General features: G+C 64.9%; 54 protein-coding genes and 1 other RNA gene (2 of these 55 only partly in view). 32 read left to right on the top strand and 23 right to left on the bottom strand.

All coding sequences use genetic code 11. The features are described 5' to 3' along the window. Positions 1-1,391, bottom strand: partial view of an EAL domain-containing protein gene (locus ACNJX8_RS37360; RefSeq protein ID WP_164934725.1) — the 5' end (the start) only. 1,486 nt of this gene lie to the left of the window's left edge; the window shows 1,391 of its 2,877 coding nt (coding positions 1-1,391); the start codon lies at positions 1,389-1,391; its stop codon lies off the left edge, out of view. A 139-nt stretch (positions 1,392-1,530) separates the two neighbouring features. Further along, entirely contained in the window at positions 1,531-2,529 is a 999-nt protein-coding gene (locus ACNJX8_RS37355) for an NAD(P)H-quinone oxidoreductase (RefSeq protein ID WP_439358722.1), read from the bottom strand. Positions 2,530-2,639: 110 nt separating this feature from the next. Between ACNJX8_RS37355 and ACNJX8_RS37350 the strand changes: the two genes are divergently transcribed. Together ACNJX8_RS37350 and rcdA are read left to right on the top strand one after the other, a co-directional pair. After that, positions 2,640-2,831, top strand: a complete 192-nt coding sequence (locus tag ACNJX8_RS37350; protein WP_128945104.1) for a DUF1192 domain-containing protein — start codon at positions 2,640-2,642, stop codon at positions 2,829-2,831. 515 nt (positions 2,832-3,346) lie between these two features. Further along, positions 3,347-3,856, top strand: a complete 510-nt coding sequence (gene rcdA / locus ACNJX8_RS37345; RefSeq protein WP_439358721.1) for a protease adaptor protein RcdA — start codon at positions 3,347-3,349, stop codon at positions 3,854-3,856. Positions 3,857-4,104: 248 nt separating this feature from the next. On the opposite strand, the gene rpmE is transcribed toward rcdA, so the two are convergent. Next, a complete protein-coding gene (gene rpmE, locus ACNJX8_RS37340) occupies positions 4,105-4,332 on the bottom strand; it encodes a 50S ribosomal protein L31 (protein ID WP_027573780.1) in 228 nt (75 codons plus the stop codon). 196 nt (positions 4,333-4,528) lie between these two features. Between rpmE and ACNJX8_RS37335 the strand changes: the two genes are divergently transcribed. Beyond that, the gene (locus tag ACNJX8_RS37335) at positions 4,529-6,388 is read left to right on the top strand and encodes an ABC transporter ATP-binding protein/permease (RefSeq protein ID WP_439358720.1); all 1,860 of its coding nucleotides are present in this window, start codon (positions 4,529-4,531) and stop codon (positions 6,386-6,388) included. A 195-nt stretch (positions 6,389-6,583) separates the two neighbouring features. Here the strand turns inward: ACNJX8_RS37335 and ACNJX8_RS37330 are convergent, their stop codons facing one another. The 4 genes from ACNJX8_RS37330 to ACNJX8_RS37315 all read right to left on the bottom strand — a co-directional run bounded on the left by ACNJX8_RS37330 (position 6,584) and on the right by ACNJX8_RS37315 (position 9,518). After that, entirely contained in the window at positions 6,584-6,790 is a 207-nt protein-coding gene (locus ACNJX8_RS37330; RefSeq protein WP_128936586.1) for a hypothetical protein, read from the bottom strand. 79 nt (positions 6,791-6,869) lie between these two features. Continuing rightward, complete coding sequence (locus ACNJX8_RS37325; protein ID WP_439358719.1) at positions 6,870-7,316, bottom strand: GNAT family N-acetyltransferase; 447 nt, start codon at positions 7,314-7,316, stop codon at positions 6,870-6,872. Then, entirely contained in the window at positions 7,316-8,344 is a 1,029-nt protein-coding gene (locus tag ACNJX8_RS37320; protein WP_128936584.1) for a peptidoglycan -binding protein, read from the bottom strand. The genes ACNJX8_RS37325 and ACNJX8_RS37320 overlap by 1 nt, the downstream gene beginning before the upstream one ends. A 157-nt stretch (positions 8,345-8,501) precedes the next feature. Beyond that, positions 8,502-9,518, bottom strand: coding sequence for a flagellar motor protein MotA (locus ACNJX8_RS37315; RefSeq protein ID WP_249758216.1), 1,017 nt, complete (start codon positions 9,516-9,518; stop codon positions 8,502-8,504). 165 nt (positions 9,519-9,683) lie between these two features. Between ACNJX8_RS37315 and ACNJX8_RS37310 the strand changes: the two genes are divergently transcribed. Continuing rightward, positions 9,684-10,712: an SAM-dependent methyltransferase gene (locus ACNJX8_RS37310; protein WP_128936582.1), complete on the top strand. Its 1,029-nt coding sequence runs from the start codon at positions 9,684-9,686 to the stop codon at positions 10,710-10,712. A gap of 27 nt (positions 10,713-10,739) precedes the next feature. Here the strand turns inward: ACNJX8_RS37310 and ACNJX8_RS37305 are convergent, their stop codons facing one another. Then, complete coding sequence (locus tag ACNJX8_RS37305; RefSeq protein ID WP_439358718.1) at positions 10,740-11,243, bottom strand: SRPBCC family protein; 504 nt, start codon at positions 11,241-11,243, stop codon at positions 10,740-10,742. A 240-nt stretch (positions 11,244-11,483) separates the two neighbouring features. Here ACNJX8_RS37305 and ACNJX8_RS37300 point away from each other — a divergent pair, with 240 nt between their 5' ends. The 3 genes from ACNJX8_RS37300 to ACNJX8_RS37290 all read left to right on the top strand — a co-directional run bounded on the left by ACNJX8_RS37300 (position 11,484) and on the right by ACNJX8_RS37290 (position 16,990). After that, complete coding sequence (locus ACNJX8_RS37300) at positions 11,484-12,395, top strand: LysR family transcriptional regulator (protein WP_439358717.1); 912 nt, start codon at positions 11,484-11,486, stop codon at positions 12,393-12,395. A gap of 242 nt (positions 12,396-12,637) precedes the next feature. Further along, positions 12,638-13,831, top strand: coding sequence for an efflux RND transporter periplasmic adaptor subunit (locus ACNJX8_RS37295; RefSeq protein WP_439358716.1), 1,194 nt, complete (start codon positions 12,638-12,640; stop codon positions 13,829-13,831). A gap of 6 nt (positions 13,832-13,837) precedes the next feature. After that, positions 13,838-16,990, top strand: a complete 3,153-nt coding sequence (locus ACNJX8_RS37290; protein ID WP_439358715.1) for a multidrug efflux RND transporter permease subunit — start codon at positions 13,838-13,840, stop codon at positions 16,988-16,990. A 154-nt stretch (positions 16,991-17,144) separates the two neighbouring features. Here ACNJX8_RS37290 and ACNJX8_RS37285 read toward each other — a convergent pair whose 3' ends face one another. The 8 genes from ACNJX8_RS37285 to tkt form a co-directional block, all read right to left on the bottom strand. Then, complete coding sequence (locus ACNJX8_RS37285; RefSeq protein WP_128936577.1) at positions 17,145-17,936, bottom strand: inositol monophosphatase family protein; 792 nt, start codon at positions 17,934-17,936, stop codon at positions 17,145-17,147. A gap of 84 nt (positions 17,937-18,020) precedes the next feature. Beyond that, entirely contained in the window at positions 18,021-19,103 is a 1,083-nt protein-coding gene (locus tag ACNJX8_RS37280; RefSeq protein WP_439358714.1) for an HcpA family protein, read from the bottom strand. An 8-nt stretch (positions 19,104-19,111) separates the two neighbouring features. Beyond that, on the bottom strand, positions 19,112-19,786 hold the full coding sequence (locus ACNJX8_RS37275; RefSeq protein ID WP_128955506.1) for a thiamine phosphate synthase: 675 nt from the start codon (positions 19,784-19,786) through the stop codon (positions 19,112-19,114). 3 nt (positions 19,787-19,789) lie between these two features. Next, positions 19,790-20,815 carry a class I fructose-bisphosphate aldolase gene (locus tag ACNJX8_RS37270; RefSeq protein WP_439358713.1) on the bottom strand — a complete coding sequence of 342 codons (1,026 nt, stop codon included), beginning with the start codon at positions 20,813-20,815 and terminating at the stop codon, positions 19,790-19,792. 309 nt (positions 20,816-21,124) lie between these two features. Further along, positions 21,125-22,192: a class II fructose-bisphosphate aldolase gene (fba, locus tag ACNJX8_RS37265; RefSeq protein WP_128936573.1), complete on the bottom strand. Its 1,068-nt coding sequence runs from the start codon at positions 22,190-22,192 to the stop codon at positions 21,125-21,127. Between the two features lie 56 nt (positions 22,193-22,248). Further along, positions 22,249-23,442, bottom strand: a complete 1,194-nt coding sequence (locus ACNJX8_RS37260) for a phosphoglycerate kinase (RefSeq protein ID WP_439358712.1) — start codon at positions 23,440-23,442, stop codon at positions 22,249-22,251. A 167-nt stretch (positions 23,443-23,609) separates the two neighbouring features. Then, complete coding sequence (gene gap, locus ACNJX8_RS37255) at positions 23,610-24,617, bottom strand: type I glyceraldehyde-3-phosphate dehydrogenase (protein WP_128936571.1); 1,008 nt, start codon at positions 24,615-24,617, stop codon at positions 23,610-23,612. 148 nt (positions 24,618-24,765) lie between these two features. Next, positions 24,766-26,781, bottom strand: coding sequence for a transketolase (tkt, locus tag ACNJX8_RS37250; protein WP_439358711.1), 2,016 nt, complete (start codon positions 26,779-26,781; stop codon positions 24,766-24,768). A gap of 299 nt (positions 26,782-27,080) precedes the next feature. Here tkt and ACNJX8_RS37245 point away from each other — a divergent pair, with 299 nt between their 5' ends. From ACNJX8_RS37245 to ACNJX8_RS37215, 7 genes are all read left to right on the top strand, one after another. Then, positions 27,081-27,401, top strand: a complete 321-nt coding sequence (locus ACNJX8_RS37245) for a DUF4164 domain-containing protein (RefSeq protein WP_014439722.1) — start codon at positions 27,081-27,083, stop codon at positions 27,399-27,401. Next, entirely contained in the window at positions 27,398-27,781 is a 384-nt protein-coding gene (locus ACNJX8_RS37240; RefSeq protein ID WP_091881461.1) for a cell division protein ZapA, read from the top strand. Before ACNJX8_RS37245 ends, ACNJX8_RS37240 begins: the two co-directional genes overlap by 4 nt. Before the next feature lie 265 nt (positions 27,782-28,046). Continuing rightward, positions 28,047-28,207, top strand: a non-coding RNA gene (gene ssrS / locus ACNJX8_RS37235) — 6S RNA. Positions 28,208-28,378: 171 nt separating this feature from the next. Then, positions 28,379-28,975 carry a 5-formyltetrahydrofolate cyclo-ligase gene (locus tag ACNJX8_RS37230; RefSeq protein WP_439358710.1) on the top strand — a complete coding sequence of 199 codons (597 nt, stop codon included), beginning with the start codon at positions 28,379-28,381 and terminating at the stop codon, positions 28,973-28,975. Further along, on the top strand, positions 28,953-29,777 hold the full coding sequence (locus ACNJX8_RS37225; protein ID WP_164939407.1) for a TIGR00282 family metallophosphoesterase: 825 nt from the start codon (positions 28,953-28,955) through the stop codon (positions 29,775-29,777). The genes ACNJX8_RS37230 and ACNJX8_RS37225 overlap by 23 nt, the downstream gene beginning before the upstream one ends. 356 nt (positions 29,778-30,133) lie before the next feature. After that, on the top strand, positions 30,134-31,735 hold the full coding sequence (locus ACNJX8_RS37220) for a hypothetical protein (RefSeq protein WP_439358709.1): 1,602 nt from the start codon (positions 30,134-30,136) through the stop codon (positions 31,733-31,735). A gap of 41 nt (positions 31,736-31,776) precedes the next feature. Next, the gene (locus ACNJX8_RS37215; protein WP_439358708.1) at positions 31,777-32,340 is read left to right on the top strand and encodes a hypothetical protein; all 564 of its coding nucleotides are present in this window, start codon (positions 31,777-31,779) and stop codon (positions 32,338-32,340) included. A gap of 349 nt (positions 32,341-32,689) precedes the next feature. On the opposite strand, the gene ACNJX8_RS37210 is transcribed toward ACNJX8_RS37215, so the two are convergent. The 4 genes from ACNJX8_RS37210 to ACNJX8_RS37195 form a co-directional block, all read right to left on the bottom strand. Next, entirely contained in the window at positions 32,690-34,114 is a 1,425-nt protein-coding gene (locus tag ACNJX8_RS37210; RefSeq protein ID WP_439358707.1) for a methyl-accepting chemotaxis protein, read from the bottom strand. 186 nt (positions 34,115-34,300) lie between these two features. Next, complete coding sequence (locus tag ACNJX8_RS37205) at positions 34,301-34,615, bottom strand: hypothetical protein (RefSeq protein ID WP_128931407.1); 315 nt, start codon at positions 34,613-34,615, stop codon at positions 34,301-34,303. Further along, on the bottom strand, positions 34,612-35,718 hold the full coding sequence (locus ACNJX8_RS37200; protein WP_439361995.1) for an IS5 family transposase: 1,107 nt from the start codon (positions 35,716-35,718) through the stop codon (positions 34,612-34,614). The genes ACNJX8_RS37205 and ACNJX8_RS37200 overlap by 4 nt, the downstream gene beginning before the upstream one ends. A 73-nt stretch (positions 35,719-35,791) precedes the next feature. Beyond that, positions 35,792-37,531, bottom strand: a complete 1,740-nt coding sequence (locus tag ACNJX8_RS37195; RefSeq protein ID WP_439358706.1) for a methyl-accepting chemotaxis protein — start codon at positions 37,529-37,531, stop codon at positions 35,792-35,794. Positions 37,532-37,754: 223 nt separating this feature from the next. On the opposite strand from ACNJX8_RS37195, the gene ACNJX8_RS37190 reads away from it, so the two are divergent. The 8 genes from ACNJX8_RS37190 (at position 37,755) to ACNJX8_RS37155 (ending at position 43,378) form a co-directional block, all read left to right on the top strand. Beyond that, positions 37,755-38,501: a YebC/PmpR family DNA-binding transcriptional regulator gene (locus ACNJX8_RS37190; RefSeq protein ID WP_126261898.1), complete on the top strand. Its 747-nt coding sequence runs from the start codon at positions 37,755-37,757 to the stop codon at positions 38,499-38,501. A gap of 212 nt (positions 38,502-38,713) precedes the next feature. Further along, the gene (gene ruvC, locus ACNJX8_RS37185; RefSeq protein ID WP_128936564.1) at positions 38,714-39,241 is read left to right on the top strand and encodes a crossover junction endodeoxyribonuclease RuvC; all 528 of its coding nucleotides are present in this window, start codon (positions 38,714-38,716) and stop codon (positions 39,239-39,241) included. Then, on the top strand, positions 39,238-39,855 hold the full coding sequence (ruvA, locus tag ACNJX8_RS37180; protein ID WP_128940083.1) for a Holliday junction branch migration protein RuvA: 618 nt from the start codon (positions 39,238-39,240) through the stop codon (positions 39,853-39,855). The genes ruvC and ruvA overlap by 4 nt, the downstream gene beginning before the upstream one ends. Positions 39,856-39,875: 20 nt before the next feature. Then, on the top strand, positions 39,876-40,910 hold the full coding sequence (gene ruvB, locus ACNJX8_RS37175) for a Holliday junction branch migration DNA helicase RuvB (protein ID WP_206732769.1): 1,035 nt from the start codon (positions 39,876-39,878) through the stop codon (positions 40,908-40,910). Positions 40,911-41,008: 98 nt separating this feature from the next. Beyond that, entirely contained in the window at positions 41,009-41,287 is a 279-nt protein-coding gene (locus ACNJX8_RS37170; protein ID WP_439358705.1) for a DUF6869 domain-containing protein, read from the top strand. A gap of 105 nt (positions 41,288-41,392) precedes the next feature. Next, entirely contained in the window at positions 41,393-42,313 is a 921-nt protein-coding gene (locus tag ACNJX8_RS37165) for a metallophosphoesterase (RefSeq protein ID WP_439358704.1), read from the top strand. A gap of 69 nt (positions 42,314-42,382) precedes the next feature. After that, entirely contained in the window at positions 42,383-42,832 is a 450-nt protein-coding gene (ybgC, locus tag ACNJX8_RS37160) for a tol-pal system-associated acyl-CoA thioesterase (RefSeq protein WP_164934731.1), read from the top strand. A 78-nt stretch (positions 42,833-42,910) separates the two neighbouring features. Next, positions 42,911-43,378 carry a DUF1348 family protein gene (locus tag ACNJX8_RS37155; protein WP_439358703.1) on the top strand — a complete coding sequence of 156 codons (468 nt, stop codon included), beginning with the start codon at positions 42,911-42,913 and terminating at the stop codon, positions 43,376-43,378. A gap of 172 nt (positions 43,379-43,550) precedes the next feature. On the opposite strand, the gene ACNJX8_RS37150 is transcribed toward ACNJX8_RS37155, so the two are convergent. Next, entirely contained in the window at positions 43,551-44,255 is a 705-nt protein-coding gene (locus tag ACNJX8_RS37150) for a type 1 glutamine amidotransferase (RefSeq protein ID WP_439358702.1), read from the bottom strand. Positions 44,256-44,308: 53 nt separating this feature from the next. Further along, complete coding sequence (locus ACNJX8_RS37145; RefSeq protein ID WP_439358701.1) at positions 44,309-45,235, bottom strand: LysR substrate-binding domain-containing protein; 927 nt, start codon at positions 45,233-45,235, stop codon at positions 44,309-44,311. A gap of 273 nt (positions 45,236-45,508) precedes the next feature. Here ACNJX8_RS37145 and ACNJX8_RS37140 point away from each other — a divergent pair, with 273 nt between their 5' ends. From ACNJX8_RS37140 to ACNJX8_RS37095, 10 genes are all read left to right on the top strand, one after another. Then, the gene (locus ACNJX8_RS37140; protein ID WP_439358700.1) at positions 45,509-46,543 is read left to right on the top strand and encodes an ABC transporter substrate-binding protein; all 1,035 of its coding nucleotides are present in this window, start codon (positions 45,509-45,511) and stop codon (positions 46,541-46,543) included. Between the two features lie 26 nt (positions 46,544-46,569). Beyond that, on the top strand, positions 46,570-47,610 hold the full coding sequence (locus ACNJX8_RS37135) for an ABC transporter ATP-binding protein (RefSeq protein WP_439358699.1): 1,041 nt from the start codon (positions 46,570-46,572) through the stop codon (positions 47,608-47,610). After that, positions 47,607-48,482, top strand: coding sequence for an ABC transporter permease (locus ACNJX8_RS37130; RefSeq protein WP_439358698.1), 876 nt, complete (start codon positions 47,607-47,609; stop codon positions 48,480-48,482). Before ACNJX8_RS37135 ends, ACNJX8_RS37130 begins: the two co-directional genes overlap by 4 nt. After that, positions 48,479-49,285: an ABC transporter permease gene (locus tag ACNJX8_RS37125; RefSeq protein ID WP_091880538.1), complete on the top strand. Its 807-nt coding sequence runs from the start codon at positions 48,479-48,481 to the stop codon at positions 49,283-49,285. The genes ACNJX8_RS37130 and ACNJX8_RS37125 overlap by 4 nt, the downstream gene beginning before the upstream one ends. Positions 49,286-49,293: 8 nt before the next feature. After that, the gene (locus ACNJX8_RS37120; protein ID WP_439358697.1) at positions 49,294-50,490 is read left to right on the top strand and encodes an NAD(P)/FAD-dependent oxidoreductase; all 1,197 of its coding nucleotides are present in this window, start codon (positions 49,294-49,296) and stop codon (positions 50,488-50,490) included. Positions 50,491-50,521: 31 nt separating this feature from the next. Further along, positions 50,522-50,818, top strand: a complete 297-nt coding sequence (locus tag ACNJX8_RS37115; RefSeq protein ID WP_128936553.1) for a (2Fe-2S)-binding protein — start codon at positions 50,522-50,524, stop codon at positions 50,816-50,818. Continuing rightward, positions 50,815-52,233, top strand: coding sequence for an NAD(P)/FAD-dependent oxidoreductase (locus tag ACNJX8_RS37110; RefSeq protein WP_439358696.1), 1,419 nt, complete (start codon positions 50,815-50,817; stop codon positions 52,231-52,233). The genes ACNJX8_RS37115 and ACNJX8_RS37110 overlap by 4 nt, the downstream gene beginning before the upstream one ends. After that, positions 52,230-53,351 carry an NAD(P)/FAD-dependent oxidoreductase gene (locus ACNJX8_RS37105; RefSeq protein WP_439358695.1) on the top strand — a complete coding sequence of 374 codons (1,122 nt, stop codon included), beginning with the start codon at positions 52,230-52,232 and terminating at the stop codon, positions 53,349-53,351. Before ACNJX8_RS37110 ends, ACNJX8_RS37105 begins: the two co-directional genes overlap by 4 nt. A gap of 228 nt (positions 53,352-53,579) precedes the next feature. Continuing rightward, positions 53,580-53,927: a RidA family protein gene (locus tag ACNJX8_RS37100; protein ID WP_128936549.1), complete on the top strand. Its 348-nt coding sequence runs from the start codon at positions 53,580-53,582 to the stop codon at positions 53,925-53,927. Positions 53,928-54,094: 167 nt separating this feature from the next. Next, the gene (locus ACNJX8_RS37095; RefSeq protein ID WP_439358694.1) at positions 54,095-55,708 is read left to right on the top strand and encodes an ABC-F family ATP-binding cassette domain-containing protein; all 1,614 of its coding nucleotides are present in this window, start codon (positions 54,095-54,097) and stop codon (positions 55,706-55,708) included. 180 nt (positions 55,709-55,888) lie between these two features. Here ACNJX8_RS37095 and ACNJX8_RS37090 read toward each other — a convergent pair whose 3' ends face one another. Next, positions 55,889-56,212 carry the 3' portion of a dicarboxylate/amino acid:cation symporter gene (locus ACNJX8_RS37090; RefSeq protein ID WP_128940093.1) on the bottom strand. The gene runs 1,005 nt beyond the window's last position, so the window shows 324 of its 1,329 coding nt (coding positions 1,006-1,329); its start codon lies off the right edge, out of view; it ends in the stop codon at positions 55,889-55,891.

Raw genomic sequence — 56,212 nt, 5'->3', positions numbered from 1 at the left:
AGCACGCTGTCGAGCGCGGCGCGGAAACGGTCCTGGTCGAGCGGATGCAGCACCTCTAACCAGGACGCGGCCGGCCCCTCCAGCGTGCCGCGCTTGAGGCCGAGCAGGGCCTCGGTCTCAGGGCTGGTGAAGACCTTGTCGGCGGACACGTCCCAGTCCCAGATCAGATCGCCGGAGCCGGCCAGCGCCAGTGCGCGGCGCTCGATGTCGGAGACGACGCCGGTCGAGGCGCCGCCGCCGGCGAAGGCGTGCTGCATCACCGTGAAGCCGATCAGCATCACGATCAGCACGAGGCCGCCGAGCAGGGCCGGGCCGACGATGTCGTTGGTGACGGAGCCGGCGACCGTCATGCCGGCCGCCACCACCCAGACCACCAGGAGGAACCAGGTCGGGATGAGCAGCACCGCGCGGTCGAAGCCGTGGGTAGAGAGATAGACGATCAGCGCAAAGCCGGCGAAGGCGATCAGCACCAGCGAGACGCGCGCGATGCCGGAGGCCACCGCGGGATCGAACAGCGCCAGCGCGACGAGCGAGCCAAGGAAGGCCAGCCAGCCGACCGTGATGTGCGAATAGCGCACATGCCAGCGGCTCAAATTGAGATAGGCGAACAGGAACACCAATAGCGTCGCCGCCAGGATCGCTTCGCCCGCCGCACGCCAGATGCGCTCGGCGTTATTCGACATGTCGAGCACCTTGCCCCAGAAGCCGAAATCGACGCCGATATAGACCAGCACCGCCCAGGCCAGCGCCGCGGCGGCCGGGAACATGATGCTGCCCTTCACCACGAACAGGATGGTCAGCACCAGCGCAAGCAGGCCGGAGATGCCGATCACGATACCCTGATAGAGCGTGAAGGAGTTGACCTTGTCCTTGTAGGCTTCCGGCTCCCACAGATAGAGCTGCGGCAGCTTGTCGGTGCGCAGCTCGGCGACGAAGGTGACAACGGCTCCCGGATCGAGCGTGATGCGGAACACGTCCGCGGTTGCGCTTTCCTGACGTTCGGGCCGGTCGCCGATCGAAGGCGTGATGGTGGCGATACGCGACAGGCCGAGGTCGGGCCAGAGCAGCCCTGAGGAGACGATGCGGTAATGCGGGGCGACGATCAGGCGGTCGAGCTGGTCGTCGGTGTTGTTGGCGAGCGCGAACACCACCCAGTTCTGGCCACCTTCGCGGGCGCGCACCTCGATGCGGCGGACGATGCCGTCGGTGCCAGGCGCGGTCGAGACCTGGATGCGGTCGGCATCGCTGCGCTGATGCTCCAGTACACCGGTGAGGTCGATCGCGGGCGCGTCACTGCGAACGCTGACAGCATCGAGCGCGCGTGCAGGGGACGCGGCAACGAGCATCATGAGGCCCAGCGCGATGGGCGCGAGGCACCTGAGCAGACGCAAGGTCAGTTCTCCGCGTTCGACGCAAACTTCGAGTGCAAGGCGATTTCAGACCGGACAGAATTGGTTCGGTGTGTCGCGATAGATGCCACGAAAGCGAGGAAAATCAAAGGGTTTCCGCCTTGCCCTGTGGGCCGGCGGCCTACACCTCCAACACAATTTTGCCAATATGTGCGCTGGTCTCCATGCGCCGGTGCGCGTCGGCCGCCTTTTCCAGCGGGAAAGTGCTGTCCATCAGCGGCTTGATGCGGCCTTCGCGCAAAAGCGGCATCACTTTCGCCTCAATCGCGGCCACCATCGCCGCCTTGTCCGCATTACTACGGGGGCGCAGCGTCGAGCCGGTATGGGTCAGGCGCTTCACCATCACCTTGGCAATGTTGACGTTGACCTTGGGGCCGTTGAGCGTCGCGATCTGGACGATGCGGCCATCGACCGCGGCGGCATCATAGTTGCGATCGACATAGTCGCCGGCGACCATATCGAGGATCAGGTTGACGCCGACCTTGTTGGTCTCTTCCTTGACCACCGCCACGAAGTCTTCGCTCTTGTAGTTGATGGCGCGGTCTGCACCCAGCTTGAGGCAGGCATCGATCTTGTCCTGCGATCCCACCGTGACGAACACCTTCGCGCCGAACGCTTTGGCCAGTTGGATCGCCATGGTGCCGATGCCGGAGGAGCCGCCATGGATCAGCAGCGTCTCGCCGGCCTTGAGGCCGCCGCGCTCGAACACGTTGTGCCAGACCGTCATCAGCGTTTCCGGCAGCGCGCCGGCTTCCCTGATCGACAGCGCCGGCGGCACGCTCATGGCCTGGGCGTCCTGGGCGATGCAGTACTGCGCATAGCCGCCGCCGGCGACGAGCGACATCACCTTATCGCCGATCTTGTGCCGCTTGGCATTGCTGCCGACCGCCACCACTTCGCCGGCAATCTCCAGGCCCGGCAGGTCGCTGGCGCCGGGCGGCGGCGGGTAGGCGCCGGAGCGCTGTGCGACGTCGGGCCGGTTGACGCCGGCGGCCTCGACCTTGACCAGGATCTCGTCGGGCCCGGGCTGCGGCACGACCCGTTGTTCCGGCACCAGCACCTCCGGTCCGCCGTGCCGGGAGATGGCGACCACGGTCATTTGCGCGGGCAGCTTGTCCATGATGTGTCCTTGAGCAAAGGTGTGGAATGGAATGAGGCCATTGCTTAGCCAGCGCGCTCCACGCTGGCAACCTCGGCCTGGTAGATCGCGCGAACGCAGGAGGAACGACGATGCCGACGGAAGACGACGACCGCCCGCGCAAGAAGATCAGCCATGAAATCGGACAGGATCTCTCACTGTTGTCGGTGGAGGAGCTGACCGAGCGCGTGACGCTTCTGAAAACCGAGATCGCAAGACTGGAAGAAGCCGCCACCAAGAAGCGCGCCTCGCGCGATGCGGCGAATAGTTTTTTCAAGTCGTAACCGCTACAGCCGTCGTCCCGGCGAAGGCCGGGACCGATACCGCGCGATCTATCTGTAGGGATCGACCGAAGCACCGAACGACCGGTCTTCGTCAAACCACTCCCTGTGGTTATGGGTCCCGGCCTTCGCCGGGATGACGTGGAGAATTTGTTCCGTACCCCACTCGGCCACTGGCCGAGATGGCTAACGAACTCTCAAAAATTTAGCTCGTTTACGGTCGATTAAGCTTTCGGGTTTATGACTGGAACCGTCCTCGTTTGGACACCGAGTGGCTCCTGTCCACTCTGTTTGACGCCTCCCTGTTATCAACTTTCAAAGCCGCCGGTCTCCGGCGGCTCTTTTTTGCGTCCACTTCCGCTTTTTTGCGTCTCCTTCCGGTTGAATTCCTGCGAATGACCCGCGGAAACCATATCCGCGCTTGTCGCTGGACTCCGCGCTCCCAGCGCGCAATGATTTGTTCATCATAAGCCGGCGCCAAGCCGGAGAGTCAGACAGTTGCGTAAGGGGCGTTAACCATGGAACGTTTGCAGGCCGACGGCGCTCTCGTTCAACTCAGCGAGCGGTTCACCAATTCTGCGGCGTTCAGCGTCCTGTTCCGCGAGGGCATGGACCTCGTCGAAGAGACCGCCGCCTATCTCGACGGCGCCGGCCGCACGGAGGCCAAGGCGCTCGACCGTGCCGTCAGCCTGACTTATGCGACCGAGAGCATGCGTCTCACCACCCGCCTGATGCAGCTCGCCTCGTGGCTGCTGCTGCACCGCGCGGTGAAGGAAGGCGAAATGACGCTGAGCCAGGCCAACCGCGAGAAGACCAAGGTCAAGCTCACCGCCGCCGATCCCGGCCCCGCCGACACCATCGAGAAGCTGCCCTCGCAGCTCCAGGATCTGATCCACCGCTCGATGAGCCTCCAGACCCGCGTCCGCCGTCTCGACACCACCATCCACACCCCGCCGGCCGAGCACGCCCCGATCGGCAACCCGCTGGTGCCGCACCTCAACGCGCTCAAGGCCGCGTTCGAGCGGTAGGATCTAATCTAATCCGCGCACTCTATGTTGAACCGTCACCCTGAGGTGCTCGCCTCTTCGGCGAGCCTCGAAGGGCGACGGCCCGGCTGCTGCACCTCGGCCGTTCATCCTTCGAGGCTCCCGGTGTGATGCTTCGCATCGCGCCACTCGCGCCTCAGGATGACGGGTCTGGTAGCAACGTGCGGGCCCCAAAACAAAAACGCCCCTGGGCTCCCAGGGGCGTTTTTCGTCGCAGCCTTGCGGCCGGATCAATCCTTTTTGAGAAAGCCCGAAAACTTCTTCTGGAAGCGCGAAACGCGGCCGCCGCGGTCCATGATCTGGGCGCTGCCGCCGGTCCAGGCCGGGTGCGACTTCGGGTCGATGTCGAGGTTCAGCGTGTCGCCTTCCTTGCCCCAGGTCGAGCGGGTCAGGTACTCGGTTCCGTCGGTCATGACGACCTTAATCGTATGATAGTTCGGGTGAATTTCGGCTTTCATGGCAATTCCTCGGCGCCCGGGCGCCTCTTGGGTGGCTAGCGAATGACGGATTTGGCCGGCTCTATACCTCAGGCCCCCCCGCAAAACAAGCCATATGCCGGCTGGTGACCGGGCTTGCCCCTAAGGGACATCCCGGATTTGCCACTCCCCTTGCACCAGCCTATTGGGAGCAAACGAATGCAATGGGTCGGATCTCATGAGCGCAGTGGAACGGCTTGATGAACAGTATGTTCAGCCCGAAATGAATTCCCAAGTGAATTCCGCCGACACTCCGTCGATCGAGGCCGATCTGATCGAGCAGCCCGCCAGGGGCCGCGCGAAGCTCCGGCCGCTGCTCGCGCTCGCGCCTTATGTGAGCCGCTATCGCGGCCGCGCCGCACTGGCCTTCGTCGCGCTGACGGTCGCGGCACTGACCACGCTGCTGGTGCCGGTCGCGGTGCGCCGGATGATCGATTTCGGCCTGACGCCCGAGGGCATCGAGCTGATCAACAGCTATTTCTCGGTAATGCTCGCGGTTGTCGCCGTGCTCGCGCTTGCGAGCGCCGCGCGCTACTACCTCGTGATGACGATCGGCGAGCGCATCGTCGCCGACCTCAGGCGCGACGTCTTCGGCCACCTGTTGTCGCTCTCGCCGACCTTCTTCGACTCCGCGCGCAGCGGCGAGCTGATCTCGCGGCTCACCGCCGACACCACCCAGATCAAATCCGCCGTCGGCGCCTCGGTGTCGATCGCGCTGCGCAATCTCATGATGTTCCTCGGCGCCGCCGCGATGATGGTGATCACCAGCCCCAAATTGTCGGGCTTCGTGCTGCTGGCGATACCCTTGATCGTGCTGCCGCTGGTGGCGTTCGGGCGCTGGGTGCGGCGGCTGTCGCGCAATGCGCAGGACACGCTCGCCGACGCCTCCGCCTATGCGGGCGAGCTGGTCGGCGCGATCCGCACCGTGCAGGCCTATACCAGCGAGCAGTTCGCCGAAAAGCGCTTCGGCGGCAATGTCGAGCAGGCCTATGAGGCGGCGCGCACCTCGACCCAGGCCCGTGCCGTGCTCACCGCCATCATCATCTTCATCGTATTCGCAAGCGTGGTCGCGATCCTCTGGATCGGCTCGCATGACGTGCTCACCGGTGCGATCACGCCGGGCCGGCTCGGTCAGTTCGTGCTTTATGCGGTGTTCGCCGCGGCGGGCCTCGGCCAGCTCAGCGAGGTCTGGGGCGAGGTGTCGGCGGCTTCGGGCGCGGCCGAGCGCCTGTTCGAGATCTTGCATGTAAGTCCCGAGATCACCGCGCCTGCGTCGCCGCGCGCGCTGCCGGTGCCGGCACGCGGCGAGGTCGGCTTCGATCGGGTCAGCTTCGCCTATCCGGCGCGGCCCGATGTCAAGGTGCTCGACACGGTGTCGTTCACCGTGCGCCCCGGCGAGAAGGTTGCGATCGTCGGCCCCTCCGGCGCCGGCAAGAGCACCATCTTTCATCTGCTGCTGCGCTTCTACGATCCGCGCAGCGGCGCGATCGCGCTCGACGGCGTGCCGGTCAGGTCCGCCAATCCGCACGATGTCCGTGCTCGCATCGCGCTGGTGCCGCAGGAATCCGTAGTGTTCGCGGCAAGCGCCCGCGAGAACATCCGCTTCGGTCGGCCCGATGCCACCGATGCCGAGGTCGAGCGCGCCGCCGAGCTCGCGCATGCCGCCGAGTTCATCCGCCGCCTGCCCGAAGGCTTCGAGACGGCGCTCGGCGAGCGCGGCGTGACGCTCTCCGGTGGCCAGCGCCAGCGCATCGCCATCGCCCGCGCCATACTGCGCGATGCGCCGCTGCTGCTGCTCGATGAAGCCACCTCCGCGCTCGATGCCGAAAGCGAGACGTTGGTGCAGACCGCGCTGGAAGAGCTGATGCGGCATCGCACCACGCTGGTGATCGCACATCGCCTCGCCACCGTGCTCTCCTGCGACCGCATCCTGGTGATGGATCAGGGCAGGATCGTCGAGCAGGGCACGCATGCCGAGCTGGTCGCCGCGAACGGCCTCTATGCGCGGCTGGCGCGGTTGCAGTTCGAGGGGGCGTGAGGCGTTCGGAACGTTGCCAAAATCGCGACAGTGAGAGTGTTGCGATATCGTTCTACAATCTCGTCATTGCGAGCGAAGCGAAGCAATCCAGAATGTCTCCGCGGAGAGACTCTGGATTGCTTCGTCGCAAGAGCTCCTCGCAATGACGTGAGGAGGGAGCTGCGCACCACAACTGGGAGAGCGTCCCAGCGGACATTACCGGCACTTCGGCGAGAGCGTCGGCACATTCGGCCACGGCCAGTTCTTCCAGCTGCCGTCCTCGCCGACGCAGGCCGATGCTGCAGGGCCGCTCGTATCGAGTTGCATCGCAAAGCGCTGGTCGACATAGGTCGTCGACAGATATCCGGCGACGATGACGCCCAGAAAGACCGAGGAACCCTTGGCCAGGTCGCGCAGCTTCATCGATCGTCTCCATCCGCTTGTCATCGCTGCTCTGGCTACAACGACTAACAGACGTCGCAGGATCCAGGCGTGACAGGCCTCACGCCCGCCACACCATCTTCAGCACCGGCCGTCCCGAGGTCGGGTTCACGTCGTCGCCGGCATGGGCAAAGCCGTTGCGCTCATAGAAGCGGATGGCGCGCGCGTTGTCCTTGTTGACGAGCAGCGTGACGCCAGTCGGGGACAGGCGCTTGGCCTCATCCACCAGCAGCCTTGCTGCATCCGAGCCCCAATGGGCGGGATCGACCACGAGCTGGTCGAGATAGCCGTCGCCATCGATGGTAACGAAGCCGGTGAGGGCGCCATCCTGTTCGGCGACGACGATCGAGGCCTTCGGCACCAGGTCCTTGCGCCATCGCTCGCGCCACCAATCGAGGCGGGCGGCGAAGTCGATCTGCGGATAGGCCTGCTGCCAGGTGCGATGCCAGAGGTCGATCGCGGCCGCTTCGTCCTCGGGCCGGTAGGGGCGGAGATGGAGGGCGCTCACTACCGCTCCGTCAGCTTCAGCTCGATACGGCGGTTGCGCTTGTAGGCCTCTTCCGTGTTGCCGGTATCGAGCGGCTGGAATTCACCAAAGCCGGCGGCGACGAGGCGCTGGGCGGGCACGCCGAGCGAGATCAGGTATTGCACCACCGAGATGGAGCGGGCGGCGGACAGGTCCCAGTTCGACTTGAAGTTCGGGCCGTTGACCGGGCGTACGTCGGTATGTCCGTCGACGCGCAGCACCCAGGGAATCTCGCTCGGGATCTTCTTGTCGAGGTCGATCAGCGCGGTCGCCAAGGTGTCGAGCTCGGCGCGGCCCTCGGGCAGCAAGGTCGCCTGTCCGGTGTCGAAGAACACTTCGGACTGGAACACGAAACGGTCGCCGACGATGCGGATGTCGGGGCGGTTGCCGAGGATGGCGCGCAGGCGGCCGAAGAACTCCGAGCGGTAGCGCGACAATTCCTGCACGCGCTGCGCCAACGCGACGTTCAGGCGCGCGCCGAGATCGGCGATCCGGTTCTGCGATTCCTTGTCGCGCTTCTCGGAGGCATCCAGCGCCTCTTCCAGCGCCGCCAATTGCCGCCTGAGCGCGCTGATCTGCTGGTTCAGCACCTCGATCTGCGCCAGCGCCCGCGCCGAGACCGCTTTCTCGGAGTCCAGTGCCTTGCCGAGCTCGGCGGTCTTGCCTTGCGCGTCGCTGCCGGCATTGGCGAGACCTTCATAGAGGCCCTTCATGCGGTCGCGTTCGGATTCGGCCGAGGCAAGGCCGGCCCTCAGTTGCGACACCTGGTCGTCGAGCGAGAGCTTGCCGAGCTTCTCCAGCGATAAGAGCTCATTGAGCTGCGCGATCTTGGCGTTGAGCTGCTCCAGCGCCTTGTCCTTGCCGGTGACCTCCTGCGACAGGAAGAACTGCACGACCAAAAACACCGACAGCAGGAACACGATCGACAGCACCAGCGTCGACAGCGCGTCGACGAAGCCGGGCCAGTAGTTGAAGGCGCCTTCACTGCGGCGGCCGCGGGCAAGAGCCATGATCGTCTCCGTTTCATGCGTGTGCCGGACGCGCTGCAGCGTGTAACACTGCTGGGCAGAGCCGGGACCCAGAATCACTCGTCGAATGGGCGCCGGATCAGCGACGCATCACTTCGTGCTGCATCGCGTCCGGGGCACGAGATCTTTCGTCCTGTTCTCAACTCTTCTCGGGCTGGCGCGCAATGCGCTCCAACAGGCGCCGGATCTCGCGGTTCTGTTCGCCCTGGCCGTCGGCCCATTCGCGGATCATCTGCTGCTCGGTGCGCATGTGCGAGACCAGCGCCTGGATGGCTTCGGCGAGGCTCGCCATCGCCGCGGTGGTGCCGCGGTTGGCGCTGCCTTCCTCGAGCACGGAGCGCAGCCGTTCGACCGCGGCCTGGAGCTCGCCGCTGGCCACGCCACCGCCGCTGGAAGCGACCGCCACTTCGCCGCTGCCATATTCGCGCACGGTGGTGGCGAGCCAGTCTTCGAGGTCGGTGTAGAAGCGGTTCTGCGCCTGGCTCGATTGCAAATCGAGGAAGCCGAGGATCAGCGAGCCGGCGAGGCCGAACAGCGAGCTCGAGAACGAGATGCCCATGCCGCCGAGCGGGGCGGCCAGCCCCTCTTTCAGCGTGTCGAACAGGGCGCCGGAATCACTGCCGACCTTGAGCCCGTCGATCACCTTGCCGACCGAGCCGACCGTCTCGATCAGGCCCCAGAAGGTGCCGAGCAGGCCGAGGAAGACGAGCAGGCCGGTCATGTAGCGGGAGATGTCGCGGGCCTCGTCCAGGCGGGTCGCAATCGAATCGAGCAGATGCCGCATCGTGGTCTGGGTGATCGACATCCGCCCCGAGCGCTCGCCGCCGAGGATCGCCGCCATCGGCGCCAGCAGCTTCGGGTGCCGGGCCGGCGCCAGGCCGGGATCGGCGATGCGGAAATTGTTGACCCAGGACACCTCAGGGTAGAGCCGTATGACCTGGCGGAAGGCCAGCACGATGCCGATGAAAAGCACCGCTCCGATCAGGGCGTTGAGGCCGGGATTGGCGAAGAAGGCCTGGATGATCTGCTTGTAGAGCACCACGCCCACCAGCGCACACAGCACCAGGAAGACCAGCATCCGCACCAGGAAGACGCTGGGCGAGGACAGTTTGGTGTACTCAATATCCATGGTGGAGCGGGAAGTGCCAGACCGCATGCCGGTATCATCCATTACGAAGCTTGCTTGCGGGCGCACTATGGCACAGCGCCGGCCCAAAAAAAGCGCCGGATGCGCCGATTTCGGGGACAGCTTGGGGAACTCGGACCGAAAGCCGCGCTTTGATAGGCCGGTGTCTGCAAGAGCTCGCCATTCGGGGGCCGCATGAGCGTCGTTTCCGCGATCATCGGGACTGCCGAACGTGTGCCGTTGCCGGACGTGGTGATGCGTGCCGCGATCCAGCGCCTGTGCTCGCGCACGGCGACACGCCTGTCCAAGCTGGGGGCGGCCGACGATGCCGCCTTCGCCGGGCGGATGATGCTGCGGCCGATCGCCGAGGACGCGGATGCTGCCCGCGGCCGGCATGACGAGGTGCCCGCTTCCTTCTTCGCGCAGGTGCTCGGCCCCAACCGGAAATATTCGTGCTGTTTCTACAAGACCGATGCGACCTCCTTGCAGGAGGCGGAGGAGGAGGCGCTGCGCCAGACCGTCGAGCATGCCGGTCTGGCCGACGGCCAGGCCATCCTGGAGCTCGGCTGCGGCTGGGGCTCGCTGTCCCTGTGGATGGCGCGGCAGTTTCCGCACGCCCGGGTGACGGCGATCGCGACCTCGCAGGCGCAGCGCGCCTATGTCGAGGAGGAGGCGCGGCTGCGCGGATTGCTCAATCTGCGCGTGGTCACGGCCGACATGAACGTGTTCGCGCCCGAGGGCCAGTTCGACCGCATCGTCTCGGTCGAGATGTTCGAGCAGATGAGCAACTGGCGCAAGCTGATGACGCGTGCGCGGTCATGGCTCACGCCGGAGGGGCGGTTCTTCATGCACGTCGTCACCCACCGTTCCGGTTCGCATCTGCTTGACCCCGCCGATCCCGACGACTGGATCGCGCAGCACGTCTACACGAGCGGTCTGATGCCGAGCCATCACCTCGTCAGGCAATTCGACGATATCTTTGCGATCGAGAAGGAATGGTGCTGGAGCGGGACGCATTACCAGCGCACCGCCAACGACTGGCTCGCCAATTTCGATGCGCATCGCGACGCCATCGAGGCCTCCTTGCGCGGGGTCTATGGCGAGGAGGCCGCTCTCTGGATGCGTCGCTGGCGCTGGTTCCTGCTCGCGACCGCAGGCCTGTTCGGTTATGCCGACGGAACCGAATGGGGCGTCAGCCACTACCGCATGAAGGCCGCCGATTAGCGTGCATGCCGCGCCCCATTTCCCCTGTCAATTGCCCTCGGACACCCACTTCAATGTCGCCAGCCACAGATCGTGGCCCCGGTGCAGCAGGCTCTCATCGGCCTCTCGCAGGTGCGCGGCATCCTTGCCGACACCGACTTCATCGGTGACGACCAGGCAGCTCGCGCCGCGAGGGACCAAATACCAGGTATGATAGAAGCTCGGTTGCGTCCCCGGCGCGTAACCGTACCAGCCGAGGCGTGTATGCGGCACGTATTCGTGCATCTTGCTCTCGATCGACAGGCCGAACGTACTCCAGCGCCACGTCGTGTCGTTGCCCAGAACCTTGGTGCCCTCGGGAAGTTCGACGTCCCTGGCGTTCGGATACCACTGCGGCCACTTGCTGGCGTCCACGATGTGGCTCCAGACCTTCTCGCATGACGCGTTGATGAGAAGCTCGTTGTGCGCAAACAGATCCGCAGTCGCAGGATTGAAGCGCTCTGGCCAGTGAATCTCGTTCGAGCGCATCGCGAGGTCTTGCTTCATCGTCATGATCGCTTCCTTTCTGGTGCCTGGGGAAGGTGCGTTAGTTTGCGCGCCGGCAGAGGCGGCGATCGAAAGCAGCGACGCGCCTAGCAGCGTCCAGCGCGTGCAATACCTGATGCTCTGAAAATAAGACCGTTTCGTCATGTTCGCCTCCGCGTCTTCGGTGGCGACACAGATGTCAGATGGTGATTGCGGATCCAATTTCCGTTATGTCAAAATAGACATTCATATAAATCAGGAATTGCGATGCCCTTCGATGGACGGTTGCTATCGGGTGTGACTGTCCTCTCGGCCGTCATCGAGGCCGGCACCATCGCACGCGCGGCCGATGCGCTGGGCCTGACGGCCTCGGCCGTCAGCCGCGCCATATCGCGTCTGGAAGCGCGCGTCGGGGTCAGATTGCTTGAACGCACGACGCGCTCGCTCTCCTTGACCGATGAGGGGCGACGCTTCTACGAGCGCGTCGGACCGCACCTTGCCGGCATCGAAGAAGCTGCAACCGAGGCTTCGGGCTCCGCCGGCATCGTACGCGGACGGCTCAGGGTGAACGTCGATCCGTTCTTCTCGCGCATCGTCCTGTCATCTCACATCAGGACGTTCCTGGTGCAGCATCCGCAAGTCTCGCTGGAGCTTCTCATGCGTGACGCGATCGGAGATCTCGGCGCCGGCGGCTTCGATCTCGCGTTGCGGTTCGGTGAGCCGCCGCAGGGTTCGTTGGTGGGGCGCAAGCTCGTCGAGACCCGCGTTCTCACTGTTGCCTCGCCCGCCTATATCGCCGAGCACGGCCGGCCACGACATCCGTCCGAAGTCCCGGACCACGATTGCATCGGCTTCTATGACGCGGCGAACCAGCGGCCTTTCGATTGGGAGTTTCGTAAGGGAAAAGAGGTGCTCCCCGTGAAGGTGTCCGCCCGCGTTCTGGTTTCGGATGTCGGCGCCATGCTCTCGGCTTGCGTAGCCGGCGCAGGCATTGCGCAGATTCTCCAACTGGGCAGCGGTCACCTCGTGCAAAGCGGAGCATTGGTCAATCTGTTTCCGGAATGGTCAGGTGAGATGTTCCCGCTCTATGCCCTGTTTCCGTCGCGCCAGCACCAGCCCGCGAAAGTGCGAAGCTTCATCGACTTCTGCCTCGGTGTGATCGCAAGGGAGAATGCCTGAAGGTTGCCGGATTGCGATCTTCTGTCGCAGCACGCGCTGATGGAACCCGACTCACAATCCGGTGAGTCCCGAAAAGCTTCAAAAAGTCAGCACGATAGATCATGTGACATTGAGCCGCCCGCAGCATGCGTTGCATCGCAGCAGGCGCATTCTATTTTGGCGGCATCGGCCGCGTGCAAAGAGCCCAGAACGGGCCCGCGCGGAGCGTGATCAGTTTCAACGAAATCGGGGCGACTCACTTCATGTCAGGACTTCGTGCGCGATCGGCATGCGTTGCAATGATGCTCGCGGCCTTAGCGCCGCTGCTGGTGGGCTGTGACGAGTCCAGCTCGGCCGTATCCGCCGCTCCGCCGTCCGACCCTGACGTCAGCATCGTCGTCATCAAGCCGCAGCCGCGCGCCGTGGTGCGGGAGCTGCCGGGCCGCATCGCGCCGACGCGTGTCTCCGACGTGCGGCCGCGCGTCTCCGGCATCGTGGTCGAGCGCATGTTCCGCCAGGGCAGCGAGGTGAAGGCGGGCGATCCGCTCTACCGCATCGATCCACGTCCGTTCGAGGTCGAGGTGTTGGCCAACGAGGCCGCGGTCGCCAAGGCCGAAGCTGCTGCGATGCAGGCGCACCAGCAGGCACGCCGCATCGCCACGCTCACCAAGGATCGCGCCGCGCCAGAGGCCGAGAACGAAAAGGCAATCGCCGCCGAGCGGCAGGCCCAGGCCGAGGTCGAGGGACGCAAGGCGGACCTCGCGCGCGCAAAACTCAATCTCGATTACGCTACCGTGCGCGCGCCGATCGACGGTGTCGTCGGTGCGGCGCTGGTCAGCGAAGGCGCGCTCGTCGTGCAGAACGAGACCAATCTCGCCAGCATCCAGCAGCTCGATCCGATCTATGCGGACTTCACCCAATCGGTGACCGAGCTCAACCAGCTCCGCCGCGCCTTCGAAACCGGCGATCTCGAGCGCATCGCGCCCGATGCCGCCAAGGTGCGACTCGTGCTCGATGACAACACCACCTATTCGCTCGACGGCAAACTGCTGTTCTCCGACGCCAAGGTCGATGCCCACACCGGCCAGGTGACACTGCGCGGCGAATTCCGCAATCCCAAGCGCGAGCTCCTGCCGGGCATGTATGTCCGCGTCCGCATCGACCAGGGTCTGGACGCCGACGCGATCGCGGTGCCGCAGCAGGCGATTCAGCGCAATGGCGGCGGCGGCAGCGAGGTCTTCGTCGTCAAGGACGACAACCACATCGCGGTGCAGGCGGTGCGCACCGGTTCGGTGCAGGACGGATTCTGGTTTATCACCGAAGGCCTGAAGGCCGGTGACAAGGTCGTGGTCGAAGGCTTCCAGAAATTTGCGGCCGGCGACAAGGTCAAACCGCAATCATGGTCGGAGGCGGACGCGACCGCGGACAACCGGCACGCCCAGAAGCTCACGCGGTAACGCGCCATGCCGAGTTTCTTCATCGACAGGCCGATCTTCGCCTGGGTGGTCGCGCTATTCATCTGCTTGATCGGTGCGATTGCGGTTCCGCTGCTGCCGATCGCGCAATATCCGATCATCGCGCCGCCCTCGATCTCGGTCTCGACCAGCTATCCCGGCGCCTCGCCGGAGAACCTCTACAACAGTGTCACGCGGCTGATCGAGGAGGAGCTCAACGGCGCCTCCGGCATCCTCAATTTCGAATCGACCAGCGATTCGCTCGGCCAGGTCGAGATCATCGCCAACTTCCAGCCGGGCACCGATACCAGCGCCGCCTCGGTCGAGGTGCAGAACCGCATCAAGCGCGTCGAGGCGCGCCTGCCGCGCGCGGTGATGCAGCAGGGCATCCTGATCGAGGAAGCCTCCAGCGCGGTGCTTCAGATCATCACGCTGAACTCGACCGACGGCAGCCTCGATGAGGTCGGCCTCGGCGATTTCATGATCCGCAACGTGCTCGGCGAGATCCGCCGCATTCCCGGCGTCGGCCGCGCCACGCTCTACTCGACCGAGCGCAGCTTGCGCGTCTGGGTCGATCCAGCCAAACTGGTCGGCTATGGGCTGACCGCCGACGACGTCAACAAGGCCATCGCCGCGCAGAACGCGCAGGTCGCCTCGGGCAGCATCGGCGCCGAGCCGTCGACGTCGAGCCAGCGCACCTCCTCGCTGGTGCTGGTCAAGGGCCAGCTCTCGTCCCCGGACGAATTCGGCGCCATCATCTTGCGCGCCAACGCCGACGGTTCGACCGTGCGCCTGCACGACGTCGCGCGCATCGAGGTCGGCGGCCTCAGCTACCAGTTCAACACGCGCCTCGACGGCAAGCCGACCGCCGGTCTTTCCGTGCTGATGTCGCCGACCGGCAATGCGCTGGCGACCGCGAGTGCCGTCGAAGAGAAGATGAAGGAGCTGTCGCGCTTCTTCCCGGCCAACATCACTTACGAGATCCCCTACAACATCACGCCCGTGGTCGAGGCCTCGATCAAGAAGGTGCTGTCGACGTTGGTCGAGGCCGTGGTGCTGGTGTTCGTGGTGATGTTCTTGTTCCTCCAGAACATCCGCTACACCATCATTCCGACCATCGTGGTGCCGGTGGCGCTGTTAGGGGCCTGTTCCACGCTGCTGCTCGCCGGCTACTCCATCAACATGCTCTCGATGTTCGGCATGGTGCTCGCGGTCGGCATCCTCGTCGACGACGCCATCGTCGTGGTCGAGAACGTCGAGCGCATCATGGCCGAGGAAGGCCTGCCGCCGAAGGAAGCGACGCGCAAGGCGATGTCGCAGATCACCGGCGCCATCATCGGCATCACCTTGGTGCTGATGGCGGTGTTCGTGCCGATGGCGTTCTTCCCGGGTTCGGTCGGCATCATCTACCGCCAGTTCTCCGTGACCATGGTCGCAGCGATCGGCTTCTCCGCCTTCCTGGCGCTGTCGCTGACGCCGGCGCTGTGCGCGACCCTGCTCAAGCCTGTCGCCGCCGGTCACGGTCACGCCAGGAAGGGCGTGTTCGGCTGGTTCAACCGCGTGCTCGAAGGCGGCAAGGAGGGCTATTCCCGCACCGTCGGCTTCTCGCTGAAGCGCACCGGCCGCCTGATGCTGGTCTATGTCGCGCTGCTGGCCGGTCTGTCCTGGGCCTTCGTCAACCTGCCTGGCGGCTTCCTGCCCGTCGACGACCAGGGCTTCGTCACCACCGACGTGCAGACGCCGTCGGATTCGTCCTATGCCCGCACCGAGGCCGTGATCGAGAAGGTGGAAAAATATCTGGCGCAGCGGCCCGGTGTCGACAACGTCACTTTCCTCACCGGCTTCAGCTTCTCCGGCCAGGGCATGAACACCGCGCAGGCCTTCATCACCTTGAAGGACTGGTCGGAGCGTGGCCCGAAGGATTCCGCCGCGGCGATCGTCAACGACATCAACCGCGATCTGTCCTCGATCCGCGATGCCAAGATCTCAGCCCTCCAGCCGCCGCCGATCGACAATCTCGGCAATTCCTCGGGCTTCTCATTCCGACTCCAGGATCGTGGCCAGAAGGGCTATACGGCGCTCATGCGCGCCGCTGATCAGCTGATCGCGGAGGCCAATGCGAGCCCGGTGCTGCAGAAGGTCTATATCGAAGGCCTGCCCGAGGCCGGCGTGGTCAATCTCGTGATCGACCGCGAGAAGGCCGGCGCGTTCGGCGTCACCTTCGAGGACATCAACAACACGATCTCGACCAATCTCGGCTCGAACTACATCAACGACTTCCCGAACCGCGGCCGCATGCAGCGCGTCGTGGTGCAGGCAGATAGCCGCGACCGCATGCGGACCGAGGACATCCTCAACTACAACGTCAAGAACAGCCGCGGCCAGCTGGTGCCGTTCTCGTCCTTTGCAACTGTGGAATGGGCGCGCGGGCCGACCCAGATCGCCGGCTTCAACTACTATCCGGCGGTGCGCATCTCCGGCGAAGCGAAACCCGGCTTCACCTCGGGCGACGCGATCGCCGAGATGGAGCGGCTCGCCGGCAAATTGCCGCGCGGCTTCGGCTATGAATGGACGGGACAGTCGCTCCAGGAGAAGCTCTCGGGCTCGCAGGCGCCGTTCCTGCTGGCGCTGTCGGTGTTCGTGGTGTTCCTGTGCCTTGCCGCACTCTATGAAAGCTGGACCATTCCGCTCGCGGTGCTGCTGACCGTGCCGCTCGGCATCGTCGGAGCAGTGAGCGCGGCGATGCTGCGGGGCCTGCCTAACGACGTCTATTTCACCGTCGGCCTGATCACCATCATCGGCCTCGCGGCAAAGGACGCGATCCTGATCATCGAGTTCGCGAAAGATCTGCGCAAGGAGGGCAAGCCGCTGGTGGAAGCCACCATCGAGGCCTGTCGCCTGCGCTTCCGCCCGATCCTGATGACCGGCCTTGCCTTCATCTGCGGCGTGCTGCCGATGGCGATCGCCCACGGCGCCGGCGGCGCCAGCCAGCAAGCGCTCGGCAGCGTCGTGATGGGCGGCATGATCGCGGTGGTGATCCTGGCGCTCTTGATGGTGCCGGTGTTCTTCGTCTCGGTGCAGCGCGTGCTGGGCGGGGATCGGGAGCCGAAGATGGCGAAGGAAGACGAGGCCTACGGGCCACCGGCGCCGGTGAAGCCGTAGGCACACTGTCATGCCCCGCGCAGGCGGGGCATCCAGTACGCCGCGGCATCTCCGTATCCAACTGATGTCTCTGGAATACTGGATCACCCGCTCCAGTGCGCAATTGCGCACAAGGCGGGTGATGACAGCGGAATGCGGAGCGCGAGCTTCCGCCTTACGCCGCCTTCCGCAAAATCTTCACCAGCTCTCCGTGCACGAACTCGTTGCCGCACACCACGTGCCCCTTCGTCAGCGCATCGCCGGGCGTGTCGATGTCGCTCACGGTGCCGCCGGCTTCCTTCACCATGATCTGGCCGGCCGCGATGTCCCAGGGCGAGAGATTCCGTTCCCAATAGCCGTCGAGACGGCCGGCGGCGACGAAGGCGAGGTCGAGCGAGGCGGCGCCGAAGCGGCGCAGGCCCGCGACGCGGTCCTGGATCGCGGTCATCTCGCGGCGGAATTCCTCGTGGTCGCCGCGGCCGATATGGGGCAGGCCGCAGCCCACCACGCATTCGTTGAGCTGGCGACGGCCGGCCACGCGCAGCCGCTGGTCGTTGAGGAAGGCGCCCTTGCCGCGCTCGGCGATGTAGAGCTCGTCATTGGCGGGATTGTAGATCACGCCCGCGATCACGGTGCCCTCGCGTGCGAGGCCGATCGAGATCGCGAATTGTGGGATGCCGTGCAGGAAGTTGGTGGTGCCGTCCAGGGGATCGACGATCCAGGTGTGGCTCTTGTCGCTGCCTTCGCGGGTGCCGCCCTCTTCGCCGATGAAGCCGTAGCCAGGCCGGGCCTTGGCGAGGTCCTGGTAGAGGATCTCCTCGGCGCGCTTGTCGGCGAGCGAGACGAAATTCGCCGGGCCCTTCAGCGAGACCTGGAGATGCTCGATCTCGCCGAGATCGCGCTTGAGGCTGCGGCCGGCGCGGCGCGCGGCCTTGACCATGACATTGATAGTTGCGGAGTACAGCATGAGCTCTGGTCTTGATCGGGGGAAATGGCGCGAAATCGCGCCTGTTTGAGGGATGGGGTGCCCTGCGAGGGCGCCAAGGTCAAGTCATTTGGTCCCGAGCCATTTCTTTGCGGCGGCTTCCGCCTTGGCCCGGTCCTCGGCCGGCAGATCGGACAATTGCTTGTCGAGCTCCGGGTCGCCCTTGCCGGCGGTCTTGGCCACCAGGTGCCATTTGAAGCCCTCGACCTTGTCCACGGCCGTGCCCATGCCGTTGATCAGCACCCAGGCCAGCCGGTTCTGCGCGATCGCGCTGCCCTGGCGCGATGCCTTGCGGAGCAGCGCCACAGCGGCCGGCTGGTTCTTCGGCGTGCCGGTGCCGTTGAACAGCGCGATGGCGTATTCGACCTCGGCATCGACATTGTCGGCCAGCGTCGCGGCCTGGAGCAGCCGCACCGCGCGTTCCGGGTCCTTCGGCACACCGGTGCCCTCCTTGTAAAAGGTCGCGAGCGCGTATTGCGCCTCGGGCAGGCCGCCATCGGCGGCCTGGCGCAGCAGCTCGGCGGATCGCTTGACGTCCTGCGGCAGGGTCTGGCCGTCCAGGTAAAGCAGAGCGAGGTTATAGGCCGCCTTGGGCTCGCCCAGCTTGGCGGCAGAGGCCATCAGCTTCACCGCTTCGCCCTTGTCGACCGGGCCGCCGCGGCCGGACATGCGCAGCATGGCGAGCGCGAACATCGCCTCGCGGTCGCCGGCATCCGCAGCGCGCTTGTACCATTCCTGTGCCTTGGCGTAGTCGCGGCGGATGCCCATGGCGTTGGAATAGAGCTCGCCGAGCATGGTCATCGCCTTGGGATCGCCTCCTTGCGCGCGGGCGGTGGCGAGCTCGAACGCCGTCTTGTACTGGCCGCGCTGATAGGCGCCGAACACCAGATCGACGTTGGAATTGTCGGTCGGCGGCGCGGGGATCACGGTCGCGGCCGGGGCCGGCTTGGAGGAGGGGGCCGGCTTGGGCGAAGCCGAAGGCTTCGGCGCCGGTGCGGCCTCCTTCTTGTTGGTGAGCGCGTGCGGCTTGGGCTTCGGCTTCTCGGCGGGCGGGCTCGGCGTTGTGGCCGGCGGGGTGATCTGGAGCTGCGCGGCCGCGGGCACTGTGAGCAGCAGCGTGGCCAAAATGGTGATGCGCGGGAGCTTCATGTCGGGCGCTAGCCGTGCTCCTGGCCAGCCGGCGCCGTCGCATGGGCCTTCTTGATTGCAGCATCGGCCTCGACCAGCGCGGCCTTGGGCCCGCGCGGATCGGCCCAGATGAACTCGCCGGCCAGCACGAAATCGGCACCGCTGGCGGCGAAATCGTAGGCCTCCTCGAGCGAGGTGGCAAAGCCGACGCAGGGCGGCTCGAACAGCTCAGCCCACCAGTCCAGCCGCTCGGCGATCGCCTGCGACGACGGCCGCTGGCCGTTGGCGTCGGGCTCGCCGAACAGCACGTAGTCGGCGCCCATCTCGCCCGCGCTCATGGAATCGTGGCGCGTGGCGAGCCCGCCGACGCCGGCAATGCGATCCGGCTTGAGCGAGGGCGCCGCCTCTTCCAGCGCGGCAAGGCCCGTGAGGTGCGCACCATCGGCGCCGCCGCGCGCCACCAGTTCGGCATGGCCGTCGATCAGCAGCGCGGCGCCCGCCTTCTGCACCGGCGGCGCGAAGGCCTTGATGCGCGAGATCATCGTGCGCTGGTCGGTCTCCTTCAGCCGCAGCAGCACGGCCGCAACATCGGCGGAGGCGAGCAGCGCAGGCAGCTCGGCCACAAGAGAAGCGGGGTCATCGACAACAGGCGTCGCGAGATAGAGACGCGGCGCCGGGCGCGGCGGAGGCGGTTTGTTCGACAAGGTCTAGGCTGCTTTCTTTTCCAGGCTGCTCTGCCATTCGCCCCTGGACGCGAGGCCGTTCATCCGCGCGCGGTGGCTGAAGGCACGCTGTCCGGCCGCGACGTTCTCGGCCTTGCCGGACCAGGCCTTTTGCGGCGCGGCTTGCAGCGCGCGGCCATAGGAGAAGGTCAGGCCCCAGGGCAGCGGGCCGAGCTTGTGCATGGCGTTGAGATGCGCGGTCGCCTCCTCGTCGGACTGGCCGCCGGAAAGGAAGGCGATGCCCGGCACCGCCGCCGGCACGCAGGCCTTCAGCAGCCGGATTGTCTTCTCCGCGACTTCCTCGACGGAAGCCTGCTTCGCGCACTTCTTGCCTGAGATCGCCATGTTCGGCTTCAGCACCATGCCTTCGAGCGCGACGCGCTGCTCGCGCAATTCCTGGAACGTCTTGTTGAGGACGCGTTGCGTCACCTCATAGCAGCGCTCGATGTCGTGATCACCATCCATCAGCACCTCGGGCTCGACGATCGGCACGATCTGCGCGGCTTGGCACAGCGCGGCATAGCGCGCCAGCGCATGGGCGTTGACGCTGATCGCCGTCATCGAGGGAATGCCGCTGCCGATGTCGATCACCGCACGCCATTTGGCGAAGCGCGCGCCGCGCTCGTAATATTTCTTCAGCCGCTCGGCGAGCTTGTCGAGGCCGACGGTCACAAGCTCGCCCGGGCACATCGGCAGGGCTTGGGTGCCTTCGTCGACCTTGATGCCGGGGATGGCGCCGCTCTCCTCGATCAGCCTGATCAGTGGCGTGCCGTCCTTGGCATCCTGCCAGATCGTCTCGTCGTAGAGGATCACCCCGGAGATGTACTGGCTCATGGCCTCCTTGGAGCGGAACAGCATCTCGCGATAATCGCGGCGGTTCGCTTCGGTCGATTCGACACCGATCGCGTCAAAACGCTTCTTGATGGTGCCGGAGGATTCGTCGGCGGCAAGGATGCCCTTGCCGGGCGCGACCATGGCGGTCGCGATCCTGTTGAGCTCAGTCAGATTCATCGAGAGGTCCTCCCAAAACGATTCTGCCCTTGCCCGTGAAAATAGACCGTTCTCGGGCAATTGCCGAGTTAACGTTCGTCGCAGGGTAAAGGGGGGCGGGAGGTCGTCGGGTGAAATGGTGGCCGGGGTCGGGCGACCCTTAACCTCGCCCCGCTTGCGGGGAGAGGTCGGATTTTACGCTACGCGTAAAATCCGGGTGAGGGGGTACAGGTCTATCGATAGGGTACGACTCGCGGAGAGAGCCCCTCACCCCGACCCTCCCCCCGTAAGAACGGGGAGAGGGAGGGATAGATCACGCCACCGCGATCGCTATGCGACGCGGGGGTCGAGCTCGCCCTTGGCGTAGCGCTTGGCCATTTCGGCGGTGGTCAGGACCTTCTTGATCTTCGAGGCCTGGCCGGCGGTATTGAACTCCTGGAGCCGCTGCTTGCACAGCTTGGTCATCGCTTCCATTGCGGGCTTCAGGTACTTGCGCGGATCGAACTCTTCCGGATTGTCCTTGAGCACTTTCCGGATCTGGCCGGTCATCGCCATGCGGTTGTCGGTGTCGATGTTGATCTTGCGCACGCCGTTCTTGATGCCGCGCTGGATCTCGGCGACCGGGACGCCCCAGGTCGGCTTCATCTTGCCGCCATAGGCATTGATGATGTCCTGGAGGTCCTGCGGCACCGAGGACGAACCATGCATCACGAGATGCGTGTTCGGCAGCTTGCGGTGGATCTCCTCGATCACGTTCATGGCGAGGATGTCGCCGTCGGGCTTGCGGGTAAATTTGTAAGCACCGTGAGAAGTCCCCATCGCGATCGCGAGCGCGTCGACCTTGGTCTCCTGCACGAACTTCACGGCCTCGTCCGGATTGGTCAGCAGCTGGTCGTGGCTGAGCTTGCCTTCGGCACCGTGGCCGTCTTCCTTGTCGCCCATGCCGGTCTCGAGCGAGCCGAGCACGCCGAGTTCGCCTTCCACCGAGATGCCGCCGAGATGGGCCATGTCGGTCACGGTCTTGGTGACGCCGACATTGTAGCCCCAGTCGCCGGGGGTCTTGCCGTCGGCCTTGAGCGAGCCGTCCATCATCACCGAGGTGAAGCCGGACTGGATCGCGGTCATGCAGGTCGCCGGCTCGTTGCCGTGGTCGAGATGCACGCAGACCGGAATGTGCGGATAGATCTCGGTCACCGCGTCCATCATGTGCTTGAGCATGACGTCGTTGGCGTAGGAGCGCGCACCGCGCGAGGCCTGGATGATGACGGGCGCGTCGACCTGGTTGGCCGCGTCCATGATCGCCAGCGCCTGCTCCATGTTGTTGATATTGAAGGCCGGTACGCCGTAATCGTTCTCCGCCGCGTGGTCGAGCAATTGACGTAACGTGATCCGAGCCATCTGTCTTTTTCTCCCGTTTGGGCCTGCAAGGCCGCTCAATGTTTGCCGACTTAAGCTTAACTGACGCGCAGCACCTCGACGCCGGGCAAGGGCTTGCCTTCCATCCATTCAAGGAACGCGCCACCGGCGGTCGAGACATAGGTGAAACTGCCGGCGACGCCGGCCTGGTTGAGCGCGGCGACGGTGTCGCCGCCGCCGGCGATCGAGATCAGCTTCTTGTCCTTGGTGCGCTCGGCGGCGTGCCTGGCGGCCGCGACCGTGCCGCGGTCGAACGGCTGCATTTCAAAGGCGCCCAGCGGTCCGTTCCAGACCAGCGTTGCGGCATCGTCGATCGCGGCGTGGACGCGCGCCACCGATTGCGGGCCGACGTCGAGGATCATGCCGTCGGCGGGGATCGCGTCGAGCCCATAGGCGTGCGAGGGCGCGTTGGCGGCGAAATGATAGGCGACGGTGGCGTCCACGGGGAGGATGATCGCGCAGTTGGCGGCGCTTGCCTTCTCCATGATGCGCAGCGCGGTGGCGGCGAGATCCTTCTCGGCCAGCGACTTGCCGACCGCGACGCCCTGGGCGTGCAGGAAGGTGTTGGCCATGCCGCCGCCGATCACGAGCGCGTCGACCTTGTTCACGAGGTTTTCGAGCAGATCGATCTTGGTCGAGACTTTTGCGCCGCCGATGATCGCGATGACCGGTTTGGTCGGCGAGCCCAGCGCCTTCTCCAGCGCGTCGAGCTCGGCCTGCATGGTGCGGCCGGCATAGGCCGGCAGCTTGTGGCCGAGGCCCTCGGTCGAAGCGTGGGCACGATGCGCGGCCGAGAAGGCGTCATTGACCCAGATGTCGCCGAGCTTTGCCAGCTCCGCGACGAAGGCGGGATCGTTCTTTTCCTCTTCCTTGTGGAAGCGGGTGTTTTCCAGGCAGAGGATATCGCCGTCCTTCAAGCTGGCGACGGCTGTGGCCGCAGGCTCGCCGATGCAATCGTCCGCGAACGCAACGGGCTTTTTCACGACCTTGGACAGCGCTTCCGCGACGGGCTTGAGCGAGTCCTTGGCATCGCGGCCCTTCGGCCGGCCGAAATGTGCGAGCAGGATGACCTTGCCGCCCTTGTCGGAGATCTCGCTGATGGTCGGTGCGACGCGCTCGAGCCGCGTTGCGTCGCTGACGCGCCCATTCTCCATGGGTACGTTGAGGTCGACGCGCAGCAATACGCGTTTGCCCTTCACATCGACGTCGTCGAGGGTGCGGAATTTGGCCATGTCCTGAATCACTCGTTAGCTGGCGACGCTATGGCGCATCGCGCTCGGGTGGATCGCCTTCCTGCCTGGTCGTTATCTTGCTTCCCTGACGCACACCGTACGCGATCAACGTGATCAGCAATATGGCGCCAGGGATGCCAATCCAGGCAGGAAGCATTGCGCTCCCCTTAGATCACCTTCGCGATCGCGACGGCGGTGTCCGCCATGCGGTTCGAGAAGCCCCACTCGTTGTCGTACCAGGACATCACGCGCACCAGCGTGCCGTTCTGCACCTTGGTCTGGTCCTCGTGGAAGGTCGAGGAGTGCGGATCGTGGTTGAAGTCGATCGAGACGTTCGGCGCGCTGGTGTAGCCGAGGATGCCCTTGAGCTGCTGCTCGGAGGCGCGCTTCATCGCCGCGTTGACCTCCTTGGCGTCGGTGGCGCGCTTGGCGACGATCTTGAGGTCGACGACCGAGACGTTCGGCGTCGGCACGCGGATCGCGACGCCGTCGAGCTTGCCTTTCAGCTCGGGCAGCACGAGGCCGATCGCCTTGGCGGCGCCGGTCGAGGTCGGGATCATCGACATCGCAGCCGCACGGCCGCGGTAGAGATCCTTGTGCAGCGTGTCCAGCGTCGGCTGGTCGCCGGTATAGGCATGGATCGTGGTCATGAAGCCGGTCTCGATGCCGACGAGATCGTTCAGCACCTTGGCGACCGGCGCGAGGCAGTTGGTGGTGCAGGAGCCGTTGGAGACGACCAGATGATCCTTGGTCAGCGTGTCGTGGTTGACGCCGTAGACGATGGTTGCATCGGCGCCGTCGGCGGGCGCGGAGACCAGCACGCGCTTGGCGCCGGCGGTCAGATGCGCGGAGGCCTTGTCCTTCGAGGTGAAGATGCCGGTGCATTCCAGCGCGACATCGACGCCGAGATCCTTCCACGGCAGCTTCGAGGGATCGCGCTCGGCGGTCACCTTGATCTTGCCGTTGCCGAGGCTGATCGAGTCACCATCGACGGTGACGGTGCCGGGGAAACGGCCATGGACGCTATCGAAACGGAGCAGATGGGCGTTGGTCTCGACCGGGCCGAGATCGTTGATGCCGACGACCACGATGTCCTTGCGGCCTGACTCGGCGATAGCCCGCAGCACATTGCGGCCGATGCGACCAAAACCGTTAATTGCGACGCGGACTGCCATGTTTCGTCTCCTTCAATGACCGTTGTCATCCCGCACAACGCGCTTTGCGCGCCTGCGAGGGTTTTTTAGGGGCGGGCGCCCGGTTCGGCCGGGCGGTGCGTGATCATATGAGAGATTACGTAGTCCTTTTTTGCGGCAAGCTCAACTCTCAGGAAACGCGCTTCCGCACAGCGTTAACCGTGGCCTCGGTAGTAATGCCGAAATGCTTGTAAAGCTCCTTGGCAGGACCGCTTTCGCCGAAGGAATGCATGCCGATGAATTCGCCATCCTGGCCGATCACGGCATCCCAGCCCCAACGCACGGCGGCCTCGATCGCAATCTTCACCGGTGCGTTACCGATGATTGCGGCGCGTTTCGCCTCTGGTTGCGCTAACAACAACTCGAGCGAAGGAACAGAAACCACCCGTGACGCGATGCCGCGCTCGGCGAGCTGCTTTTGGGCGGCGACCGCGATCTCGACCTCGGAGCCGGAGGCGAACAGTGTCACCTTGGCTTCGCCCTGGGCTGCGACCAGCTCATAGGCGCCGGCTGCGCAGGGATTGTCGTTCGGTGCGGTGATGCGGAGCTGCGGCAGGTTCTGGCGCGTCAGCGCCAGCACGGTCGGGCCGTCGATGCGGTTGAGCGCGAGCTCCCAGCACTCGGCGACCTCGATGGCATCGCAGGGACGGAACACGCGCATGTTGGGAATGGCGCGAAGTGCGGCGAGATGCTCGACCGGCTGATGGGTCGGCCCGTCTTCGCCGAGACCGATGGAATCGTGCGTCATCACATAGACGACGCCGGAGCCCATCAGCGCGGCAAGGCGCATCGCGGGCCGGGCGTAGTCGGTGAACACCAGGAAGGTCGCGCCGTTCGGCGCGAAGCCGCCGTGCAGGAAGATGCCGTTCATCGCGGCGGCCATGCCGTGCTCGCGGATGCCGTAATGGATGAAGCGGCCCTTGGGCGTCTTGGCCGAGAAGGCGGTCGCCGACTTCGCCTTGTTGTTGTTGGAGCCGGTGAGATCGGCGGAGCCGGCCAGGAATTCCATCGGCATCGCGGCTGCAATCGCCTCGATCGCCGCTTCCGACGATTTGCGCGTCGCCGCCGTCAGCGGCTTCTCCAGCAGTTCCTTCTTGTGCGCGCGCAGCGCCTTCGCGAGCGAGGCCGGACGCTCATGGCGCAGGCGGCGCTCGAACTCGGCACGCTTGCGGCTGCCGAGCTCACCAAGCCGTGTTTCCCATTCCTGCCGCGCCACAGCGCCGCGGCTGCCGGCCGCGCGCCACGCCTTCAGCACGTCATCAGGCACGGAGAACGGCTCGAGCGAGATGCCGAGATTTTCCTTGGCGGCCTTGAGCTCGTCGGCCCCTAGCGCCTCGCCATGCACCTTCGACGTGCCGGCCTTGTGCGGCGCGCCGAAACCGATGGTGGTGCGGCAGGCGATCAGCGTCGGCTTGTTCGATTTCTTCGCGCGCGTGATGGCATCAGCAATTGCAACCTTGTCTTGGCCGTCGATCTTCTCGGCGGCCCAGCCCGCGGACTTGAAGCGTTTCACCTGGTCGACAGAATCGGCGAGCGAGGTCGGGCCGTCGATCGAGATGCCGTTGTCGTCGTAGAGCACGATCAGCTTGTTGAGCTTCCAGTGCCCGGCCATCGCGATCGCTTCCTGCGACACGCCTTCCATCAGGTCGCCGTCGGAGGCGAGCACATAGGTGTGGTGGTCGACGATCTTCTTGCCGAACTCGGCGGCGAGCATCTTCTCGGCCAGTGCCATGCCGACTGCGGTCGAGATGCCCTGGCCGAGCGGCCCGGTGGTGGTCTCGATGCCCTTGGTGCGGAAATTCTCGGGGTGGCCAGGCGTGAGCGAGTCGACCTGGCGGAACTGCTTGATCTGGTCCAGCGTCATCTCGGAATTGCCGGTCAGGTACAGCAGCGAATAGAGCAGCATCGAGCCGTGGCCGGCCGAGAGCACGAAGCGGTCGCGATCGGGCCAGGCGGGCGCGGCAGCGTCGAATTTCAGGAACTGCGTGAACAGCACCGTGGCGATGTCGGCCGCACCCATCGGCAGGCCCGGATGGCCCGATTTGGCCTTCTCGACGGCGTCCATCGAGAGCCCGCGGATCGCGTTGGCCATACGGGTGTGATCGACCTGCGTATTCGCCATACGGGTGGCATCGAACTGCATCATGATGAAAATCCGTCTGAAATGAGGTGCTTGATGGCCGTGCACGCCGCGCGGGGTCGAGCCTAGCGGCCACGGGAGCTGGGGCTGGATAGCATCTCGGTTTCGGGAGTCCAAGGCAATCAAACGCCGGTTTGGCCGCAAAAACTGCTTATCGGTGCATAGTTTCGCGGCGACGTTGCGCTGGGCTAGCTTGCCACGTAAATTTCTGCTTCTAACCGCTTGCCGAACCGAGTCTTTTGCCGGACGGCGAGCCCCAGGAATAAGGCCACTGGGGAAAGGCCACAGGTTCCGCCGCTGACTGCATGAACGATCGCGTGTCCAACAGCTCTGCCATGACGGAGTCATCCGCCGTCGAGATCGAGATCGCGACCCGCAGGCTCACGGCTGCGCTCGACGCGCTCGAAAGCGCGGTGGAGCGGCGGCGCGATGCCGATCGCGACGAGAACGAGCTCGCGGCGCGGATTCAGGCGCTCGGCGCCGACCGCTCGCGCCTTGCCGACGAACTCGACGGTGCGCTGGTGAAGGCGCGCAAGCTCGAGCGCACCAATCGCGAGATCTCCGACCGGCTGGATTCCGCAATCGTCACGATACGTTCGGTGCTCGATACCGGAGAGGACGGATGAGCCACATCAACGTCACCATCAACGGCCGGCAATACCGCATGGCCTGCGAGGAGGGCCAGGAGGTGCGGCTGCTCAAGCTCGCCGAAAGCCTGGAGACGCGCATCCAGTCGCTGCGCGGAAAATTCGGCGAGATCGGCGATGCACGCCTCACCGTGATGGCGGCGCTGACCGTGTGCGACGAGCTGGTCGACATCGGCAACCGCGTCCGTACCCTGGAGCAGGAGTTGACCGAACTCAGGGATTTCCGCAACGCCGCCGTCGAGCGCGCCCGGATGACGCAGACCGCGGTGGTGAACGCGCTGAACGCCGCCGCCGAACGCATCGAGAAGTCGACCCAGATCCTGAACCGGACCGTCGGCAACGGCATCGCGATCGGGTAGGGGCTGCCAGAGATTCGATCGATGTGCTCGATAGTGCCGCGGACTCGACCTCTCCCGCTTGCGGGAGAGGTCGGCGCGAAAGCGCCGGGTGAGGCTCTCTCCTCTAGGGGATTGTCCCGTTGCGGAAACACCCTCTCCCCAGCCCTCCCCCGCAGGCGGGGGAGGGAGCGGACCTCCGCCGAGACTCGCAGGGCGCCTCATTACGCCGAAGCCCGGCATTCTCGCCGGGCTGGCGATTCGTCAGTATCGTTGTTAGATTGCGCGAGCGAGGCTGCGACGTGCGTCAGGAGCCATATATCCCCGGGGCCTTATCGATCCTTTAGGGAACTGTCCCTGGCCGGGCCCGTGGGCCCGGACATATGGTGCCCACCTACTTTCGTAGGGAACTCCGGGATCGAGTGCTTCAACGGCGTACGCGGCTTCGCACTATTTGCTTCTGGTTCGTGTCTGTCGAAACTACTGCGGCCGGTTCAGTAGGTGTCATGCCCCGCGAAGGCGGGGCATCCAGTACGCCGCGGCGTTCGAGTGTGAGCATCACCGCCTCTGGAATACTGGATCACCCGCATTCGCGGGTGATGACGTGGGGGACCAAAGCGCATGTCCAACTCCAAAGCCGAACTCCGTGCCAAAGCCCTCGCCGCGCGCGACGCGCTGAGCGAGAAGAAGCGCACCACCGCCGCTGCAAAGCTCGCCAAGCGCGGGCTGCCGTTCAAGCTCCTGCCAGGCAGCATCGTCTCCGGCTATTCGCCGATCCGCAGCGAGATCGATCCGCTACCGCTGATGAGAAAGCTCGCCGAGGAAGGCGCAAAGCTGGCGCTGCCTTGCGTCACCGCGCGCGGCCAGTCGCTGATCTTCCGTCTGTTTCATCCGAACGATCGCCTGATGCTCGGCCCGCTCGGCATTCCCGAGCCGTCGCCGGCAGCAAACGAAGTCATCCCCGACATCATGCTGACGCCGCTCGCCGCCTTCGACGGTCTCGGCCACCGCATCGGCTATGGTGCTGGGCATTACGATTTCACCTTCGCGCATTTGCGCAAAACCAAGCATATCGTCGGGATCGGGCTTGCCTTTGCCGCGCAGGAGATCGAGGCGGTTCCGGCACTATCGCACGACGTCGCGCTGGATTATGTGCTAACGGAATCGGACGTGTTCGAATTCCGGAGTTCTGAAGTTGCGCATTCTCTTCGTGGGTGACGTCGTCGGCCGCGCCGGACGCACGGCGATTGCGGACCATCTGCCTGGCATGGTCAAGGACTGGTCGCTCGATTTGGTCGTCGTCAACGGCGAGAATGCCGCCGGCGGCTTCGGCATCACGGAAGCGATCTATCAGGAGTTTCTCGACGCCGGCGCCGATGCGGTGACGCTCGGCAATCACTCCTGGGACCAACGTGAAGCCTTGGTTTTCATCGAGCGCGCCGAGCGCCTGGTGCGGCCGGCGAACTATCCGCGCGGCACACCGGGCCGCGGCGCCGCGCTGATCGAGACCAAGAACGGCAAGCATGCGCTCGTCGTCAACGCTTTGGGGCGTGTCTTCATGACCCCGTTCGACGATCCCTTCGCGGCGCTCGAGCGCGAACTCGGCGCCTGTCCGCTCGGCGTCGCGGCCGATGCCATCGTCGTCGACTTCCATTGCGAGGCGTCCAGCGAGAAGCAGGGCATCGGCTTCTTCTGCGACGGCCGCGCCAGCCTCGTCGTCGGCACACACACCCACGTGCCCACCGCCGACCACCAGATCCTGTCAGGCGGCACCGCCTACATGACCGATGCCGGCATGACCGGCGATTACGATTCCATCATCGGCATGCAGAAGGAAGAGCCGCTGCGCAGATTCACCTCGGGGATTCCTTCAGGGCGCTTCGAGCCGGCCGCGGGGACGGCGACGCTGAGCGCCGTCGCCGTGGAGACGGATGACACGACGGGCCTCGCATTGCGGATCGCGCCGGTGCGCGTCGGCGGCCGGCTCGAGCCGACCACACCGAAGTTCTGGTTGAGTTAGGCGCGTACTCATAAACTTGCGCTACACTTCGTATGAGGTCTGCGTGCCTCCGCAGTGACCAGGCCTCAGCGCGTGGATCGTCGAGGAGCGTCTGCCAATATTCCGGCGGCAGATCGGCGTCGGTGAAATGGCGGCTACGCTTCGCTATCCGCCTTACGATTTCGCTCACGCGCGGATGGAGCCTGACAGGCGTGCTTCCCTAATGCAATTTGTCCGCTCCTATTGACTCGCATCGCGAATGGGCAAATCCTTCCAACAACGCAATTGCCATCGCCAATTTCAGCATTACGAACTTCGGCGCCCCGAACTTTATCGGCGCCATCCGACTCAATTTTCTGAATAGAACGGAGGGGCCGATGCGCGCGCTCGCCTTGAGAACCGTCTCTCTTCTTACCCTCGCTATCCTGGGCTCGATCTCTGCCACGCCTGCCGCACGCGCGGAGGACGGGACCGACGAGCAGTTTGGCAAGGTTCACTTCCAGACCTCCTGCAACGAATTGGCGCAGCGCCGCTTTGACCGCGGGATGCGCTATCAGCACTCGTTCTGGTACCGGCCCGCGAAAGAGATTTTCGAGGAGACGTTGCAGGCCGATCCGGAATGCGCGATCGCCTATTGGGGCATTGCCCTGAGCCTGCTGTATAATCCGCATTTTCCCGCGCCGAAGGAAAACCTCACCGAGGGCCTTGCCGCGCTGCAGAAGGCCAAGGCACTCGGCGCCAAGAGCGAACGTGAACGCGACTATATCGATGCGCTGCTGGCCTTCTATTCGGGCGACGAAAAGACGACGTTTGGCCAGCGCGCGCAGGCCTATCTCAAGGCAACCGAAGCCGTCGCCGCGCGCTATCCCGATGATGACGAGGCGCAGATCGCCTACGCCATTACGCTGAATGTCACGGCCTCACCAAACGACAAGACCTATGCTAACCAGCTCAAGGGCGCTGCCATCCTGGAGCCGATCTTCAAGCGGCAGCCGCGCCACCCCGGCGTCGCGCATTACCTGATCCACCTCTACGACTATCCGGCGATCGCCGAGCAAGGTCTCGACGCTGCCAAGCGCTATTCCGAGATCGCGCCGGCGGCGCCGCACGCTTTGCATATGCCGTCGCACATCTTCACGCGCGTCGGCTACTGGAACGAATCCATCGAGGCCAATAGCCGTTCCGCCAAGGCTGCCAAGGAGGGCAAGGACCCCAGCGAGCAGCTGCATGCCGACGACTATATGGTCTACGCCCTGCTCCAGCTTGCGCAGGACAGCCGAGCTCGCGACGTCATCGCGGACATGGTTGCGACCACGGGTTATGCGCCGGCCGTCCGCGCCGGTCCCTACGCGATAGCGGCCAGCCAGGCGCGCTATATGGTCGAGCGCGGCGATTGGAAGGGCGCCGCCGCGCTGAAGGTTGAGCCGAGCCGGTTTGCCTATGTCGATGCGATCACCTATTTCGCCCGCGCCCTTGGCGCCGCGCGCTCCGGCAATGCAGACGCAGCAACGGCGGACATCGCCAAGCTGGCGGAGCTGCGGGACAAGCTGCAGCAGGACAAGGATGCGTATTGGGCCGAGATCGTCGACATTCAGCGGCAGGTCGCCACAGCCTGGCAGCTCAATGCCCAGGGAAAACAGGCGGACGCGTTGCAAGCGATGCGCCTTGCCGCCGACGCCGAAGACAAGACCGAAAAATCGATCGTGACGCCGGGACCGCTTGCCCCGGCTCGCGAGCTTTACGGGACCATGCTGCTCGAGCGCGGCATGGCGACGGAGGCATTGGCCGCGTTTGAAAGCACCATGCGCAAGGAGCCGAACCGCTTTGGCGCGACGATCGGCGCCGCTCACGCCGCCGAGAAAGCGGGTGATGCCGTGAAGGCACGTCAGTACTACGCGAAAATCGTCGACATGGCGCGCAATGGCGACTCCTCGCGGGAGGACCTCGCGGCGGCACGAAAGTTCATGGCTCAGAATTAGCGAAATGGCTGAGAATTAACAAAAGTGCCGTGGCAGCTTCCATGCGCCTGACAGGCAAAATCGTTGCGATCGGCGCAGCCACCGCACTGCTCTGCGCAGTCGTTGCGGTCTGGACATTGCGATCCGGCGAACCGGCACGCGCTACAGCGGCACTCGGCGAGGTCCGCCCGGTGTGGTCAGAAACCGACTGGCCTTTCGGCGCAGATCCCTGGGGGAAAGGAAAGGCATTCCGCTGCAAGGCCGAGGATTGCGGCGGCGAGGTCCAGCTCTACGTTCGCGCCAAGCTCGGGTTTTGCAATTGCGCCACCGGCGTCGCCGACGATGACGACCTCGATAAAATGGGCGACCTGGCGCTGATTGGCAAGGCAACGCCGATCGGTGCCGGTCGAGAGATCATCGTCGGTCCGATGCGCGGCCGCAGCCGGCCCTATCGCGTCGAGGGAAATCGCAACGCGCTCTCACTCGCCTTCAATCAACGCTGCGACATGGTGGCCGCCACGGCTTTGCTTGGACCGGGCGCGCCCGCGTCACTGGAACCGGCGGTGCTGGCGTTCCTCAATAGCGACCGCATGTTGAAATGGGCCGAGATCGCGCTTGGCTTGTAACTCAGAGCAATTCGGCTTCCGTCTGACTGCAGGATCTTCTCCGCTTGGCCTGCACAACGTTAGCATTAAGGTCATGTGCGAGCGTGTGAGGGCTCTCCGCGAGATGAATGGGGTCGCAGCCGGCTACGCGGCCTACTCCCACGAGGCAGCAAAAGGCGCAGATGCGCGATTTCGGAATAATCGCATTATGCCCCTGTTTTGCCCGACGCGTCAACCGCGTCGCCGCTTGTTCGGGCCTGCTCGCGTAAGCCTTTGATTTCGCACGCCCCGGCTACTGTGCATGGGGTTGTTTTTCAGTTTTTGATTCGAGGGCGCCGGAGCGCCGTCGCGCAAGGCGCCTCGCGGGCCGTCAGCTCTGGCGAAAACCCATCCTGACGGCGCCCCAGTGCTTGCCGCGGACCATGATCGGCGAGGACAGATCCTTCATCAGCACGAACTGCCCGCCGCCCATGTCGCGGCGGTAGGTCTGGAGCAGGAACGGCTTGGTGTTCGCCGCGACCTTCTTCACCGCGCGATCGGTGAACAGGCGGCGATTGCGGCAATTGGCGTTATTCCAGACCGGGTCCTTGCCCTGCGGCAGACGGTAGTTCGGATTATGGGTCGGCAGATAGCCGCCCTTGGCCCAGGCGACGCAGAACACGATGCGGGGATCGGATTTCTGAATCGGGTCCTGGATCGCGGGCAGCACGCGATCGGTGAACTCGACGTATTTGGTGAGGTATTGTTTCGGATCGGTGCCGGGAATTTCGCGGTACGTCTCATCCATGAGCTGGTCGAGCGTGATATCGCCGCGATCGATCGCCGCTTCGAACTCGGCGGAGATTCGCTTGGCGGTCTCGACGACGACGCGGATCAGCGGTGCGTCCGACGTCTCCACGCCGCTGTCGGCGATCAGCGCGATCAGGCCCTCGGAGGTGTCGAGCAGCTTTGCCACCCGCTCGTCGGCGTTCTTGAGATCGCGCGAGGACAGATCGACGCCCTTGGCGAGCTCGTTGAGCTCGCTGATGACGGTGTCGCAATGTCCGAGGTTGGAGGTCGCCGCGCGTGTGACGCTGTCGATCTCCGCTTCCACGGAGGCAAAGCCCTGCTGGACGCGTGAGATGATGCCGGAGATCTGTTGGGCACCTTCGCCTGCGGTCTTGGCGCGCTGCGAGGCGTCGCTGCTCTCGCCGATCAGGCCTTCGATCTGGCCGTCGAGATCGCGCACGGTGTCGGAGATCTGATGCGTGGCCTGGCGGGTGGCTTCCGCGAGGTTCTTCACTTCGCTCGCGACCACGGCGAAGCCGCGGCCGGCATTGCCGGCGCGCGCCGCTTCGATCGTGGCGTTCAGCGCAAGCAGATTGGTCTGCTTCGCGATCGCCTCGATCGAGCCTGATACCTTTGCCACCTGCGCCAGCGCCGAGCCGACGGCGCTCAAGCGCGCTTCGATGCGCTCCACCGCGGCGACGAGCTCGGAAATGTGGCTGACCGCGGTGTCGACTGCGCTGCGCGACTGCGCGATCTCGCCGACTGCGGCAGACGTGGTCGTTTGCACTGCCTGTGATGCATTGGCGATGTCGTGGTTGGCCGAGACCATCGTCTCGGCCGTCTTCTGGAGGTGGTGGAACCGTTCCGACTGGTTCGCGACGCGGTTTGCGACTTCCTGGACGTTGCCGGCGATGTCGGCGAGCTCCACGCCGAGGCCGCCGATGCGATCGGCGAGCTGGTCGATCAGTCGTTCGGCCAGCGTCCGGTTGGAGCCGGTGTCCATGACTGCAACTTGAGCGACGGACATGTTCGATGAATCCTCCAGTCAGAGCCGTTCGCCGGCTCGCGGCGGCATTCCCATTCCAATGATGACTTAAGGGATGATTCGCCGCCGCCGTCTTGCCTGAGCGTGCACGAGGGCCAATTCGCCTTAATTCTTTGGTTGGAGCATGGTCTTGTAGAAAGACCGCTGCACAACTTTTCCGATTATGCTCTAGCAGGCTGTTGAAGAAGTAGCCAATCGGCGGGCGATAAAAGGAATGTCGTCGCCGCCTTCGAGGCATATCTTACCTTCGAGCGAGCCATCGGCGAGCTCTTCTGCCCAACCACGGCCTTTTGCGGGCTCCATCTCGTCGTTGCCATCCCATGTGAACTCGACGGCATCGCCTTCGCAACGGCCGTATATTGCCCCGGTGAGACAATCCAGGGCGAACTCGCCACCGTCGTTTGTGAACAGGATGTAAGAGCCCGACCCGGCCATGTCGTGATCGGGCGTTTCCACGACGCGCCATTTGCCCCGCACGCTCATAGCTGCACCGCCAGCAGCTTGGGCAGGCGGATCAGATTGTAGGCGGCAAGCGCCAACGTAAAGACGGCGTCCACACGCTCGCGCCCTCGCAGCTTTACCTTGGCCAGACCGGCGGAACTCTTGATCCATCCGAACACTTCCTCAATCCGCTTGCGGCAGCGTTGGCTGATCTCGTAGCCGGCATGGCGGGTGGAGCGGGCATCGACCGCCGTCTTGCGCGGGACGCCTGTCTTGCTGAGGTGTCCGTCGATTGCGATGTGCGGCGTCACCGATCGTTCTCTCAAGTCGTGCACGAACTGCGTAACGTCATAAGCCTTGTCCGCGCCGAGCGTGACCCGCCGGCCTCTGGGATGGCAATTATCAATCAACGCCAGCGCTGTCTCTCGTTCGGCCGTACCGGTGGCCTGGCTGACAATGCCGCCGACCGCCAAACCATGGCGATTTTCCATCAGAGCATGCCCCATGTAGCAGAGCTTGGCCGGCTGCCCATCGCCCTTCTTGTACAGCCGAGCCTCCGGATCGGTGGTGCTTTGGTGCGTCTTGTTTGAACGCTTCTCCTTGTGGAAGCTGCGCTCAGCGTTACGTCCCGGCCCCCCACTGTCGTTGTCGCCTCCATCCCTTCTGCGGAAGCTCTTGATCGAAGCCCACGCCTCAATCAGCGTGCCGTCCACCGAGAAGTGGTCGCTCGACAATAGCCGCTTCACTTTCGGCTGAGCCATTACCGCGGAGAGGAACTTAGCGGCGATCTCACCCTCTAGCAGCCGGTCGCGGTTCTTGGAAAAGGTCGAGTGGTCCCACACCGGATCGTCCACGCCAAGACCGACAAACCAGCGGAACAACAGCTCGAACTCCAGCCGCTCCATCAATTGTCGTTCCGAGCGGATGCCATAGAACGCCTGCAACAACATCGCCCGAAGCAGCCTCTCCGGTGCAATCGAGGGTCGGCCAAAGTCCGTGTAAAGCCCCGCAAATGCCTTCGATAGATCGTCCAGCGCAGCGTTCACAATCTCCCGGATCTTCCGTAAGGCGTGATCCGGGCGAACCCGCGCTTCAAGATCCACGTAACTGAAGAGCGATCCAGACCGCTCGTCCGATCCCCGCATCATGGCCTCCCGATTCAACTATCGAGAGAATCACGTCCACTGCCATCCTGCCAGAGACTTCTTCAACAGCCTGCTAGAGCTTGTAAGCGGTGCGGAATCCACCCCAGTGCCGGCCCTGCACGCGGATCGGGACGTCGATCTCCCGCATCATGACCGTGTTCCCGTTGCCCATGTCGCGCGCATAGCTTTGGACCAGGTACGAGCGCAGGTTGCGTGCCGCGGCCAATCCGGCCGGATCGTTGAATATCCGCCGGTTGCGGCTGTTGGCAGTGTTCCAGGCGACATCGCCCGGCCGCTGCGGATGCGAATAGATCTTGTTGTGTACCGGCAGGAAGCCGTTGCGGTCGACCATGGCGCAGAACGCCATGCGCGGCTCCTTCGCCAGAAAGGCTTCCTGGAACGGAGGCAGCGCCCGGTCGGCCCAGTCGAGATACTTCGTGCGATATTGCTGCGGATTGGTGCCGGCAATTTCCACATAATCGGTGTCGAAGAGGTCGTCGATCCTGACCTCGCCGCGCGCGACCGCCTGCTCGAATATCCCGGTCAGCGCGTTGCCGGCTTCCATGGCGCGGGTGACGAACTCCGTGTTCTCCTCATGGATCGACCACAGCCTGTCTTCGATCTTCTCGCGGAGCTCGGTATTGGGATTGACGAATTGCGCGCGGGCGCCGGCCTTGGATTGCTCGACCACGCGCAGGCGGCAGGCGCCGACGTGTTCGAGGCTGCCTTCGATCAGCGCTTGCGGCGCAAGCCGGCCTGCGTCTGCGCCGCCGATCAGCACGCCGTCCATCGCGATTTCATAGACCGGCATCACGCCGCGCGCGGTTTCGAACTTGAGATGGCAGGGCAAGCGCTCGGTCTTGCGGCGGTCGTCGTGCTCGCTCTGGCGGAGCAGCACGGCGCAGCGCGATTTCAGCTTCTGCGCGAAAGTGGTGACGGCGCGGCCGGCGCTGGCGACATTCTCGCCATGGGTCTCGGCCGCCTTGGTCGCGGCATCGATCTCGGCCGCGCTCTCGCCGACCGAGACGATGAATTCCGACGCGCTTGTCGCATTGCCGGAGACTTCGCTGGTGGTGGCGTTCTGCTCGGCGACCGCGCCATTGACGGTCGCGAATACCGGGCGGATCGCCTCGATCGCCTGCGAGATGCGATGCACCGCATCCGCGGAGCCGGCGGCGTCGCGCTGGAGCGCGTCGATCTTCCGGGTGATCTCTTCGGTCGCGCTCTGGGTCTGCACCGCGAGGGCCTTGACCTCGGTGGCGACGACCGCGAAGCCTTTTCCCGCAGCGCCGGCACGAGCGGCCTCGATGGTCGAGTTGAGCGCGAGCAGCGTCGTCTGCCGCGCGATCTGCGCGATCAGATTGACGACATTGCCGATGGCGGCGGAGGATTCGCGCAAGCGATCGACGTTGGCGCGGGCTTCCTGCGCGGCGGCGCTGGCCTCGTCGGCGAGCTTGCCGGCCTCGCGGACCTGCGCCCCGATCCCCAGCGCGGACTGCGTGAACTTGTCGGCGGCATGGGCGAAGGTGGAGGCGGTCGACTGCGCCGCGTTGGTGCGGCCGGTCAGGGCGTCGGTGCGGTCGCGAATGGCGGCAAGGGTTGCGGCGGTCGCCTCGGCGCCGCCGGCCACCGAATTGGCGGCGCGCTCGAGCTGGCGGATCATGGCGCCCAGCTCGAGTTCCAGCAATTCCAGGATCTCCCTGGCGGAATCGCCGTCCGTGGCGGGGACGGGCTCGAAATTGGCCACCGGCTGCGGAGCTGCCGCCGGCGCAGCCATCTCCGGCAGACGCTTCCGAAATAGTCCGAACGCCATCACGTCTCTCTTGTCGGGGAACGGGCGGACGCTATTTTCGCAGGCTGAAATGAAATCAGGGTTAACAATGCCCGACCTCTAGGCACGGACCATTACGGTGGCTACCTCTACAGTGCTACCTTAAAGTACCAGAGCCCTTTGATTCCGGTGGGTTGGCGGCCTATAAGGCCGCGCTCCCCACCCCATCGGCGAACGATTCCAAAGACCATTCAAGAGACCACGCATGGCCGGACATTCCCAATTCAAGAACATCATGCACCGCAAGGGGCGGCAGGATGCCCAGAAGTCGAAGCTGTTCGGCAAGCTGGCGCGGGAAATCACCGTCGCGGCCAAGCTCGGCACTCCTGACCCCGCCATGAACCCGCGCCTGCGCGCCGCCGTGATCGCCGCGCGCCAGGAGAACATGCCGAAGGACAATATCGAGCGCGCCATCAAGAAGGCGCTCGGCAGCGACGGCGAGAACTATGACGAAATCCGCTACGAGGGCTACGGCCCCGGTGGCGTCGCCGTCATCGTCGAAGCGCTGACCGACAACCGCAACCGCGCCGCTTCCGACATCCGCTCCTTCTTCACCAAGTCCGGCGGCAATCTCGGCGAAACCGGCTCGGTCTCGTTCATGTTCGACCGCACCGGAATCATCGAGTACGACCGCAGCGTCGCCTCCGACGACGCCGTGCTGGACGCCGCGATCGAGGCCGGCGCCGACGACGTCGTTTCCGGCGAGGGCGGCCACGAGATCTATGCCTCGACCGAAGGCTATCGCGACGTCGCCAAGGCGCTGGAAGCCAAGTTCGGCGAGCCGCGCAAGGCCGCGCTGATCTGGAAGCCGCAGAACACGGTTGCGGTCGACGACGAGACCGGCGAGAAGCTGCTCAAGTTGATGGACCTGCTGAACGAGCACGACGACGTCCAGAACGTCTACGCCAATTTCGAGGTGTCGGACGCGCTGATGGCGAAGATGGGTGGGTAGGGCACTCTCGTGTCCCGGACGCGCTGCAGCGTGAAACGCTGCTGCGCAGAGCCGGGACCCATCATTCTCTAGGCATCGATGGCTAAATGGGCCCCCGTTCAGCGCCGCACCGCTTTGCGCTGCGTCGCGCCCGGGGCACCAGACCGGCTTTCCCCTGTTACTTCCGTTCTGTTTCTGTTTCGCTTCCAGCGGCCAGCCGCTATCACTGGCGCATGACTGCGCTCCCGATTCGTAGCCCCGTTCGCATCATCGGCATCGACCCCGGCCTGCGCCGCACCGGCTGGGGCGTGATCGAGGCTGAAGGCAATCGTTTGATCTACGTCGCCTGCGGTTCGGTGGAACCGCCGGACGATTTGCCGCTGTCGAGCCGGCTGCTCGCGATCCATGAAGGGCTCGCTTCCGTGCTGTCCGATCACAAGCCGATGGAGGCCGCGGTCGAGCAGACTTTTGTGAATAAGGACGGCGTCGCGACGCTAAAGCTCGGCCAGGCCCGCGGCGTTGCCATGTTGGCGCCGGCGATGTTCGGCATCAGTGTCGCCGAATATGCGCCGAACCAGGTCAAGAAGACGGTGGTCGGCGCCGGTCACGCCGACAAGCAACAGATCGCGATGATGCTGAAGATATTGCTGCCGAAAGCCGAACCGCCGTCCGCGGACGCCGCCGACGCGCTCGCCATCGCCATCACCCATGCCCATCACCGCCAGAGCACCGCGCTCAGGCTGAAGGTGGTGGGGATATGATCGGCAAGCTCAAGGGCCTGATCGATTCCTACGGCGAGGATTTCGTCATCCTCGACGTCGGCGGCGTGGGCTATCAGGTGCACTGCTCGTCGCGCACGCTGCAGCATCTGCCGTCGCCGGGCGAAGCGGCCGTACTGTCGATCGAGACCTATGTCCGCGAAGATCAGATCAAACTGTTCGGCTTCCGCACCGACCAGGAGCGCGAATGGTTTCGCCTGCTTCAGACCGTGCAGGGCGTCGGCGCCAAGGTCTCGCTGGCCGTGCTCGGCACGCTGGCGCCAGCCGACCTCGCCAATGCCATTGCGCTGCGCGACAAGGCCGCCGTATCCCGCACGCCGGGCGTTGGCCCCAAGGTCGCCGAGCGCATCGTCACCGAGTTGAAGGACAAGGCGCCGGCTTTCGCCAATGTCGATCCTGCCGTGGTGCATCTCGCCGGCGCCGTCGATGACCAGCGCGCGCCGCGGCCCGTGGCGGATGCGATCTCGGCGCTGGTCAATCTCGGCTACGGTCAGCCGCAGGCGGCTGCGGCGATTGCGTCCGCGTCACGCAGTGCCGGTGAAGGCGCTGAGACGGCGCAGCTCATTCGCCTCGGCCTGAAGGAGCTCGCGAAGTGAGCGACCCCAAGGCCAACCGCATGGTCTCGCCCGAGCGCCGCAGCGACGATGTCGGCGACACCGCGCTGCGGCCGCAGTCGCTGTCCGACTTCGTCGGCCAGCAGCAGGCGCGCAAGAATCTCTCGATCTTCATCGAAGCGGCGCGCAAGCGCGGCGAGGCGCTGGATCACGTGCTGTTCGTAGGTCCCCCCGGCCTCGGCAAGACCACGCTGGCGCAGATCGTGGCCAAGGAGCTCGGCGTCGGCTTCCGCGCGACCAGCGGCCCCGTGATCGCCAAGGCCGGCGATCTCGCCGCGCTGCTCACCAATCTCGAAGAGCGCGATGTGCTCTTCATCGACGAGATTCATCGTCTGAGCCCCGCGGTGGAGGAAGTGCTCTATCCCGCGATGGAGGACTTTCAGCTCGACCTCATCATCGGCGAAGGGCCGGCCGCGCGCTCGGTGAAGATCGAGCTGTCGAAATTCACCCTCGTTGGCGCCACCACGCGCGCAGGCCTGCTGACGAATCCGCTGCGCGACCGCTTCGGCATTCCGGTCCGGCTCAATTTCTACACCATTGAAGAACTCGAGAGCATCGTCAGCCGCGGCGCGCGTGTGCTCAATGTCGGCATGAGCGCGGACGGCGCCAACGAGATCGCGCGCCGCGCCCGCGGCACGCCGCGTATCGCGGGCCGTCTGCTCCGCCGGGTGCGCGATTTCGCTTCGGCAGCCGATGCCGACAAGATCGACCGCAAGATCGCCGACCACGCACTCAGCGCGCTCGAAGTCGACGCCGCGGGCCTCGATGCCATGGACCGCCGCTACCTCACGACCATCGCGCTCAACTATGGCGGCGGACCGGTCGGCGTCGAGACCATGGCCGCCGCACTGTCCGAGCCGCGCGATGCGATCGAGGACATCATCGAGCCCTATCTGATCCAATGCGGCTATCTCCAGCGCACCCCGCGCGGCCGTCTGCTCACCTCGCACGCCTTCCGCCATCTCGGTCTTGCCGAACCCTCGCGCGATGCGGCCCAGTTCGGCTTGTTCGGCACCGACCAGGCCGAGGACGACTGACTGCCTGAGACGGTGAACCACCGGTTCAATCCCATCACTAATCCGAACGCGCGGCGAACGGCATCGCCGCTCATGCACACGGATTGGAGTGGGAAGCAATGGGGCCGACGAACGACACCGGATTGCTCGAGCCGCGCCGCGATCGGGTCGACCTCATCCTGGAGATCCTGAAGATCGAAGCCAATCCGGTGCTGCTATCCCTGCTGGCCGCGGGTCCCCTCGAAAACGTGATCAGCGCCGGGACGATCGATCGGATCGAGCGTGAGGCGTGTGTCAATGAACGTTTTCGCGATCTGCTCGGCGGCGTCTGGTATTACCGCGCGCCCGACGATGTGAGGACGCGGCTGGATGCGCTGATTGGCGAGAGCCGCTGGTAATTTCTGTGCAGGCGTCTGCACCAGGATGCAGACGGTCTGCACGAACGCACCCCAATTCCGCTTCAATCGGGTTGCATCGAGAAGCAGCATCACCATCGAGCGTCCATGATCACTCGCCGTCATCTGATCCGTTCCATTGGCGCCCTGTCCGCCTTCGGCGCCTCGACTGCGGCCTATGGTGTCGGCGTCGAGCCGATGCTGCGGCTTCGCGTTACCCGCTATCATCCGATGCCGCGGCAGTGGCCGGCGGATCTTCCGCTGAAGATCGCTGTCATCGCCGACATCCATGCCTGCGATCCCTGGATGCCGCTGGACCGGATCGAGGCCGTCGTCGACCGCACCAACGCGCTGAAGGCTGATATCATCGTGCTGCTCGGCGACTATGTCGCCGGCCTGCACCAGGTCACGCGTATCATCCCGTCGAGCGAATGGGCCAGAGTGCTGGCCGGCCTCAAGGCGCCGCTCGGCGTCCATGCCGTCATGGGCAACCACGATTATTGGGACGACAAGACCGTGCAGCGGGCCGGACTTGGCCCGACCATCGCGCATCGCGCATTGGAAGCAGCCGGCATCCCCGTCTACGAGAACGATGTCGTGCGCCTCACCAAGGACGGCCGACCGTTCTGGCTCGCCGGTCTCGGCGATCAGCTCGCCTTCCTGCCGGCGCGACGCTTCCGCAGCATGGTGCACTTCGGTGTCGACGATCTCAACGCGACGCTCGCCAAGGTCACGGACGACGCGCCCATCATCCTGCTCGCGCATGAACCCAACATCGCGCCGCGTGTGCCCGCGCGCGTCGCGCTGCAACTGTCCGGCCACACCCATGGCGGCCAGGTCCGCCTGCTCGGTTGGTCGCCGGCGGTTCCGCCGCAGCATGGCATCCGGCTCGCCTATGGCCATGTCCGGCTGAAATGTGACGTCATCATCTCCGGCGGCCTCGGTTGCAGCATCATGCCGCTCCGCGTCGGCGTGCCGCCTGAGATCGTCGAGGTGACGCTGGGGCGAACCGCACCGGTTGTGTCCTAGCCACGCTTGCGCGACCGCCTGTTTTTGCGCAAAACGGGCGGGTTACAGAGAAGCGAAGAGGCTCGCGACGTGACAGCTCATCTCGACGGCGAGATCCGCGACGGCCGCCACCACATGCAGGTCCGTGTCTATTACGAGGACACGGATTTCTCGGGCATCGTCTATCACGCCAATTATCTGCGCTACATGGAGCGCGGCCGCACCAATCACCTGCGGCTGATGGGCGCCGAGCAGCAGGCGCTGTTCGAGCAGGTGGAGACGGAAGGCGCCGGCTTCGCCTTCGTGGTGCGCTCGATGCATCTGGACTTTTTGAAGCCCGCGCGGATGGACGACGTGCTCGACGTCGTGACCTGGCCGATCGCGGTCAAGGGCGCCTCGATCATGCTGGGGCAGGAGGTGAGGCGTGGTGAGGACGTGCTGGTGAAAGCGGAGGTGCGCGTCGCCTTCATCAGCGGCGGCCGCGCGCAACCGATTCCGAAATCGATCCGGACCTTGATGAAGGCCGATCTGATTTCGTGATCGCCCGATTTGTAATGGCCTATCGACTCCGCCAATTGCAGCGATAGATTGCGGCCCCAACCAACCGATGAGGCCATTATGTCGCGCCCGCCGCTTCCGCCTTTCACGAGAGAAACTGCCGCGCAAAAAGCGCGCATGGCCGAGGACGCCTGGAATTCGCGCGATCCGGCGCGCGTCGCGCTCGCCTACACCGAGGACAGCCACTGGCGCAATCGCTCGGAGGTTTTTCAGGGCCGCGAGGCCATCGTCGCCTTCCTCACCCGCAAATGGGAGAAGGAGCAGGACTATCGCTTGATCAAAGACCTCTGGGCCTTCGACGGCAACCGCATCGCGGTGCGCTTCCAGTACGAATGGCACGATGCCGGCGGCCAGTGGTATCGCTCCTACGGCAACGAGCAGTGGGAGTTCGACGAGCACGGCCTGATGAAACGCCGCGAGGCGTCGATCAACGACATCGCGATCGCGGAGAAGGACCGCCGCTTTCACTGGGCCGCGCCGGGGCCGCGGCCGGCCGATGTGCCGGGGCTTGGAAGCGATCCGTTCTGAGGTGCTTTCTCTCCCTCTCCCCGTTCTTACGGGGAGAGGGTTGGGGTGAGGGGCTGCTTCAGCAAATTCGATGGCAGACGGACTCGCGGAGAATCCCCCTCACCCGGATTGCTCAGGCGCGCAATTGCGCGCCAAAGAAATCCACCTCTCCCCGCAAGCGGGGCGAGGTGAATCACCGCCGCGCCAAGAACCTCGTAATCGCGCCGCCGAGCGTCGCGTTGTCCATCGGCTGCGCCAGCGACTCCCTCGCCGTGGCGACGACATCATCCGGTGCCTTGCCGTCGCGTAGATCGCAGCAGACTTGCGCGAATTCCACGTCGAATTCCGGATGCGGTTGTACGGTCAGCGTGGTGCCGTTGGCGTAGAGCAAGCCGGCATGCGGGGTGAATTCCGACGAGAGGATCGTCAGCGCATCGTTCGGCGGTTCGATCACCTGGTCCTGGTGCGAGGCGGCGATCGCGACCGCCTCGCCGTCGACCACGCCGTTCTCCGGCAGCACCTGATAGACGTGACGGCCGATGCCCCAGCCCTTCTCCGACTTGCGCACGGTGCCGCCGAGCGCCTGCGCGATCAGCTGATGGCCGAAGCAGACGCCGACCATCGGCGTCTTGTTGGCGTAAGCCGTGCGCACGAAATCTTCCAGCGGTGCGATCCAGTCGAGCCCGTCATAGACCCCGGCCGCCGCGCCGGTGATCAGCACGGCCTCCAAGCCGCGCGGATCGGGCAGCGCATCACCATTCGGAATGCTGACGATGTCGACTGTCGCCGTCGGGTCCTCGGCGCGGATCATGCGCTCGAACATGTCCGGAAACGAGCCGTGGCGCTCGCGATGCTTTTGAGGAACGAGCCCGGTCTCGATGATGGTGATGCGTGCCATGTGCTGCCCTGCGGAGACAGGGAAGATACAGCAGGACCTGCACGACGTCCAAGTCAACCGGGCGCAAAACCGTTTGCGGACTGGTCTTCGAGCTCGGTGAGCGCCTTGCGCATGGTCTCGACCAGATCCAATGCCACCGGCGAGGGGCTGCGCTGCGCCGGGAAGACGGCCGAGAACTCAAAGTCGATGCGCGGCAGGAAGCGGCGTACGACGACGCCGCGCGTGGCAAATTCCTGCGCGGTGAAGGGATCGCAGATCGACACCCCAAGTCCCGATGACACCATGCCGCACATGATCTCCGACAGCGTGGTCTCGACGCGGAGCACACGGCGGACATCGTGGCGGTGGAAGGCTTGGTCGACGAGGTGCCGGCTCGACGATCCCGCCGACAGCGAGATGAACGTCTCGCCCTCGAAATCGCGCGGCTGCAGCACTTCTTTCTCCGTCAAATGGTGCCCGGTCGGCAGCACCGCGACACGCGCCAGCGCCGGCAGTCGCAGGCTTGGCAGGCCGGAATGCGCGATCGGCACCTCGGCAAAGCCGATGTCGCACTGGTTGTTCAGCACCCAGTCGACCACGATCGGCGAGATCACGCCGAAGAAAGCGAGGTTGAGGTTGGGCCGCTCCTTCAAAAAGTGTCCGGCGAGCCGCGGCAAATAGCCGTTTGCCAATGCCGGCAGCGCGGCGATGCGCAGCGAGCCGGTGCGGCGACCGCGGATTTCTTCGGCGGCCGCGGTGATGCGTTCGAGACCGACGAACGAGCGCTCGACTTCCGTGTAAAGCGCCATCGCCGCCGCGGTCGGCACGAGGCCGGTGCCACGTCGTTCGAACAGCTCCATCTTCAACAGCGCCTGGAAGTCGCGCAGCAAGCGGCTGACGGCGGGCTGCGTCACCACCATCAGCTTCGCTGCCTCGGTGACGCTGCCGGTCAGCATCGTCGCGCGGAAGGCCTCCACCTGCCGCGAATTGATCCGCGCCATCCCGCAATCCATTCATAACATTTTTGCATGCAGAGGGTGCCATTATTCATTGGACGATGGAAGTATACGTCTGCGATCTTTTTCATCAGAGCTGGAGCCAGCCCGCTTTTTCGGCAGATTGGAGGGGTTCAAACCTCCAGATCGCGCCAAAACCCGCCGAGCAGGGGCCGGAGCCCTGATCGGAGAGGGATTTGCGCGGAAGGAAATGCGGAAGGCGCTTCGGCCGGAGACTTGTCGGCACGTCACCTCATTCCGGTATGGAGATCGGTCCACATGAAGACTTCTCGCCTTCTGACTTCGCTCAGCATCGTGGCGCTCATGGCCGCCTCGTCGGCCGCCTTGGCCCAGCAAAAGACGCTCTACGTCGCCGGCTACGGCGGCTCGTTCGAGAAGACGATCCGCGACGAGGTGATCCCGACTTTCGAGAAGGAAAACGGCGTCAAGGTCGAATACGTCGCCGGTAATTCCACCGACACGCTGGCAAAGCTCCAGGCGCAGAAGGGCAATCAGCAGATCGATGTCGCGATCGTCGACGACGGCCCGATGTACCAGGCGATCCAGCTCGGCTTCTGCGGCAAGCTCGAGGGCCTGCCCGCCGATCTCTACGACACCGCGCGCTTCAAGGACGATCGTGCGGTTGCGATCGGCATCGTCGCGACCGGCCTGATGTACAACACCAAGGTGTTCAAGGAGAAAGGCTGGGCGGCGCCGACCTCGTGGAACGACCTGAAGGACACCAAATACGCCAAGCAGCTCGTGATCCCGCCGATCAACAACACCTATGGCCTCGAAGCGCTGGTGATGCTGTCGAAGATGAACGGCGGCGGCGAGACCAACGTCGATTCCGGCTTCAAGATCTTCAAGGAGCAGATCAATCCGAACGTGCTCGCCTATGAGCCGTCGCCCGGCAAGATGACCGAGCTGTTCCAGTCCGGCCAGGCCGTGATCGCGGTGTGGGGCACCGGCCGGGTGCAGAGCTTTGCCAACACCGGCTTCCCCGTCGACTTCGTCTATCCGAAGGAAGGTGCCGCGACGCTGCTGACGACGGCCTGTCCGATCAACAAGCCCAACGCTTCGCCGCTGGCCGCGAGCTTCGTCAAGATGCTGCTCGATCCCAAGATCCAGCTCGTGATGCTGAAGGACTACGGCTACGGCCCGGTGCTGAAATCGCTGGTGATCCCGCCCGAGCTCGGCAAGATGGCGCCGATCGGCGAGCGCGCGGCCAAGCTCTATAATCCGGACTGGACCGTCATCAACGAGAAGCGCGAGGAGTGGACCAAGCGCTGGAACCGCGAGGTCGAGCGCTGATCTGATCGTCACAGCGGAGACCGCGCATGGCCTATCTCGAGCTCGATCGGGTCGCCAAACAATTCGGCACGCAGACTGTGGTCGACAACTTCAGTCTGTCGGTGGGGAAGGGGGAGTTCATCTCCTTCCTTGGCCCGTCCGGCTGCGGCAAGACCACGACGTTGCAGATGATCGCGGGCTTCCTTGATCCCACGCGCGGCGCGATCCGCCTGGAGGACAAGGATCTGACCGCGATTCATCCGGCCAAGCGCGGGCTCGGCATCGTGTTTCAGAGCTACGCGCTGTTTCCGCACATGACCGCGGCGGAAAACGTCGCATTTGGTCTGGAGATGCGCAACGTGCCGCGCGCTGAGCGAGCCGAGCGCGTCCGTGCCGCGCTCGCGATGGTCGGCCTTGCCGGTTACGAGGACCGTCACCCGCGCCGGATGTCCGGCGGCCAGCAGCAGCGCGTAGCGTTGGCCCGTGCGCTGGTGATCAAGCCGAGCGTGCTGTTGCTCGACGAACCGCTGTCCAATCTCGACGCAAAGCTGCGCGAGGAGATGCAGATCGAGCTGCGCCAGATCCAGCGCACCATCGGCACCACCACGATCCTGGTCACTCACGATCAGAATGAGGCGATGTCGCTGTCCGACCGCATCGTGGTGATGAGCCAGGGCCGCATCGAGCAGATCGGCACGCCGCAGGAGACCTATGAGAAGCCGGCGTCGGCCTTCGTCTCGCAGTTCCTCGGCAAGACCAACGACTTTGCAGCATCGATCGATCGAACGGCCACACCGGCGCGGCTGACTGCGGGCTCCTGGAGTGCGCCGGCACCGGCCGGCCCCAATGGCCCGGTGACCATCAGCATCCGCCCCGAGCGCATCGGTTTTGGCGGTGCCGGCCTCAGCGCAAAAATCGTCACCCGCATCTTCCAGGGTAACCACTGGCTGTTCCAGTGCGACAGCGAATGCGGCCCGGCGATTGTGATCCGCCAGAATGATGGCAACGCCCAGCCAACCGAAGGCGAGGCCGTTCATCTCGCCTGGCGGCCGGAGGATATGAGCGTGCGCGCGAGGAGCGTCGCATGAGCGCGGCCGCCGAGGAACGCAGCGCGCGTGCGCCATGGGCGCTGACGGCGCCTGCGCTGATGCTGTTCGTCGGCGTGCTGCTGATCCCGCTGGCGATGACCGTGATGCTGTCGTTCCACGATTGGGGCCAGTACAAGGGCATCGAGCCGGTCTTCATCCTGAAGAACTGGCACGAGATCGCGACCGATCCCTATTACGCAGAAATGTTCTGGCGGACGTTTCGGATCGCTATTCTCACCACGCTGCTCACCGCCGTGCTCGGCGCACCCGAAGCCTACATCCTCAACCGCATGAGCGGCCGCTGGAAGAGCCTTTTCCTGCTGATCATCCTCGGCCCGCTGCTGATCTCCGTGGTGGCGCGGACGCTCGGCTGGGCGCTGCTGTTCGGCGGCAATAATGGGCTCGTCAACAAGCTCTTGATGTCGCTCGGGATGATTCGCTCCCCCATTCCCTTCATGTTCACCGAAACCGGCATGGTGATCGCGCTCGCGCATGTGATGATGCCGTTCATGGTGCTGTCGGTGTGGGCGGCGCTGCAGCGGCTCGATCCGCAGATCGAGAATGCCGCAATGTCGCTCGGCGCGACACCTGCGATCATCATCCGCCGCATCATCATGCCCCAGATCATGCCGGGCGTGCTCTCGGGCGCGATCATCGTGTTCTCGCTATCGGCCAGCGCCTTTGCGACGCCGGCGATCATCGGCGGCCGCCGGCTCAAGGTCGCTGCGACGCTCGCCTATGACGAATTCCTCAACACGCTGAACTGGCCACTCGGTGCTGCGGTCGCGACGCTCCTTCTCGTGGCGCTGGTGCTGATCGTGGTCGGCAGCAACGGGCTGGTCGAGCGCCGCTATGCGGAGGTGTTCCGATGAGACGGAACGGCCCGCTCGCGCTGATCTTCCACACGATCTTCGTCATCGTCATGGTGGCGCCGATCCTGGTCGTCTGCCTCGTCGCGTTTACACCCGAGGGCTTCCTGTCGTTGCCGACCAACGGTTTTTCGCTGCGCTGGTTCAGGACGATCGCGAACTACCCCGAATTCATCCACGCCTTCTGGGTCAGCCTCGGCCTCGGGGCGCTGTCGTCCTTGGTGGCGCTGCTGTTCGCGGTGCCGGCGGCGCTGGCGATCGCGCGCTACCGCTTCCGCGGCCGCGATGCGCTGGCGGCGCTGTTCCTGTCGCCGCTGATGATTCCGCACGTCGTGCTCGGCATCGCCTTCCTGCGCTTCTTCACCTCCGCCGGTCTGGGCGGCAGTTTCGCGGCGTTGATCATCGCGCATGTCATCATCGTGTTTCCGTTCGCGTTGCGGCTGACTCTCGCGGCCGCAACCGGCATGGATCTTTCGGTTGAGATGGCGGCGGTCTCGCTCGGCGCGGGCGGCTGGACGCTGTTCCGCCGTGTGACCTTGCCGCTGATCCTGCCCGGCGTCATCAGCGGCTGGGCACTCGCCTTCATCCAGTCCTTCGACGATCTCACCATGACCGTCTTCCTTGCGGCACCCGGCACCGAGACGTTGCCGGTGCGCATGTTCCTTTATATCCAGGACAACATCGATCCGCTGGTGACGTCGGTCTCGGCCTGCGTGATCGCGATCACCATGACCGCCCTCATTCTGCTCGACCGCTTCTACGGGCTCGACCGCGTGCTCGCCGGCAAGGGCGATACGGGACGATAGGAGAATCTATGTCTAAAGCGTTTTCGAGCGAAGTGGACGCCGGTTCGCGTAAAGAAAACGCGTCAAAACAAAAGTCTGAATACGACGTCGCCGTCGTCGGCGGCGGCTTGCTCGGCTCCGCCATTGCTTGGGGCCTCGGCCGGCTCGGCAATCGCGTAGCCGTGCTCGACGAAGGCGACATCACCAAGCGCGCCTCGCGCGCGAATTTTGCGCTGGTCTGGGTGCAGAGCAAGGGGCTCGGCATGCCCGTCTATACGGTCTGGACCGTGCAGGCGTCGCAGGCGTGGGGCCGGCTGGCGTCGGAGCTGAAGCAGCAGACCGGGCTCGACGTCTCGCTTCAGCAGAACGGCGGCTTCCACCTCACGCTCGGCGAGGACGAATTCGGCCAGCGCGCCGAGCTGGTCAAGCGCATGCACAACCAGGTCGGCGCCGCCGACTACAAGATGGAGATGCTCTCCGCTTCCGACGTGAAGAAGTCGCTGCCGCTGATCGGCCCGGAAGTGTCCGGCGGCAGCTATTGCCCGCTCGACGGCCACGTCAATTCGCTGCGTACGTTCCGCGCCTTTCATACCGGCTTCAGGGCGTTCGGCATCGATTATTTTCCGGAGCGTCTGGTCTCGGCGATCAGCAAGAGCGGCGGCGAATTCCGTCTGACCACGCCGAAGGGCGAGCTGCGCGCCGCCAAAATCGTCCTTGCCGCCGGCAATGCCAACCAGACGCTGGCGCCGATGGTCGGACTCTACGCGCCGATGGGCCCGACCCGCGGTCAGATCGTGGTGACCGAGCGCACCATGCCGTTCCTGCCGCATCCGCTGACCACGATCCGCCAGACCGACGAGGGCACGGTGATGATCGGCGACAGCAAGGAGGACGAGCTCGACGACCGCACGCTGAAGCATTCGATCAGCGCCGTGATGACCGATCGTGCCCAGCGCATGTTCCCGCACCTGTCGCGGCTCAATGTCGTCAGAAGCTGGGCCGGCATCCGCGTCATGCCGCAGGACGGCTTTCCGATCTACGACCAGTCGGAGACGCATCCCGGCGCCTTCGTCGCCTGCTGTCATTCCGGCGTGACGCTCGCCTCCAACCACGCCTTTGAAATCGCGCGCATGGTGGCGCAGGGCGCGCTTGAGCCCGAGCTGGTCGGCGCGTTCTCGGCCAGTCGGTTTGGCGGTGCCGGCGCTGCGAACAACAGCGGTTATTAGAGATCCAAGGAAGGAGCCAAGAGGCATCCCCATGTTTAGACGATCCGAACAGGACAAGCGCCCAAACGTGCAGATCTTCGTCGATGGCGTCGCCGTCGCGGCACGTCAGGGCGACACCGTCTCCGCGGCGCTGCTGGCCTCCGGCCGTGACGTGCGCAGGTCGACCGCGGTGAGCGGCGCGCCGCGTCTGCCTTACTGCATGATGGGAGTGTGCTTCGATTGCCTCGTCACAATCGACGGTGTCGGCAACCGCCAGGGCTGTCTCGTGCCCGTCGCCGACGGCATGCAGGTCGAGATCCAGAAGGGCAAGCGGGAGATCGGAAAATGACTGTGGCTCCCAAACGCGAAGCCTACGACGTCGTGGTGATCGGCGCCGGTCCCGCCGGCCTCGCCGCGGCTGCGACATCTGCTGAAGCCGGCCTGTCGACGCTGCTGCTCGACGAGAACATCGGTCCGGGTGGTCAGGTGTTCCGCGCCATCGCCTCGACGCCGGTCACGGAGCGCAATCAGCTCGGGGCCGACTATTGGGCCGGTGCCGATCTCGTGCAGGCATTGCGCACCAGCAGCGCCGAGGTCATCCATCGCGCGACGGTCTGGAGCCTCGACCGCAATCTCGAGATCGCGGTCTCCATTGGCGGCGCCTCTGCCTTCGTCAAGGCGCAGCGTGTGATCCTCGCGACGGGCGCGCTGGAGCGGCCGTTTCCGATTCCCGGCTGGACGCTGCCGGGCGTGATGACGGCGGGCGCGGCGCAGACGATGTTGAAGTCGTCGGCGCTGGTGCCTGACGGACGCACGGTGATCGCCGGCCAGGGGCCGCTGCTCTGGCTGCTCGCCGCGCAGATCCTGCGTCTCGGCGGCCGCATCGACCGCATCCTGGACACCACCGAGCGCGGCAATTATTTCGCCGCGCTGCCACACGCCTTCGCCTTCCTGACCTCGCCCTATTTCGCCAAGGGACTGTCGATGATGCGCGAGGTGAAAGCAAAGGTGCAGGTCGTATCAGGGGTGACGGAGCTCTCTGCGTCCGGCGAGGGTCAGCTCGCGAGCGTGAGCTATGTCGCCGCCGGCAAGCGCGAGACCATTCCTGCGGATCTGTTGCTGTTGCATCAGGGCGTCGTGCCCAACGTCAATCTGGCGATGTCGGCTGGCATCGAGCATCGCTGGGATGATCTGCAATTGTGCTGGTCGCCGGTGCTCGATGCGAGCGGGGCTTCGTCGGTCGCCGGCATCGCGATCGCCGGCGATGGCGCCGGCATTGGTGGCGCGAATGCCGCCGTGGTGCGCGGTCGCATCGCGGCGCGCGCGGCGGTGGAAGCGCTGGCGCCAGCGGCTGCCGCGACGCTCACATCGATGGCGGCGCTTCGTGCCGATCTTGCCAAGGCCGAACGTGGCCGCGTCTTCCTCGATACGCTGTTCCGCCCCCCGCAACAGTTCCGCATTCCCACAGGCGACACCATCGTCTGCCGCTGCGAGGAAGTCACCGCAAAGGACGTTCTCGACTCCGTCGCGATCGGTGCGACGGGGCCGAACCAGCTCAAGGCCTATCGCCGCACCGGCATGGGTCCGTGCCAAGGCCGGCTCTGTGGTCTCACCGTCACCGAGCTGATGGCGCAGGCTCGCGGGAAGACGCCGCAGGAGATCGGCTATTACCGGCTGCGCGCGCCGGTGAAGCCGATCACGCTCGCCGAGCTCGCCGCCGTCCCGAACAGCGAGGCCGACGTCAAGGCGGTGGTGCGCGGATGACCAAAAACGTGGATGCAATCGTCGTCGGCGGCGGCATCCACGGATGCTCGACCGCGCTGCATCTGTGCCTTGCCGGCATGAAGCCGGTGCTGATCGAGAAGGACTATGCCGGCCGGCACGCCTCGGGCGTCAACGCCGGCGGCGTGCGCCAGCTCGCGCGGCACATCCCTGAGATTCCGCTCTCGATCCGTTCCATGGGGATTTGGGAGAAGATCACCGAGCTCGTCGACGACGATTGCAGCTTTGAGAGCCATGGCCAGGTGCTGGTTGCGGAGAACGAGGCGGAGCTTGCGGTCTGCCGCGCGCGTGTGGCCGAGCTCAATGCGCTCGGCTTCACCCATGAAGAGCTGGTCGATGCGGCCGAGCTGCGGCGGCTCGTGCCCGCGGTCGCCGAGACCTGTCCCGGCGGCGTCGTGTCGCGTCGCGATGGAGCTGCCAATCCGGCGCAGACGACGACGGCGTTCCGGCGCAAGGCCGAGCAGCTTGGCGCGACGGTGCGCGAGGGCGAGGCCGCCGGCAACATCCGGCGGAATGACGGTCTGTGGCATGTCGACGTCGGCTCGGACACCTATGCCGCACCGGTGCTCGTCAACGCCGCGGGCGCCTGGGCCGGCAAGATTGCCGCTGCCCTCGGCGAGCCCGTTCCTGTCGAAACCGTCGCGCCGATGCTGATGATCACCTCGCGCGTGCCGCACTTCATCGATCCCGTCGTGATCCTGCGCGGCCGCAAATTGTCCTTCAAGCAATTCTCCAACGGCACCGTGCTGATCGGCGGCGGCCACCTTGCAACGCCCTATCAGGACCGCAACGAGACGGTGCTGGACTGGAAGAGCCTCGCTGTCAGCGCGCGCACCGTGTTCGACCTGTTTCCGGTGATGCGCAGCGCCACGATCATGCGGGCCTGGGCCGGTATCGAGGCGAAGATGAAGGACGATATCCCCGTGTTCGGCCCGAGCTCGCGTCACCAGGGCCTCTATCACCAGTTCGGCTTCTCACTGCACGGCTTCCAGCTCGGTCCTGGCGCCGGCGCCGTGATGGCGGAGCTGATCGTCAACGGCGGCACCCAGACCCGCGTCAGTGATCTCGGCATCGACCGCTTCCATCCGTCCACGCTCTAGGAACAAGAAGTTGTCGTATCCGATCGTTTGCCCCGAGCTCGCTCAACCTCTCCCGCTTGCGGGAGAGGTCGGCGTGAAGCGCCGGGTGAGGGCTCTCTCCACACGGGGAAAGTCCCAATGCGGAGACACCCCCACCCCGGCCCTCCCCCGCAAGCGGGAGAGGGGGCGCACCTCCTTCGTGGCCCTCAGCCGAACTCAACTCCTTCCACGCTTTAAGAAGAGGACATCATGAGCATCACCCGCAGCATCCGCACGCCGATCATGCACCGCGCCGTCGAGGCCAACGGCTTCGTCTTTCTCGGCGGCACCATCGCCGACGACACCTCGGGCTCGATGGGCGAGCAGACCCGCAACATCCTCGGCAAGATCGCCGGCTATCTGAAGGAAGCGGGAACCGACAAGAACCGCATCGTCAGCGCCTCGATCTTCGTTACGGATCTCTCCAAGAAGAAGGAGATGGACGCAGCCTGGACCGAGTTCTTCGGCGACAATCTGCCGACCCGTGCCACCGTCGGCGTCGCCGACCTCGGCGGCAATGCTCTGATCGAGGTGGTGGTCACCGCGCTCAAGGGCTGATCGCGCCGACCACTAGGGATGTCAGCGCTTCCCTCGCGCTGTCGTCCAAACTGCGGCTTGATCTTGCGCTTCTGCGGCACTAGTTAGAGAGCTCTCAATCAGGAACTTCGCAGCCATGGATTTTACCCCGACCGCAAAGCCCATCCGCCTTGCTCACGGGGAATTCCATGCCTGCTTCGATCATCCTGTCGAACCTGTCGCTGTCCACGCCTGACGGCCGTTCGCTTCTTTCCAACATCGATCTGACATTCGCGGCCGAGCGGACCGGTCTCGTCGGCCGCAATGGCGTCGGGAAAACGACGCTGCTTGCATCGATTTTGGGCGAGCATGTTCCGCAGTCCGGGCGCATTGTTGTCAACGGGACCATCGGCGTGCTGCGCCAGGACGTTCAACCGCCTGCAGATGCGACGGTGGCCGATCTGTTCGGCGCGCGGCTGGCACTAGAGCTGCTTCGCCGTGCGGAGCAGGGCGGCGCCTCGGTCGACGACACCGCCACGATCGACTGGACGCTCGAAGCGCGGCTTCAGACCGCCCTCGCGCGCCTCGGGTTCGATCCGTCTCCCGACACGGAGCTGCGCTGCCTGTCCGGCGGCCAGATCACGCGCGTTCGCCTCGCCGCACTGGTGTTTGCCGAGCCCGACTTCCTGCTGCTGGACGAGCCCACCAACAATCTCGACCAGGACGGACGCAAGGCCGTGACCGCGCTCCTCGCCGCCTGGCGCGGCGGCGCGATCGTGGTCAGCCACGACCGGAACTTGCTCGAAACGATGGATGCGATCGTCGAGCTGACGTCGCTCGGGTCAACCCGATACGGCGGCAATTGGAGCAGTTTTCGCGCGCAGAAGGCCGTCGAGCTCGCAGCGGTCAGGCACGACCTCGCACATGCTGAGAGGCACCTGTCCGAGATTGACGGCAAGGCACAGGAGGCTACGGAACGGAAGGCGCGCAAGGACAGCGGCGGCAGGAAGAAGCGTGCCAAGGGCGACATGCCGCGCATCCTGGCCGGCGCGCGCAAAGATCGCAGCGAAGACAGCGGCGGCAAGACCGCGCAAATCGCCGAGCGGCGGCGCGCGGAAGCGGCCGAGGCCGTCGACACCGTGCGCCGGCGCGTCGAGATACTTCAGCCGTTGTCGGTGAAACTGCCGGCGACTGGCCTGCCGGCGGGCAGGGAGGTGCTTTGGCTCGACGGCGTCAGCGCCGGCTATCAGCCGGAGCAGCCGGTCTTGCGCGATCTCTCGCTCGCGATCGTCGGGCCGGAGCGCGTTGCGGTCGTCGGGCCGAACGGCTCCGGCAAGACAACGCTGCTGAAACTCATTGCCGGCGAGTTGCGCCCCGTTTCGGGTACCGTGCGGGTCAGGCCCGACTTCGCGCTGTTCGACCAGAAAGTTAGCCTGCTTGATCCTGCGCTCTCCATCCTGGACAATTTCGGTCGCCTCAATCCAACGGCAGGTGCGAACGCGTGCCATGCCGCGCTGGCTCGCTTCATGTTTCGCGCCGATGCTGCCTTGCAGATCGTGGGAAGCCTGAGCGGTGGACAAATGTTTCGCGCGGGCCTTGCTTGCGTGCTGGGCGATTCACAGCCGCCGTCCCTGCTGATCCTGGACGAGCCGACCAATCATCTCGACATCGAGTCGATCGAAGCCGTTGAAGCGGGCCTGAGGGCTTATGACGGCGCACTGCTCGTCGTCAGTCACGACGAGGCATTCTTGCGGGCGATCGGGATCACGCGTCGGCTCGAACTTGCCGGCAAGGAGCTTCGCGTCAATGGCGGGATCATCTGATCCCGCCTTACGTCCCGATATGGCGGCTAGTCCTGGCGGAGATTTTCAAAAGCCCGACGCCCTGCCCCCAGCGCGTCGGGCGGAAAGATTGACTATCAATCGGTGATCCCAACGCGATTGTTGTGACGGGTATCTCACCGTTTTTCCATTCCGGGAAACTACCGCATCGGAACCGGCGTGCTATGCACTGCCGCCCGGTTCCAGCGCCTCGCCGATCTCCAGCGGATGGGCCATGGTCTCGTGCAGGGCGTCGCGGTCGAGCTCGCCTTCGGAGAGGCTGATGACGACGCAGGCGACGCCATTGCCGATCAGATTGGTCAGCGCACGGCATTCGCTCATGAACTTGTCGATACCGACCAGGATCGCGATCGACTGGATCGGGATATCAGGCACGATCGAGAGCGTCGCGGCGAGCGTAATGAAGCCGGCGCCGGTGACGCCCGACGCACCCTTCGAGGTGATCATGGCGATGCCCAAAATGCCAAGCTCCTGCCAGATGGTCAG

Source organism: Bradyrhizobium sp. SPXBL-04, from assembly GCF_051853035.1.
Classification (GTDB): domain Bacteria; phylum Pseudomonadota; class Alphaproteobacteria; order Rhizobiales; family Xanthobacteraceae; genus Bradyrhizobium; species Bradyrhizobium zhanjiangense.
The sequence above is the reverse complement of the archived record's forward strand: the minus strand, read 5'-3'. Positions and strand labels throughout refer to the sequence as shown.

Coding starts and splice junctions, on each gene's coding strand:
- ACNJX8_RS37285 (WP_128936577.1), bottom strand. CDS start 17,936: ATGCTGTACTCCGCAACTATCAATGTCATGGTCAAGGCCGCGCGCCGC.
- ACNJX8_RS37260 (WP_439358712.1), bottom strand. CDS start 23,442: ATGGCCAAATTCCGCACCCTCGACGACGTCGATGTGAAGGGCAAACGC.
- ACNJX8_RS37145 (WP_439358701.1), bottom strand. CDS start 45,235: ATGGCGCGGATCAATTCGCGGCAGGTGGAGGCCTTCCGCGCGACGATG.
- ACNJX8_RS37155 (WP_439358703.1), top strand. CDS start 42,911: ATGTCGCGCCCGCCGCTTCCGCCTTTCACGAGAGAAACTGCCGCGCAA.
- ACNJX8_RS37320 (WP_128936584.1), bottom strand. CDS start 8,344: ATGGCTCTTGCCCGCGGCCGCCGCAGTGAAGGCGCCTTCAACTACTGG.
- ACNJX8_RS37305 (WP_439358718.1), bottom strand. CDS start 11,243: ATGACGATGAAGCAAGACCTCGCGATGCGCTCGAACGAGATTCACTGG.
- ACNJX8_RS37140 (WP_439358700.1), top strand. CDS start 45,509: ATGAAGACTTCTCGCCTTCTGACTTCGCTCAGCATCGTGGCGCTCATG.
- ACNJX8_RS37335 (WP_439358720.1), top strand. CDS start 4,529: ATGAGCGCAGTGGAACGGCTTGATGAACAGTATGTTCAGCCCGAAATG.
- ACNJX8_RS37220 (WP_439358709.1), top strand. CDS start 30,134: ATGCGCGCGCTCGCCTTGAGAACCGTCTCTCTTCTTACCCTCGCTATC.
- ACNJX8_RS37245 (WP_014439722.1), top strand. CDS start 27,081: ATGAACGATCGCGTGTCCAACAGCTCTGCCATGACGGAGTCATCCGCC.
- ACNJX8_RS37165 (WP_439358704.1), top strand. CDS start 41,393: ATGATCACTCGCCGTCATCTGATCCGTTCCATTGGCGCCCTGTCCGCC.
- ACNJX8_RS37355 (WP_439358722.1), bottom strand. CDS start 2,529: ATGGACAAGCTGCCCGCGCAAATGACCGTGGTCGCCATCTCCCGGCAC.
- rpmE (WP_027573780.1), bottom strand. CDS start 4,332: ATGAAAGCCGAAATTCACCCGAACTATCATACGATTAAGGTCGTCATG.
- ACNJX8_RS37135 (WP_439358699.1), top strand. CDS start 46,570: ATGGCCTATCTCGAGCTCGATCGGGTCGCCAAACAATTCGGCACGCAG.
- ruvC (WP_128936564.1), top strand. CDS start 38,714: ATGACTGCGCTCCCGATTCGTAGCCCCGTTCGCATCATCGGCATCGAC.
- ACNJX8_RS37280 (WP_439358714.1), bottom strand. CDS start 19,103: ATGAAGCTCCCGCGCATCACCATTTTGGCCACGCTGCTGCTCACAGTG.
- ACNJX8_RS37190 (WP_126261898.1), top strand. CDS start 37,755: ATGGCCGGACATTCCCAATTCAAGAACATCATGCACCGCAAGGGGCGG.
- ACNJX8_RS37195 (WP_439358706.1), bottom strand. CDS start 37,531: ATGGCGTTCGGACTATTTCGGAAGCGTCTGCCGGAGATGGCTGCGCCG.
- ACNJX8_RS37270 (WP_439358713.1), bottom strand. CDS start 20,815: ATGAATCTGACTGAGCTCAACAGGATCGCGACCGCCATGGTCGCGCCC.
- fba (WP_128936573.1), bottom strand. CDS start 22,192: ATGGCTCGGATCACGTTACGTCAATTGCTCGACCACGCGGCGGAGAAC.
- ruvA (WP_128940083.1), top strand. CDS start 39,238: ATGATCGGCAAGCTCAAGGGCCTGATCGATTCCTACGGCGAGGATTTC.
- ACNJX8_RS37330 (WP_128936586.1), bottom strand. CDS start 6,790: ATGAAGCTGCGCGACCTGGCCAAGGGTTCCTCGGTCTTTCTGGGCGTC.
- rcdA (WP_439358721.1), top strand. CDS start 3,347: ATGGAACGTTTGCAGGCCGACGGCGCTCTCGTTCAACTCAGCGAGCGG.
- ACNJX8_RS37290 (WP_439358715.1), top strand. CDS start 13,838: ATGCCGAGTTTCTTCATCGACAGGCCGATCTTCGCCTGGGTGGTCGCG.
- ACNJX8_RS37120 (WP_439358697.1), top strand. CDS start 49,294: ATGTCTAAAGCGTTTTCGAGCGAAGTGGACGCCGGTTCGCGTAAAGAA.
- ACNJX8_RS37115 (WP_128936553.1), top strand. CDS start 50,522: ATGTTTAGACGATCCGAACAGGACAAGCGCCCAAACGTGCAGATCTTC.
- ACNJX8_RS37200 (WP_439361995.1), bottom strand. CDS start 35,718: ATGCGGGGATCGGACGAGCGGTCTGGATCGCTCTTCAGTTACGTGGAT.
- ACNJX8_RS37295 (WP_439358716.1), top strand. CDS start 12,638: ATGTCAGGACTTCGTGCGCGATCGGCATGCGTTGCAATGATGCTCGCG.
- ACNJX8_RS37240 (WP_091881461.1), top strand. CDS start 27,398: ATGAGCCACATCAACGTCACCATCAACGGCCGGCAATACCGCATGGCC.
- ACNJX8_RS37215 (WP_439358708.1), top strand. CDS start 31,777: ATGCGCCTGACAGGCAAAATCGTTGCGATCGGCGCAGCCACCGCACTG.
- ACNJX8_RS37130 (WP_439358698.1), top strand. CDS start 47,607: ATGAGCGCGGCCGCCGAGGAACGCAGCGCGCGTGCGCCATGGGCGCTG.
- tkt (WP_439358711.1), bottom strand. CDS start 26,781: ATGATGCAGTTCGATGCCACCCGTATGGCGAATACGCAGGTCGATCAC.
- ruvB (WP_206732769.1), top strand. CDS start 39,876: ATGGTCTCGCCCGAGCGCCGCAGCGACGATGTCGGCGACACCGCGCTG.
- ACNJX8_RS37125 (WP_091880538.1), top strand. CDS start 48,479: ATGAGACGGAACGGCCCGCTCGCGCTGATCTTCCACACGATCTTCGTC.
- ACNJX8_RS37315 (WP_249758216.1), bottom strand. CDS start 9,518: ATGCGGTCTGGCACTTCCCGCTCCACCATGGATATTGAGTACACCAAA.
- gap (WP_128936571.1), bottom strand. CDS start 24,617: ATGGCAGTCCGCGTCGCAATTAACGGTTTTGGTCGCATCGGCCGCAAT.
- ACNJX8_RS37300 (WP_439358717.1), top strand. CDS start 11,484: ATGCCCTTCGATGGACGGTTGCTATCGGGTGTGACTGTCCTCTCGGCC.
- ACNJX8_RS37150 (WP_439358702.1), bottom strand. CDS start 44,255: ATGGCACGCATCACCATCATCGAGACCGGGCTCGTTCCTCAAAAGCAT.
- ACNJX8_RS37210 (WP_439358707.1), bottom strand. CDS start 34,114: ATGTCCGTCGCTCAAGTTGCAGTCATGGACACCGGCTCCAACCGGACG.
- ACNJX8_RS37310 (WP_128936582.1), top strand. CDS start 9,684: ATGAGCGTCGTTTCCGCGATCATCGGGACTGCCGAACGTGTGCCGTTG.
- ACNJX8_RS37100 (WP_128936549.1), top strand. CDS start 53,580: ATGAGCATCACCCGCAGCATCCGCACGCCGATCATGCACCGCGCCGTC.
- ACNJX8_RS37110 (WP_439358696.1), top strand. CDS start 50,815: ATGACTGTGGCTCCCAAACGCGAAGCCTACGACGTCGTGGTGATCGGC.
- ACNJX8_RS37350 (WP_128945104.1), top strand. CDS start 2,640: ATGCCGACGGAAGACGACGACCGCCCGCGCAAGAAGATCAGCCATGAA.
- ACNJX8_RS37205 (WP_128931407.1), bottom strand. CDS start 34,615: ATGAGCGTGCGGGGCAAATGGCGCGTCGTGGAAACGCCCGATCACGAC.
- ACNJX8_RS37105 (WP_439358695.1), top strand. CDS start 52,230: ATGACCAAAAACGTGGATGCAATCGTCGTCGGCGGCGGCATCCACGGA.
- ACNJX8_RS37095 (WP_439358694.1), top strand. CDS start 54,095: ATGCCTGCTTCGATCATCCTGTCGAACCTGTCGCTGTCCACGCCTGAC.
- ACNJX8_RS37230 (WP_439358710.1), top strand. CDS start 28,379: ATGTCCAACTCCAAAGCCGAACTCCGTGCCAAAGCCCTCGCCGCGCGC.
- ACNJX8_RS37170 (WP_439358705.1), top strand. CDS start 41,009: ATGGGGCCGACGAACGACACCGGATTGCTCGAGCCGCGCCGCGATCGG.